The sequence below is a fragment of the Streptomyces poriticola genome, assembly GCF_036689765.1.
GTDB classification, from domain to species: domain Bacteria; phylum Actinomycetota; class Actinomycetes; order Streptomycetales; family Streptomycetaceae; genus Streptomyces; species Streptomyces poriticola.
This window is the reverse complement of the sequence record NZ_JBAGKH010000005.1, coordinates 109353-166336: the sequence shown is the minus strand read 5'-3', so window position 1 is coordinate 166336 and position 56984 is coordinate 109353. Positions and strand designations below refer to the sequence as shown.

Below are 56984 nucleotides of genomic sequence, written 5' to 3'. Positions count from 1 at the left end.
TTGGCTCTTGATGGTTGCCATGGATGCCGGGGAGCAGCGCCGTGCCAGATCGGCGGCATACGCGGCAGCGGCATCCACCACGCTGCCGGTGGGGACCAGGTGGTCGAGGAGCCCGAGACGGATAGCCTCCTCGGCCTCCACCATGCGGCTCGACAGCAGCAGGTCCGTCGCCCGGCTGTGCCCCACCAGCCGGGGCAACATCCAGGAGATCCCGTACTCGGCGATCAGCCCGCGTTGCGCGAACGCGGTGGTGAACCGGGCCGAGGGCGAGCCGAAGCGGATGTCGCAGTAGAGCGCCTCCACCATGCCCAGGCCCGCGGCCACCCCGTTGACCGCACCGATCAGCGGTTTGCGCAGGGTCCGCGGAACGTCCCGCGGACGGCGCCGTACCCGGTCCGCCTCGGAGACCTCGTCGATCTCACCGACCGTCTGCAGCCGTTGCAGGTCGGCCCCGGCGCAGAATCCGCGTCCCGCGCCGGTGACCACGACGGCGCGTACGTCCGGGTCGTCCTCGGCGGCGTCGAGCAGCGCGAAGTAGCGGTCCTCGAGTTCGTCCGTCCAGGCATTCAGCTTGGCGGGCCGGTTGAACGTGAGCACCAGCACCGGCCCTCGGTGTTCGGCGAGGACGAGCTCGCTCGGCGCGCCGGTCATGCCTGCGCCAGCAGGGAGCTCTGGTACCGCCGCATTCCGCGCAGCCACCGGTCGTAGTCCGAGCCCTTCTGCCGGTGCATCTCACGAACGTCTTCATGCGGCAGGACGAGGAAGCACTCGTCCTCGAGCGCCGCGAGGACGGCGTCGGCGACTTCGGCCGGCTCCAGGACGTCACCGGCGGAGGTGACGGCCCGCGTCGCGGCTCGTCCCAGCGCGTCCCCGGAGTCCTCCCCGGAGGACAGCAGCCTGGTGTTCACCCCCATCGGACACAGACAGCTGACACGCACCCCGCGGTCACCGTAGGTGACACTCAGCCATTCGGCGAAGGCGACGGCCGCGTGCTTGGTGACGGCGTACGTGGCGGAGCCGATCTGGGTGAGCAGTCCGGCCGCCGAGGCCGTGCTGACGAAGTAGCCCTCACCGCGCTCGAGCCACCGCGGTACCAGGAGCCTTGCCGCACGGATGTGGGCTCGCAGGTTGACGTCGATCGAACGGTCCCAGTCCTGCTCGCCGGCGTCGAGGCCGAGCGCCCCGGCGATGCCCGCGTTCGCGAAGTAGAGATCGACCGGGCCGAAGGCGCTCTCCGCAAGGTCGATCAACTGCTGGATCTGCTCGGTGTCCGATACGTCCGCGCCGGCGCTGACGGTGCTTCCCGGGTGGTCGGCGTTGACTCCCTCCGACACCGCCCGCGCGCTGTCCGTGTCGAGGTCCGCGACGACGACCCGGGCACCCTCGCGGGCGAGCCGCGCGACCAGCGCGCTGCCGATGCCTGCGCCGCCACCTGTGACGACGGCGACTCTTTGTGCAACGTTCACAGCGGAAACCTCTCGCTGGCGGGTGGGCGGGGCCGGGGCACGGCCCGACATCGCGGGACCGCGCTTCTGCACCGACTGTATAATTGAATCCGACGTCAAGTTCAATAGCTGGATGCGCGACGCCGCACGGGAAACGGCTTCCGACCGGGGCTGCAGGGGGCGAGAAAAAGAAGAGCACCCGGCGGAACCGGGTGCTGTGGTGCAGGCGGTCCAGCCGCCGGATCAGCTCTGGTCGGGGAAGCGGAGGGCGTTCGCCCAGAGCCGGGTGACCGTGGACACGAGCTCCTCGAGGTCCACCGGCACCCCTCCCTCATGCCGTTCGCCGAGCACGAAGGCGTTGTAGGCCATGACGCTGACCATGCCCGACAGCGCACGGGAGGCCATCATCGGATCGACCTCGCGGTCTGCGACGCCCCGCGCCTGCAGGTCGGCGATGCCGCGGGCATTGCGGTGGATGAACGCGTCGGCACGCCGCCTGCGGAACTCACGGAACTCCGGCTCCACTTGGGCGACCTGCTCGAGCAGCCCCATCAGCTTGGCGTTCCGTCGGTACGCCTCGAGGTAGGCGCGATTGCTCGCCTCGAGCACCGCATGAGGATCGTCGGTGCCCTGCACCCGTCCCATGCCGGGGTGCAGCATGTCCTCCTGCGCTTCCAGGAGGACGGCGGCAAGCACCTCTTCCTTGTTGGCGAAGTAGGTGTAGAAGGATCCCGCCGCGCACCGGGCCTCCTTGGTGATGTCGGTCAGGCGGCTGTCGAGATAGCCGTCCCGTTCGAACACCTTCCGCGCGGCCGTCACCAGAGCGGCCCGGGTCCGCGCTCCGCGCTTCGTCGTGGGCGGCTCGCGAAGGTGCGAGAGGGGCGCCATGGGCGGTGCCTGCTCGCCGTCGGTCTCCTCGTGCGCAGCGGTCTCCATCCCGGGAACTGTACTTGAATCCGACTTCACCATCATGAAGCGGGAGGTCGAAGGCGCTCCGCGCCGACGGGACGGCATCGTCGGCGGGCACCGGGGCACGGGGCACGGGTCCGGCGCGCCCGGGGGCAGCACCCGGGAGGGCACCGGCAGCGCCGCGGCCCGCTCCGCGTCGGCGGGGCCGAAAAGCGTGCCCTGCGATCCGCACCGTCACCGACGGGTCGGCTCGGCCCGGCTTCGGTATCAGGGCCTCGGACGGGGCAGCCGGACGACCGGCCTCACTGCGCCCGGGCGCCGGATCGCCGGGTGGTGATCCCGAAGCGTTCGGCGAGTTGGCGGCGGGTGTCGGTGGCGCTGGTGTGCAGGACGCCCCCGATGCCGAGCCGCGCCGCTCCGTCGAGGTTCTGCTGCAGATCGTCGATCATGACCGCCTCCCCGGGATCGATGCCCAGGCGTTCGCATGCGATCGCGTAGATCCGCCGGGAGGGCTTGCGTATCCCGACCTCACCGGAGATCACGACGGCGTCGGCCAGGTCGGCGAGGTCGACGCCGTCGTAGGTTCCGGTGCCGAACGAGTTGGACACGAGCGCAACGGGGCGGCCGGCCGCTCGGAGGTCACCGAGCAGCGCGAGCATGTCCCGGTCGATCGACAATCCCGCCTGCATGCGGGCAGTGAGCCCCTCGGCCGCCACGTCGGCACCGTGGGCACGGAGCCGCTCGGCGAATCCCCGCTCGAATGCCCCGGCGTCGATACGGCCGCACTCGTGGTCCGCCAGAAGGGTGCGTGTCGCCTCGTCCCCGCCGAGCAGGTCCAGCGGCAGGCGCGGGTCGCCGCCGAGCGAGGCGCCGAAGTCCGTGAAAGCCCGCAGCACACTGGAGGTGATGACCCCGCCGAAGTCCACGAGGACCGAGGTCCGTGCCCCGTCCGTCACGCTCGGCACCTCAGACGACCTCGAACAGTCCGGCCGCGCCCATTCCGCCGCCGACGCACATCGAGATCACCACATGTCGCACGCCCCGGCGCTTGCCCTCGACGAGGGCGTGCCCCACCAGCCTGGCACCGGTCATGCCGTACGGATGACCGACCGAGATGGCGCCGCCGTTGACGTTGAACCGCTCCGGGTCGATGCGCAGTTCGTCCCGGCAGTACACGGCCTGCGAAGCGAAGGCCTCGTTGAGTTCCCACAGACCGATGTCGTCGATGGTGAGATCGTGCTGCTTCAGCAGCTTCGGAACGGCGAACACCGGTCCGATGCCCATCTCGTCGGGCCCGCAACCCGCGACGGCCATGCCACGGTAGACACCCAACGGTTCGAGCCCTCGACGCTCGGCCTCCTTCGACTCCATCAGCACCGAAGCCGAGGCCCCGTCCGACAACTGCGAGGAGTTGCCGGCCGTGACACCGGAACGCGCGCTCACCTGACCGTCCGGCAGCACCGGCGCCAACCCGGCCAGGCCCTCGATCGTCGTCGACGCACGGTTGCCCTCGTCGCGGGTGAGGGTCACGGCCTCGTCCCGGACCTCCCCGGACTGCTTGTCCAGGACCTTCTTGACGCTGTCGAGTGCGACGATCTCCTGGTCGAACCGACCGGCCTCCTGCGCCGCCGCGGTGCGCTGCTGTGACACCAGCGCGAACTCGTCCTGGCGTTCCCGGCTCACGCCGTAGCGCTCGGCGACGATCTCCGCCGTGTGCAGCATGGGCAGGTAGATGGCCGGCGCGTGCTCGACCAGCCAGGGATCCGTCATGCGACGGGTGTTCATGTGCTCGTTCTGCACCAAGGAGATCGACTCGACGCCGCCGCCGACAGCGACCTGCATGCCGTCCGCGACGATCTGCTTGGCGGCCGTCGCAATGGCCATCAGGCCCGACGAGCACTGCCGGTCGATCGTCATCCCCGACACGACGTCCGGAAGCCCGGCACGCAGAGCGGCCTGACGCGCGACATTGAAACCCGAGGACCCCTGCTGCACGGCGCAGCCGAAGATCACGTCCTCGACCTCGCCCCCCTCGAGCCCGGCGCGCCGCACCGCGTGCGAGAGAGCATGGGCGGCGAGTTCCTGCGCCTGCGTGTCGTTGAACGCGCCGCGGTAAGCCTTCCCGATCGGCGTCCGTGCCGTCGAAACGATGACTGCTTCCCTCATGTCGCCTCACTGCTTCCTGTTGGTCCGGTCGGTCCGGGGCTTCCGTGCCGCTACTCCGAGCTCGGTGAGCCGGGCTCGCTCCCCGGCGGGCGGCGCCGCACGCCAACTGCGGCGCGGAGAGGGCTCATCGACCGTCTCCTCGAGGGCCGACGACGTGTCGTGGCCGCAGGGGTGACGGATTCGGCCCCCCGAACGTTATATTTGAACTTGACGTCGAATTCAATCAACCCTCAGCTCTTGACAGCCCGCCCTCATCCATGGAAGGTACCGACCAGTCGGTACAAGAAGGTGGGGTCGTGACTCGGCTGAGCATCTCCACAGGTGCGGGTGTGTTCGACGCGATCGCGGCGGGTCCGCCCGAGGGCCGCCCGGTACTGCTGCTGCACGGCTTCCCGCAGACGGGCCTGGTGTGGCAACGGCAGATCGAGGCGTTGACGGCGCAGGGCTACCGGGTGGTGGCACCCGACCAGCGTGGGTACTCCCCCGGTGCGCGCCCGCAACGCCCCGGGGACTATCGCATCGGCCTTCTCGTCGACGACGTGGTAGCGATCAGCGAGGAACTGGGCTGGGCGGTGTTCGACCTGGTCGGCCATGACTGGGGAGGCGCGGTGGCCTGGTGGACCGCGCACGCCCACGCCGGCCGCGTACGCACGCTGACGGTTGTCTCGACCCCGCACCCCGGCGCTCTCGCCACCGCCCTGCGTACCGACCAGGATCAGCGCGAACGCTCCCAGTACATGATCGACTGGCGCGAGACACCGGCCACCGAGGAGCGCATGCTCGCCGACGACGCCAGGGGCCTTCGGGCCGCCTACGCCGGAAAGGTCCCGCGGGCCAGTGCGGACGCCTACGTGCGCCACCTGTCACAGCCGGGCGCGCTCACCGCGGCGCTGAACTGGTACCGGGCCGGCCGCCCCGACGGCGCGATCGGGGTCATCGACGTGCCCACCCTGTACGTCTGGAGCACGGGGGACAGCGCGTTCGGCCCGGCGGCCGCACAGGAGACCGAGCGATGGGTCCTAGGGCCGTACCGGTTCGAGACGCTCCAGGGCGTCAGCCACTGGATCCCCGAGGAGGCGCCCGGAACCCTGAGCCGCCTGATGCTCGAACACCTGCAAGCACACGGCGAGTACTGAACCCGCGGCGAATGTCCCGTTCGCCGGCTCGGCGAGAGGGAGGGCCCGGGATCCCGTCCAGGAATTCGATCACGAACTCGTGGCGGACGCGGACACTGCCGCCCTCACGGGCAGGATCGTCGCCTCGGGATCGGCGTTCCCCCGAATACGGGGCGCCTGCCCCGGGCTGATGCCCGGCGGGCGCCCTTCGCACACCCTTCCCGGGCCGGGGACCGCCCGGGTCGTCCCCATGGGACGGGGCCCCGGCGGGTGGAGGGCGCCGAGAGGGGGACCGCGGTCCGCGCCACCGCCGATCCGGACGCGGGTCGCGGGTCGTCCGGGTGGCTCAGTGGTCGTCCCAGTGCCCGTCGTGGGCGGCGTGACGGTGGCCGTCGTGGACGTAGTCGACGTGGTCGTCGTGCGGGACGGCGACATGCCCGCAGTCGCTGCCGTGCTGGTGGTCGTGGCCCTGGTGCGGGGTGTGGCCGCTGGTTGCGCACTCGTCCGTGTGGCCGTCGTGGGTGCGGTGGATATGTCCGTCGTGCACATAGTCGACGTGGTCGCCGTGCGGGACGGCGACGTGCCCGCAGCCTTCTGCGTGCCGGTGGTCGTGCGCCTCGTGGATGCGGTGCTCGGTGGCGGACGTCATGCGTGCTCCCGGTGCGGATCGGACGGGGCGTGGCCGCCGTTCGACGGCCACTGCCGCGGTACCCGACAAACGTAGAACGGCGCCCGTGCTCACGCACGATGGGACACACCCGGCATCCCCGGCGCCGCGGGGCCGGCCATCCGCGGGGACCTGACTCAGGCAGGGCCGTGCGCATCGCCCGCGACCGCCACGAGCACGGTGCTGTCGCCGATCTGCCAGACCGGCGCGACATGGGAGAAGCCCGCCCGGCGCAGCAGTTCGGCGTGACGGCGTACGGTCACCCGTTCGCCGCCGCTGTTCCCGTGGGCTGGGGGCCGCCGCCTGCGGGCGTCGAACAGGTCGGCCAGTTCCGGGTCCCGGGCCGCCGCGTCCCACCAGGAGCGCCAGTCCTCCCGCGGGCCCTCCCGGCGGCCGTCCCGGGTGCGGGCGTGGGTTCGCTCCGAGCGGCGACGGCCCACGTGGGCGGTGAGCTCCGCGCACGGGGCCGCGCCCGGAGGGAAGTGGTCACCGTTGACGAGGACGCCGCCGGGGCGGAGCAGGGACGCGAGGGAGCGGTACGCGTGCAGCAGGGCCGGCTCGGACAGGTAGTGCAGCGCAGTGGTCGAGACGGCGGCGTCCAGGGGGCGTTGCAGCCCGAGGGCCCCGGTCCAGCCCTCCTCGCCGATGACGGCTTCGACGTAGCGGGCGGCGTCGGCGTAGTGGGTCCGTCCCAGTTCCAGCAGCAGCGGGTCCATGTCGGCGGCGACGATCTCGGCGTGCGGGAAGCGGGCGGCGAGCCTGGCGGCCAGGGATCCGGGGCCGCACCCGAGGTCGAGCAGGAGCGGCCGGGCGAGTCCGGCGGCGGCGTGCTCGACGACGTCCGCGACCACGGTGAACCGCTCTTCCCGGTCCACCGCGTACTGCTCCTGCTGGCGTTCCCAGCGCTCCACCCACGCCCTGGCCGTCGCCATGCTCACGCCCATCGCCTGCGTCACCTCATCCGTCGTGCCTGTGTCTTCGCGCACGGGGCGCCCCCGCACATCTCATCCGACACGGACGAATCTACAGCTGGAAACGGTTATCAGTTGCCACTCATGCCATCGTCGCAAGGACGGTCAGCAGACGGTCGATCTCCTCCACGGTGTTGTACACGTGCAGGCTCACCCGGACCGATCCGTTCCGCTCGTCGGCGCCTGCCTGGCAGAGGCTGTCGGCCCGCACCATCAGGCCGTGGCTGAAGAGGATGAAGCCCAGGTCGTCGGAGGGGATGTCGCGGTGCCGGAAGGTGACGATGCCGTGGCGGCGCTGGGCGGCCGGGAGCACGGAGCCGGCCGCCAGACTCGCCGGGCAGCCGAGGATCTCGTACGGCTCCATCCGGCGCAGCCGGTCGGTGAGCCGGGTGGTGAGGGCGGTGGTCCAGCGGGCGATCCGCTCGGGTCCGGCTGCCTCGAGCCAGTCGAGGGCGGCCCGCAGGGACACGATGCCGGCCGTGTTGGGCGTGCCCTGCCAGCCGCCGGGCCGGAACCGCGGCCCCCGCGCGTTGCGCGCCCAGACCGCGCCCGTGCCGGGCAGCGCCATCGCCTTGTGCCCGGAGAAGACCACGAAGTCCACGTCCAGCGACGGATCGTCGAGGCGGACGGGCCGATGGCCGACGCTCTGCGCCGCGTCCAGGCAGATCGGCACGTCCGCGCCGACCGCCTCGCGGATGCGGTGCACGTTCATGTCGCCGCCGTAGACGTGGTGGACATGCGTGGCGGCCACGAAACGGGTCCGCGGGCCCACGGCGTCGCCGAGGGCGCGGTGGTCGTAGTCTCCCGACGACGCCTGGCGGGGCAGCTCGCGCACACGGATGCCGATGCCGCGCTCGGCCAGCAGCCGCGCGGCCTCCAGCCAGGGGTCCAGGTTGGCCCGGTGGTCGGCGAACGGGACGAGGATCTCGTCCCCTTCGGCGAGGTACGGCACGAGCCAGTCGCGCGCGACGCTGCGCAGGCCCTCGCTGGTCCCGGCGGTGAAATGGACCCCGGAGCGGTCCGGTTCGGGATCGTGGAGGAACTCCTTGACCCGCCCCCGGGTCGCTTCGACCAGGTCGGTGGTCCGGTTGGCCCAGGGGTAGGTCCCGCGGCCCGCGTTGGCGTTCGACGTGGTGAGGTAGGTGTGGACGGCGTCCAGGACGGCGCGCGGCTTCTGGGACGTCGCCGCGCTGTCGAGGTACGCGAGTTCCGGTTCGGCGTCGAGGATGGGGAACTGGTCCCGCAGCGCCCGCTGCCAGCGGAGGTCCTGCTCACGGTCCGTCCCGGGGGGCGGCTCTGCGGCGCTCACTCGCGCACCAGCGGTGCACCCGCGTCCCGCCATGCGACGATCCCGCCGGCCAGGCTGCGGACGTCCGGATGGCCCATCCGGGTCAGCGCGGCGGCGTAGCGCAGCGACTTCTCGCCGACGGGGCAGGCGAGCAGCACGGGGATGCGTTTGCTGAAGGGCAGTCCGCCGCGGAGCAGATCCTCGAAGAGCTCGTCGACGATGTTGACCGAGCCCTCGATGTGCAGCGCGGCGTAGGCGTGCGGGCTGCGCAGGTCGACGACGAGCGGCCGGGGCCGGCCCGACTCGATCCAGCCCCGGGCCGCGGAGGCGTCGACGGCACGTGCCTCGGCGCGGACCTCGGCGTCGGTGAGCGAGAGGGCGGCGGGGCTGCGGCTCGCCCGGCCCAGCAGTTCCGGCCGGCGGCGGCGGACGTAGCTCAGATAGCTCTCGGCCCGGTCGCACACGATGAAGACGGCCGTGCGGCGCTGCCCCGTCTCCCGCAGTTCCGCGTCGGCGCCGCGGAGGTGGCGGACCGCGCCCTGGTAGGCAGCGCCTCCGGTCGGCCCCGAGAGCACTCCGCAGCGCCGGATGAGGGTGAGCATGCCGTCGATGGCCTCGCCGGAAGTGACCGGCTCGACGGTGTCGTACGTGGCCGGGTCGAACAGGCCGACCTGGTGGACCTCGTCGATGGTGCGGATGCCGGGGATGAAGTCGGACTTGTCGGCGACCAGGCCCAGCACCCGTACCGTCGGGTCGTGTTCACGCAGCACCCGGGCCACTCCGGTCGACGAACCGGCCGTACCGACGCAGGCGATGAACCAGTCCGGTACCCGCCCGTCCAGGTCCTTGACGATCTCGGGACCGGTGCCGGTGGCGTGGGCCTCGACATTGCGCGGGTTGAAGTACTGGTCGGTGTGCAGATAGCTGCTGCCGGGGTCGGAGAGCGCCTGGTGGAAACGGGTCAGCGGGTCGTCGGTGTCGGCCGGGTCGAGGCACTCGCTGCGCCCGGGGAGCTCCTCGATCTCGGCGCCGAGGAGCAGCAGCAGATCCTTGATCTCGGGTACGCGCATCCGGTTGGTGACGCTCTTGAAGCGCAGCCCGTGCATGCCCGCCAGCAGGGCGAGCGCCTTGGCGGTGTTGCCGCTGGAGAGTTCCACGACCGTGCCGTCGCCGTCGGCCGCGGCCTGGAGATGGGGCCGGGCCATGTTCCAGGCGGGCCGGTCCTTCACGGAGCCGAAGGGGTTGAGCAGCTCCAGCTTGGCGTAGAGGTCGATGCTGCGCAGCCCGTGCACGGCGGGGTCGATGCGCACGAGCGGGGTGTTGCCGATGGCCTCCGTGATGCTGTCGTACCTCATGCGGGTGTTCCCCCCAAGGGTGTGATCGGCCAGTAGTCCTCGTCCGGGCACCAGCGCCAGGAGCCGCCCGCCTGCTGCACCGCGACGGTTCGCGCGAGCGGCTGCCGCTGGGCGCGGTGGGCGTGGAAGTCCATGGCGTAGCCGGCGGTGTTGGCGAAGGCCAGCAGATCGCCGGTGCGCGGCAGCCGGGGCAGATGGACCAGGCGCCGGGTGATGAGATCGCCTTCCAGGCAGAGATTGCCGGCCAGATAGACGCCGGCCGGTGTCCCGCCGCGGGACCGGGGCTCGCCGTGACCCCGGTCGCCCCGGTTCCGATCACCACGGTTCGTTTCATCGCGGTCCGTTTCACCGCGGTCCGTTTCAGCGCGGGGCAGCAGGACGGGGTCGACCAGGACTCCGTGCTCCTCCAGGCTCATGTCGCCCGCGTTCATCCCGAGGCGCACCAGGTACTGCCCGGAGTCCGCGTCCACGCGTCTGACGTCCAGCACGCGCGCCAGCGACATCCCGCACTGGTCGAGCAGGGAACGACCGGGTTCGATGTGGAGGTCGTGGAGGTGGTCCAGCAGAAGCGTGGCCGGCGGGCGGCCCAGGGCCGGCGCGGGGAGCGAGAGCAGTTCGTCGAGGTAACCGGGGCCGGCGTCCGGACGGTGGGCGGGGTAGAGCGCGGCGGCTCCGCGCACGGTGCCGCCCTCGTTGCGCAGTCCGTAGGCGTGACCGCGCCAGGTCAGGGGCGGGCGGGTGCCGAGCACCGCCTCGCTCAGCGCGGTGGTCCAGCGTTCCCACTCGGCCGCGTCACGGACGTATCCGACGCCGAAGCCACCGCCGATGTCGACGGCACGCGGTGCGAGTCCACGCGCCCGGCAGTCGTCCAGGAACAGCACGCACAGCTCCAGTGCTCGTGCCTTCTCCTCCACCCCGGTGGTGTCCAGATGGTAGGCCGCGCCGGTCAACGCGACGGCGTCGGAGGCGCGTTCGAGCGCCGTGAGCAGATCCCGCGCCTCGCGCACAGGCGTGCCGAAGCGGCTGCGCCGGGAGAGCAGACGGGTGCCCGCCCCGCCGTGGCCGGGGGCCGACTCGAAGCCGGACAGGCGCACCAGGACGTCGACCCGGCCCAGCCCGTGGGCACGCACCAGTGCGGCCAGCTGCTCCAGTTCGCCGGGCGAGTCCAGGTTCACCGTCGCCCCCACCCGAGCCGCCAGCCAGAGGAACTCGGGGTCCTTGGGGCCGGTGGCCATGATGCGGTCCCCGGTGAATCCACTGCCCAGGGCGTGCCGCAGCTCCTCCGTCGAGGCGACGTCGACGCCGACGGCGGCCGGGTCCCCGGCGGCCAGCCTGCGCACCAGAGCACTCGACCCGTTCGCCTTGTGCGCGAAGTAGACGCGCCCGGTCAGCCGGTGGCGGTCGTAGACGGCGCGGAAGCGGGCCACGTTCCCGGCGACGGCCTCGGGGAGCAGCACGTTGAGCGGCGACCCCAGCGCGTCGACGAGCGAGTGCAGGAACGACCGGTCCTCCAGCAGATCGGCGAGGGGCGGATCCACCCTCGGCCTCAGATACAAGGGTGCATCCACGCGGGCTCCCCTCCCGTGCCGGCCGGCAGATCGCTGCGACGGTCGTTCGGGAGTAGTCGTTTCCAGCTGCACCGGTCACTAAGCCTCGCCGGGCCGTGGCCGGCCTGCGGACCGGCTGCACTCCGGGACCGCTCGCCGGATACGGTGTCGGGTGTCATGACTCTCGATGAACCGGACTTCTGCGCCTCTTGCGACCGCGTCACCGGCGACTTGACCCCGCCGCCCGTCCCGCCCGTACCGCCCGTAGCGCCCGTACCGCCCGTCCTCACGGATGACCACACCGGGAGCCGGGCCGACCCCACCGCCGGTGGGACCGGGAAGGCCGACGGGGACGGGAGAGCCGACGAAGGCGGGAGAGCCGACGAAGGCGGGGAGGGCGAGCGTGCGGAGCGCGACGACGGCCCGGACGGCGTCGGGGCCGCGGCCGCCCACCTGCTCGCGCTCCTGTACGGCGACCGGCCGACCGTACCTGCCGAGCGGCTGGACGCCTGGCGGGCCGCGCCGGCCTTCACCGAGCTGGAGGTCACCCTCACCGAACTGGGGCGGTCCCGCCGCCGCAGAGTCCAGGCCGAGATCAGCGCGTTCGGCGAGACGAAGAGCGCCGCCGCTTGGGCCGAGGACCCGCGCTTCCAGGTCACGGCGCACACCCTGATCCAGCGCATCGCATCGGGGATGCGCGTAACCGACGCCCTCACGCTTCCGGTCACCAGGTCGCGCAAGCCGGAGGAGCGGGCCTCGCTGCAGATCCAGTTCCTCGAACTGCTGCGGACGGGCGAGATGGAGATCCCCGAGGTCCGCGACCGGCTGGGCATCCCGGGCTCCACGCTGGCCTCGTGGCTGCGGAACAACCCGGCCTTCAAGGCCGGCGTCGCCGGGGCCACCGCCCAAGGGGCCGCCCGGGCCCAGGAGTCCGTACTGGCCCGCATCCGGATGGGCGCGACACTGGCGGGTGCGGCGCAGCACACCGGTGTCCATCCGCACCGCATCAGCGCCTGGCGCCGGGACGATCCCGCGTTCGCCCGGAGTCTGCAGGCGGAGCTCGACCGGCGCAGGGACCGCCGCCGGCCGGGCTGAGGCCCGCACGCCGGGGCCGCCCCCGGTCGGGGAGAACGGCAGCGTCCGCTCCGGAGCCCTCGGTGCGTGGCCGGGCCCCGTCTCGTCCGGCGGGGAGTCCCGATCCGGCCGTCGGGGCACCGCGGCGACCGCGAGGCCAGGACCTGCTCCCCGTGCCGGGCGACGGATCCTCCGCAGCCGCCCCACCAGGACCGGCCGGATCAGCCGCGCAGGCCGCTCACCGCGACCCCCGGACCAGTCCGTCCCGGCTCCTGGCCTCGGGGATCTCCCGCGATGCTCCCCCTCCCGCCGCAGGGCCGGGGCCCGGAGCACGGTCGTCTGACACATGTTGGGGCTTCAGGGGTAACCAAGATCAGGCCAAAGTCCTCGGATCCCCGGTAGGGGCGCTACGCCACCACATCCGGGTATGTGGACGAGGACATCAGAACATTGAGTCGTATAACGGGCATGCGTGCGAGCCGAGAGAGGGTTCGCTTTCCGGACGCGGAGCCACCCCATTTCTTTGCACCCGGGCCCGTCTCCCCGACCATGGGCGTGACGCCCGGGTTCACCTGGTGCTGCTGAGCACGCCGCTCACGTTGAGTACCTCGTGGCACTCCTGTGCGCGGCGGCCCGTGGCCGGCGTGCCCGGCTCTGCACAGGTCACCTGGGCCGTCACGGTCTCGTTCTCGGTGATCCTGATGGGGGTGACCCAGTGATAGTCCTGATTGCGGAAGGTCTCCAGGGCGATCGTCGTGATCTTCCGGTCGCCGAAGTTGATCGTCAGTACCCCTTCGTCGCCCTGGAAGTTGGCCACGACGATGTCGGTGACGCCGAACACCATGCCTTCGGGCACGGTGTAGGTGCCGGTCTCGGTCGACCCGGCGGCCGTCTGCAGATCGATGGTGGCCGAACTCTGCTGGCCGCCGGTGTCCGCGGCGCCCGTCCCCGTGCCGGTGCCCGCTCCGGTGCCGGTCCCGGTGCCCGCATCCCCGCCGGTGCCCGTCCGGGTGTCCGGACCCCCGCCACCTGGCTGCTGCGCGTCGGCGCCACCGGGCCCGCCCTGCCCGGTCTCCCGGCCCGGCGTGGGCTGCGTCTGCACCACCTCGTCGGCCGCCTCCTTGGCGGCGCTGCGCACCGCGGGACGCACCAGGGTGAACCAGGCGAGCAGCAGCGCCAGCAGCACGGCGAGCGCGGCGAGCAGCCACTTCGGGAAGATCGGGATCTGTACGAACTCCGCGTCGAGCGGCGCCCGGACGTCGGTGGCGTCGGTGGTCTCCGCCCGGTCGTCGGCGGCCTTGCCCGTGTCGGGGACGTCCACGGTGAACGGCCAGACCACCGGAGCGCCGAACCACACCGGGCTGCCGGTGCGCACCCGGAGCCCCGCTTCCACGGACTCGCCCGGCTCCAGACCGCGTACCGCCGGGCGGAACGAGAAACCCAGCTCCTCGCCCGGCTGGCCGGCCTTGAAGCCCACCTGCACCGGGGCGTTGCCCTCGTTGCGCAGCGCGAGCCGGTACCGGCCGCGCAGCCAGCCGCGCCGGCGTCGCGGCGCGATCTCCGTACGGAGCTGCCGGAACTCCTCGACGCGGACGGTGGTCTCGGGAACCCGCACCGCCTCGGGGTGCTCGGTGGGCAGCACCCGGACGGCGAGCGGCAGTTCACCGGCCCGCACCTGGGAGGTGCGCGGCGGCTCCAGACGGATCGTCACCGTTTCCGACGTGCCCGGGTAGAGCGAGATGCGCTCCGGTTCCACGGTCGTCCAGGCAGCACAGTCGCCGACGGCCTCGAGGCGGTACGCCTCGACGATGTCGCTGTCGTTGCGGACGGTGAGGCTGGTGGTCGCGATGGCTCCGGGCATCACCGACACCTCGGGGATGTCGAGGCCGGGCGCACCGGGGCTGGGAGAGGCTGCAGGAGACGTCACGCCGCGACGCTATGACCGGCGCCCCCGGCACCAGGAGAGGCGCGGGGGCAACGCATCGGGCAGCGGAGATGCCCCCGACAGCTCCTGGCGACCCACCGTTCACAGACCTCTGCCGGCAGCGCGGCCGGCAGCGACGGGCCGGCCGGGCAGCCGCCCCCGGCTCTGCACGGCACCACCGCCGTGCCCATCGGGCAACACCACGCCCCCACTCACGCATCACGGAGCAGGTACCGACACCCATGTCCTGGCCTCAGACGAGCATCCCCGCCGTTTCGTCCACCGTCCCCTCGTCCACCGTCCCACCCTCCACCGCCTCCTCGTCCACCGTCCCACCCTCCACCGTCCCGACGTCCTCGGCGGTCCCGCCGGGCCGGCCCGGACGCGTCACGGTGACCGTCTACGCACCGGACCCGATCCTGCAGGTCGGGGTCGTGCAGCAACTGCGCCAGCGGCCCGAGATCGACCTGCGGGACGGCGACGACGCCGACGGCGCCCAGGTGTCCCTCGTGGTGGTCGACACCGTGGACGACGAGGCGTCCGCCCTGCTGAACCGGCTCCGCCACAACTCCCGCACCCGCACCGGGCTCGTGGTGGGCACCTTCGAGTCCGGGGACGCACTGCAGCGCGCGATCGACTCGGGTGTGGCGGCGGTGCTGCGCCGCGCCGAGGCCGACCAGGACCGCCTGCTGCGCCTGGTCCTGGCGATAGCCAACGGCGAAGGGGTGCTGCCGGGCGATCTGCTGGCGAAGCTGCTCACCCATGTGAGCAGTCTCCAGCGCTCCACGCTCGATCCGCGCGCGGTTTCGCTGTCGACGCTGACCGCGCGCGAGGCGGAGATGCTGCGCCTGGTGTCGGAGGGCCTGGACACCGCGGAGATCGCCCGCAAGACCTCGTACTCCGAACGCACCGTCAAGAACGTGCTGCACGAGGTCATCACCCGGCTGCAGCTGCGCAACCGGGCCCATGCGGTCGGCTACGCGCTGCGCAACGGCCTGATCTGACCGCGGCCCCGCCGTCGGCCGCCCGCCGCTGCCCTAAAGCGCACCGGGGTTTCCCCCGGGTACGTCCCGCCGTCCCTGCTGCGCCCGGCCCGCGGGGGCGCAGCATGGCGGGCGTATGTGCACAGGCGGCGAGCGGACAGTGAGGTGGGCCGTGGCGGGCACGGATGGCTCCGGCGGTTGGCGGCATCGCTGGGGGAGGATCGGCGTGTCGCTGGTGCTGCTGGTCCCCCTGCTGGCGGTGACCGCCGCCGGCCCCGGTGACGGCGGCGACAGCGACCGCGCGGAAGCGCCGGCGGACTCGGCCGGAACCCGGATCGCGTACGCCGGGACCCGGCACCGCAGCCTGGGCCGGGTGGACACCAAGACCTCCAGCGTGCCGCTGTTCGGTGCGGGGCCGGCGCACTTCGACGTCCATCCCTCCGCGCTGGGCGACCAGTTGGTCTTCGCGAGCCGCCGCGACGAGAAGGACCCGCAGATCTATCTGCGGGCCGGCGACGGGTCGGTGCGCAGGCTGACCAGCGGCCGCGACGCGGCGCACCCACGGCTGACGCCGGACGGGCAGGCGGTGGTGTTCGACTCGGCCGAGCCCGCGGGCGCCGGTACCCAGCGGGATCTGTGGCTGGTGCGCACCGACGGCACCGGTCTGACCCGGCTGACCGACACACCCGCGAACGAGGAACATCCGGCCGTCTCACCCGACGGGCAGCGGCTGGCCTACGCCGCCGACGGCGATCCGGCCGCGGGGCAGCAGATCTACGTCCGGCCCCTGGCGGGCGGTGCCGCCGAGCGCGTCACCCGTCCCGGATACGGCCCGGCGACCGAACCGGCGTGGAACCCGGTGGACGGCGACGGGAAGCGGAACGTCATCGCCTACACGCTCAACGGCGCCGACGGGCCCCGGCTGCGCTGGACCGACTCGGACGGGCGCGGCAACGGGACACTGCTGTCCGGCGCGCAGGCCGACTGGCGGGCCCACGGGGCACAGTGGCTGCCCGGCGGGGACGAGGTGATCTTCCTCAGTCCGGAGATCACCTGTGAGTGCGAGGGCGACTACGACCATGTGTTCCGCACGCCGGCCTACTCCGACGCCGTCCCCTCCCTGGTACTGAACGAGGACCGCGAGGTCGGCAAGGTCACCTGGCTCGGCCCCGCCGACGGCGGCACCGCGGTGGTGGACCGCACCTCCGCGTCCGGCCCGCACGCGGTGACCCTCCAGGACGTGCGGACCGACGGCTCCGACCCGCGCGACCTCGGTCTGACGATCCTGAACGAGGATCCGGCCGCCGACACCAACACCGACCCGGCGAGGGATCCGCTGTTCCAGCCCTCCGAGGGCTACGACCCGTGGACCGAGCGGCAGAACTACACGCCCGACGGTCGCCGGATCGTGGTGACCCGTTTCGAGGACGGCGACGCCGGGCGGATCCAGCGGATCTGGATCGCCGACGCCGACGGCTCGGGCGCCGAACCGCTGCCGCTCGCCGGACGGGGGCCGCGGGACTGGGACACCGACCCCGCGTTCTCGCCGGACGGCAGACGTCTCGCCTTCACCCGGACCTCACCGGGCGGGGTCGGCGAGGCAGCCGGGCCCAGCCGGATCCTGATCGCGGACGCGGCGACGGGCGAGATCCGCGACGAGATCATCCCGCCCGCCGGACAGGCCCGGGGCAGCGACGCCCAGCCCACCTGGTCCTCCGACGGCACCGTGCTGGCCTTCACCCGCACCCGTGTGATCGACGGCAACGGCGGCAACAAGCACGTCTGGACGGTGCCGGTGGACCGGCTGGACCGGCAGCGCGACCTGAGCGCGGCGCACTGCCCGGGCGACTGCGAGGTGATCGACGACAGCCCGGCGTTCTCGCCGGACGGGACGACCGTCGCGTTCAACCGGAAGAACGGCGGCGGCCGCATCGACGAACGCAACGGCATCCTGCTCGCGTCGGCGGCCGGTGACGACTGCCGGGTGCTGCTGCCGGACGCCGCCCGCGAGCTGCCGGACGCCTGCGGCCGCGAGCTGCCGGACACCTCGGCCACCGGTCCGTTCCAGCCCCGGGACGCCGCGTGGACGGCGGACGGCGGGAGCCTGGTGGTCAGCTCCCGCTCGGCACTGCCCGGCAACAGCCCGGAGAAACTGCACCTGGTCGACGTGGACACCGGTGCCCGTACCCCCCTCACCGACGACCTGCCGGGGCGGCAGAAGGAGCCGAGCGTGCAGCAGTCGGTCGATCTCGCGGTCCGGGCGCCCGACGGCTCCGCCGAGATCGCCGTGGGCCGCACCGGCACGGTCCGGGTCGAGGTCGTCAATCACGGCCCCGCGGCCTCGCCCGGCACCGGGCTGACCGTGGCACCGCCCACGGGCGTCGGCGTCACCGGGCTGACCGCGCCGGGCGGCAGCTGCGACGCCGCCGCCCTCACCTGCGACCTCGGGGTGGTGCCGCCCGGCGGCACGGTCCCGGTGACCGCCACCCTGACCGGTGTGACTCCCGGCGACCATCCGGTCGACTGGTCGGTCACCGGTGCCGTGCTCGACCCGAACCCCACCGACAACGCCGACCGGACCGTGGTACCCGTGCGCGAGGCGCCCGAGCCGCCCGACCCGACGCCGAGCCCGACACCGCCCACGAGCGCGCCTCCCACCGCTCCCCCGCCCACGACGGCACCCCCGACCACACCGGAGGCTCCGGCCCCGCCCACGACGGCTCCGCCGTCCGCACCGCCGCCCCCGCCGGTCGAGCCGCCCGCACCGGAGGCCGGCCCCGCGGTGCGTGTCACGGCCCGGCCCGAGCCCGGCTATGTCGGCGGCCGGGTCGTCGTCACCTACACCGTCAGCAACGGCCGCAACGCGCTGGCCACCGGACTGCGGCTGCGGCTCGGTCTGCCCGAGGGCATGGCGAACAACGGGCCGCCCGCGGGCTGCGACGCCACCTGGGTGTGTGCACTGCCCGATCTGCAGCCGGGCGCGCGGACCGTGCTGCGGGTGGTGCTCAGCCCCGACCGGGCGCAGGTCGCACAGGTGACCGGCGAGCTGACCACGACCGGGACGGACGCCGACCTCGGCGACAACAGCGACCGGCAGCGGCTGCGCATCCTGCAGCCGCGGATCGTCGCGGTACCGGAGGTCGGCAGGCCCGGCTTCGTGACCTCCGTGCGCGGCGAGGACTTCCCGCCGGGCGTGCCGGTGCGGTTCCGCTGGGAGCCGGGCATCACGGCCGCGGCGGCCCCGACGGTGCCGGAGCCGGACGGCACGTTCATCGGCCAGCTGCTCATCCTCCCCAAGGACCAGACCGGTCCGCGGGAGATCGCCGCGAGCGGCCCCGGATTCTCGCCGGTGAAGGCCGACTTCCTGGTCGTCAACGGCAGTGTGCAGCCGCCGGACGAGGTGACCCGCCGGTGATCCACGAGGTCGACGAGGCGCTGGGCCGGCTGCTGGACGGGGCCGGGCTCGCGGCGACGGGCGTCGAGGTGGTCTTCGACGCGCCGACCCGCGACTGGGCGGCCCGCCGCAGCGCCCCCACCGTCTGCGTGTTCCTGTACGACATCCGCGAGGACAACTCGCGGCGCAACAGCAGCAGCGGCGAGGTGTACGACGAGGACGGCTTCGTCGTGGCCCGGCGCTCCCCCGCCCGCTGGTTCGAGCTGACCTATCTGGTCACCGCGTGGGCGAGCCGCCCAAAGGACGAGCACCGGCTGCTGTCGGAGGTGCTGACCTGCCTGGTGTCCACCGACTCCCTGGCGCCGCACCTGCTGACCGGCTCGCTCGCCGAACTCGGCCTCATCGTCGGTCTGGAAGCGGGCGGCACCAGCCTGGACGCGCCGGACGCGTCCGAGGTGTGGTCGGCGCTCGGCGGGGAGCTGAAGCCGTCGCTCGGGGTGCGGGTGCGGGCTCCGCTGGCCGGCATCACCCGGGTGGCCGGCCCGCCGGTCACCGAGGGGCTCGTCGTGCGCTCGGTGCCGCGGGCCGGACCGGAGGGGACGGAGGCGTCGCGCCGCCTGCGCTACACGGAGGTCGGCGACCCCGGCCAGGAGGGGTTCGGCGGGTCGCGGGAGCGGCCGGCCACGCCCGCGCGCCGCCGACGACGAGGGGACCGCCAGCCGTGACGTACACCGTGGAGCCCGGCTCCCCGACCCGCACCGAAAGCGACGCCGAGACCGGTATCGGTACGAGTACCAGCACCGGCAGTGACACCGGCACCGGCACCGGCAGCGAGCCGACTGCCGCGCTCTGGCCGCGGCTTCAGACGGTGGAGGAACGGGTGCGGCGGGCCGTGGCGGTCCGGCGGGCCGCCGACCCCGACCCGGACGACCCCTACCGGGGCCAGTACCTCACGCACGAGGCGGCCGTCCGGATCCTCGACGAACGGGGCGGCACCGGACGGCCGGGACCGCCCTCCGAGAAGACACCGCCCGGCTCCCCGCTCGGCCGTCTCGTCCGGGACTTCGGCCTGGCACCGCTGGACGTGGACCTCGTCCTGGTCGCCCTTGCGCCGGATCTGGACGCCCGGTTCGAGCGGCTCTACGGCTATCTCAACGACGATCTGACCCGCCGCCGGCCCACGGTGGGCCTCGCGCTCGAACTGTGCGGCCACACCGGAGCGTCCGCCGCCCGTTTCCGGCTCTCCCCCGGCGCGCCGCTCCTGGCGGGCGGCCTGTTGGAGGTGGGGGAACCGGAACGCCCCCCGCTCTCGCGGGTGCTGACGGTGCCGGACCGGGTCGCCGCGCATCTGCTCGGCGACCCGGCGCCGGACGCGCGGCTCCTGGAGGTGCTCGGCGAGGACGCCGTCGACCCGGCGCTGGACGCCGGGCTGGTCCGGCAGGCCGGCGCGGCGGCCCACAGCGGCACCGGCCATGTGCACCTGCGGGCCCGTGGCGGTGCCCCCGAGGGCCTGGCGGGTGCCGCCCTGCGCGCCTCGGGGCGCCACCCGCTGGTGCTCGACACGACGGCGCTGGCCCGGCACTCCGGTGAACTGGCCGCCCTGGCCCGGGTCGCCGCCCGGGAGGCCCGGCTGACCGGAGCCGGTGTGGTCCTCGGGCCGCTGGAGGCGCTGCCCGACCGGCCGGCCGACCGGGCACACGCCCTGCGCACCCTGTGCCGGGCGCTGTCCGGGATCCCTCTGTTCACCTACGGCTCCGACGGCTGGGACCCGGCATGGGCGGCCCGCACACCCGTGACCCTGACGGTGCCGGCCCCCTCGCCCGGGCAGCAGGTGGCGCGCTGGCGGTATGCGCTCGAGGCGGCGGGCGGCGACGGGACACCGCCCGCGGACGTGGAGCCCCTGGCCCGGTCGGTGGCCGCACATCGGCTGGACTCCGGGCAGGTGCGGCGCGCCGCGGGCCAGGCCGTGCGTACGGCCGCGCTGGCCGGACGTCCGGTCGCCCAGGAGGATCTGCGGGCCGCCGTGCGGGCCCAGAACGGGGCGGGCCTGGCCCGGCTGGCCCGCCGGGTGGAGCCCGCGGTGGGCTGGGACGACCTGGTGCTGCCGCCGCGGACCCGTCGCGGGCTGCGCGAGCTCGCCGTGCGGGCCCGCCATCGCGACCAGGTCCTCGGCCAGTGGGGGATGCGTCCCGGCGGTGGCCGGGGCCGGGGCGTGATCGCCCTGTTCGCGGGCGAGTCGGGCACCGGCAAGACGATGTCCGCCGAGGTCGTCGCCGCCGACCTGGGCATGGACCTGTACGTGGTCGACCTGTCGACGGTCGTCGACAAGTACATCGGGGAGACCGAGAAGAACCTGGAGCGGATCTTCACCGAGGCGTCGGCGGTCAACGCGGTACTGCTGTTCGACGAGGCCGACGCGATCTTCGGCAAGCGCTCGGAGGTGAAGGACGCGCACGACCGGCACGCCAACATCGAGTCGGCGTATCTGCTGCAGCGGATGGAGTCGTTCGACGGTCTCGCCGTGCTCACCACCAATCTACGGGCCAATCTGGACGAGGCGTTCACCCGGCGGCTGGACGTGGTGGCGGACTTCCCGGTGCCCGACGCCGCCCAGCGCCTCGCCCTGTGGGAACGCTGCCTCGGCGGACATCTGCCCCGCGCGGACGACCTGGACCTGGGTTTCTGCGCGGAACGCTTCGAACTGGCCGGCGGCTCGATCCGGGCCTGTGCGGTCACCGCCGCATATCTCGCCGCCGAGTCGGGCGCACCGCTGACCATGGCGCAGCTGGTGACGGCGGTCGCGCAGGAGTACCGCAAGCTCGGCCGGCTGGTCCTGGAGACCGAGTTCGGGCCCTATCTGGCACAGGTCACCGGCTGAACCGCCGCGGGCGCCGCCTCCCGGACCTCCGGTGCCCGTCTCACGGACCTCCGGTGGCCGCCTTCTCAACCGCCCGGTGACCGCCGCCGGCCGCCCGGTGGCCACCGCCGGCCGCCCTGCACGCGCGGCCCGGGGCCGGGCGCCCCGACGGGCAGGGCGATTGCCCCCGGACCGGGCCGGAAGTCCCTGTCACCAGCAGTGATCGGCGGAAAGGCTGGGACCGACCCGACCGCAGGACGTTAAGGAGCGAGCATGCCGACGTACCTCACCCCAGGCGTGTACATGGAGGAGGTGCAAGCCGGTGCTCGCCCCATCGAAGGGGTCGGCACCGCCGTCGCCGCGTTCGTCGGCCTCGCCGAGAACGGCCCGTTCCACACCCCGACGCTGGTCACCAACTGGGACCAGTACACCCGGGAGTTCGGCGGCTTCACGCAGGGCACCTATCTTCCGCACGCCGTCTACGGCTACTTCGCCAACGGCGGCGGGTCCGCCTACATCGTCCGGGTCGGCGGCTCCGACGGCGCCTCCGCTTCCCACGCGGCCGGCGCCGCCGGACAGCCGAAGCAGCTCCCGCAGCCCGTGGAGGTGGGCGGCTTCCTCGTCACGGCCAGGCCCGGCGTCGGCGGGGTCTCCGTGGAGATCGCCGACCCGGACGGGGAGAACCCGCCCGAGGACCGTTTCAAGGTGCTGGTCCGCCAGGGCGACCAGGTGGCCGAGACGTACGATGCGTCGACCCGCAAGAACGTCAAGGGCTATCTGCTCAGCCAGGTCCGCTCCTCGAAGCTGATCGAGGTCACGGAGCAGCGCGGCGCGGCCCAGAGCAGGCCCGCGGCGCAGACCGTCGCCGTCCCCGACGCCTCCCCCGCGCCCGGCCCCGCCGGCTCGGGCGAGATGGCCCGGCTCGACCCGGTCGAGTATGTCGGCGACGCGGCGGCCCGTACCGGGTTCGGCGGGCTGGAGGCCATCGACGAGATCACGATGGTGGCCGTGCCGGACCTGATGAGCTCCTTCGAACGCGGCGCCATCGACGCCGAGGGTGTGCGCACGGTGCAGCTCGCCGTCATCTCGCACTGCGAGCAGATGGGCGACCGGGTCGCGGTGCTGGACACCCCGCCGGGCATGTCCGCCCAGCAGGTCCGTACCTGGCGCAACGACGAGGCGGGCTACGACTCCCACTACGCCACCCTCTACTACCCGTGGGTGCGGGTCTTCGACCCGGCGGCCGGGCGGAACACCACCGTGCCGCCCAGCGGTCATATCGCCGGCGTGTGGGCCCGCAGCGACGCCGAGCGCGGGGTGCACAAGGCCCCCGCCAACGAGATCGTCCGCGGCGCCGTCGACCTGGAACTGCGGCTCAGCAAGGGCGAGCAGGACCTGCTCAACCCGATCGGGGTGAACTGCGTCCGCGCCTTCCCGGGGCGCGGGGTGCGCGTGTGGGGCGCCCGGACGCTCTCCTCCGACCCGGCCTGGCGCTATCTGAACGTGCGCCGCCTGTTCAACTACCTGGAGGAGTCCATCCTTCTGGGCACCCAGTGGGTGGTGTTCGAGCCGAACGACGACAGGCTGTGGTCGAGCATCCGCCGCAACGTCACCGCGTTCCTCAGCGAGGAGTGGCGCCGGGGCGCGCTGTTCGGCCGGAACGCGGCGGAGGCCTTCTACGTGAAGTGCGACCGCGACAACAACCCGCAGGAGTCCATCGACCAGGGCCGCGTGGTCTGCGAGATCGGCGTGGCCCCCGTCAAGCCGGCCGAGTTCGTGGTGTTCCGGCTCTCCCAGTTCTCCGACAGCACCAGCCTCGTCGACGAGTGAGCGACGGCTCCGCCATCCGGCACCGGCTCTGCCGGGCCACGGAACCACACGAAAGGTGACAGACAGTCATGGCAGAGGGCGACGCTCTTTCCACTCATGTCTTCGGCGTACAGCTCGGGGGCTACCTGGTCGAATCGATCCAGGAGATCAGCGGGCTGACCGTCGAGGAGCAGGTCGTCGAGGTGAAGTCGGTCACCCAGGACGGGCAGACGATCGTCCGCAAGCAGCCGGGCGGCAGCCAGCCCGGTGAGATCACGATCACCCGTGGGCTCGACCAGAGCAGCACGTTCACCGAGTGGATCAAGGAGACGCTCAACAAGGGCGCCGTCAAGACGGCACGGCAGAACCTCACCATCGAGATCAAGGACTCCACCGGGGAGACGGTCCGCCGCATCCAGCTGATGCAGGCCTGGGCGTCCAGGTGGGAGGGCCCGTCGCTCAGGGCGGGCGAGGGCAGCGCCGCAACGGAGACCGTGACCCTCGTGTTCGAGGAGATCGTCGTCGAATGAGGCGCCGTACCGTGACCGCGGGCAACCTGGAGGAGATTCTCCAGGTCACGGCGCCCGCGAAGGACGCGGGAGCGGCGGCCCCCCAACCCCCCGCCGCCGCTCCCGCGTCGGGGCAGGATCACGGCCTGCGCACCGAGTTCGAGTTCGAACTGCCGCGCGGGTACGTGGACGAGGCCGGCACGGTGCACCGCGAGGGCGCGATGCGGCTGGCCACGGCCCGCGACGAGCTGCGGCCCCAGATCGATCTGCGGGTCAAGGAGAACCCGGCGTACCTGAGCGTGGTGCTGCTCAGCCAGGTGATCACCCGGATCGGGACGATCACCGATGTGCACGCCGGGGTGGTGGAGCGGATGTACGCGACCGACGTGGCGTTCCTGCAGGACTTCTACCGGCGCGTCAACAGCGAGGGGCACACGCGTGCCGCGGTGACCTGCCCGCACTGCGAGGGCGGCTTCGAGGTCGACCTCTCGGGTGGGCGCCTGGGGGAATCGTGACGTACGCACTCCCCCGGCTGCGGGAGGAGATCGCGTACATCGCCTACCACTTCCACTGGCCCCGCGAGGAGATCCTCGACCTGACCCACGGCGAGCGCCGGCAGTGGGTGGCCGAGATCGTCCGTATCAACACCCGCATGAACGAAGGCGGTTGAACATGGCATGGCGGGACATACTCCGTCGCGGGCGCCGCACCGCCGGGCGGGACACCGCGCAGGCGCGGACCGAGGACACCGGGGCCGGCACTTCGTCCACCTCATCCGCCGCGGCTGCGGCGGATGAGCGGGGGTTCTCCGTGCCCGACGGCTGGGACGGCGGCTGGCGCCGCACCGCACCGCAGGCTCTGACCGTGGCCCGCTCCCCGATGGCCGTCAGTGACGGCCTCGCCTTCCGCGCGGGGCTGGCGGCGTGGCGGGATCCGTCGTTCGGCACGGGCCTCTCGCACGGTCTGCTGCCCTCCGCGCCGACCGGCCTCGTCCACGGCGTCGCCCGCCCGGCCACGGTGCCCCCGGCCAGCAGCAGCGGTGGCCCGCTGCTGCTGCTGGCGCTGTCCCCGGACGGGGACAGCGCCCGCACCGGCGAAGCGGAGTACCCCCCGGGCCCCGCACCGCTGCCGGGCCCCGCCCGCCGCCGGGAGACCGCGCCGCACGGCCGGCGGCCGGCCCGGGGTACGGGCGGCGGGGGCGGCGCGCGGGACGTGGCCGCGCCGTCCGGCACCGAGGACGGCGGCGACGGCGTCGGCAGCGCCGCCGGTCCCGTACGGGGTGAGGCCGAACGGCGGGACGGGGTACGGCGCGGTCGGGCACCGCGTGGTGGTCCACAGCGTGACGCGGTCCAGGGTGCTGCCGTACCCGACCGTGCGGTTCCGGACGATGCCGCACGAGATGATGCGCTGCCGCGTCGGGCGGTTCCGGTAGCCGCGGCGCGGGACGACGGCGTGCGGGGCGACGGCGCACAGGCGGACGCGGTGCCGGGCGAGGCCGGACGAGGTGATTCCGCGGGCCGGCCGCAGGCCCGACCGGGCGGGGCCACCCCGCCGCACGTGCAGCGACAGGAATCCGCCGACGCCCGGCCCGCGGGTGAGGTCGCTGCCACCGCAGCGTCCCGTGCCACGCCCCCCGGCACCGGCCCGACGGTCCTGCCCGACAGGCCTGCCGGGACACCACCACCGGGGCAGGACCAGCCACTGGTCCCGCGCTCCCCGGGGCCGGACCGCGGCCCGGAGCCCGACGGCACTCCTCCGGCCGCCCGCCGCACCCAGGACGACGAACGGGGACCCGGAACGGGATCGTCCGGGGCCTCCCGTGCGGGCGGGAACACAGCGGCCGAGGGCTCGACCGCCGCCGGGAGCCCCTCGGGCTCCGGCCGGCCGGACGGCGTCGGCCCCTCGCGCCCCGCCGCACAGGCCGGCGGCCGGCGCGGTCTCCTGGTCGAGCGGGCGAGGCCGGTACTGGACACCTCCGTGCCCTCCATGCCCTCCATGCCCTCCGCGCCCGCCGTGCAGCGGGCGGCGGGCGGCGGGGACGGTCGTGAAGCCGGCGTCCCGCGCCCGGCACCCCACCGGTTCCCACTCGTCCGCCGTGTCGCGGTGGTTCCCCCGGCTTCCGCCGACCGCGCCGGCCGGGACCGCACGGCTCCCGCGGCGACGCACGGCTCCGCGGCTCCGGCCGCCGCCCGGCGCACGGCGACCCGCGGCGGTACGGAGGCCAGCGGTTCCCGCGCCGCCCGGCCGGCCACCGGGACGCCCTCGGCCGGCTCCGCCGAACCGGGCACGCCACCCCCGGCCGTCCGCCCGCGTTCCGTCGCCCGCCCGCTGACCGTCGCCCGGCGTGTGGCCGCTCCGGTGCGCCGCGTGGCCACGGTGCCCCCCGCCGCTGCTCCGCCGAACTCCTCGCCACCCACGCCGCCTACGCCGCCCACGCCGCCAGGGGCATCCTCGCCGCCGGCCGGCACCTCTCCGAGTGCCGCCTCGCCACCTGCCGCCCCGGCCGGGCCGACAGCCGGCCTGCCGTCGGCCGTACCCTCGGGTCCCGGTCACGCCGGGACGGGCGCCGCCGTGCGGCGTGCCCCGGGACGCCCACCGCTCGGCGCGCCGATGACCGAACTCCCGGACACCGCACAACCCTCGAGTCCCCGGGACACCGGGACCGCCGCCGGTGGGACCGGCCCCGCGCTGCCCGTCCTGCAGAGCCGCACCGAGGACGCCGGTGGCCGTCCGGCCGTCCGGGCCGTGGACGGCGGGACCAGTGCCCCCACCCCGCCGCCGACGCCCGGAGCCGCCGCCCGCTCCGCCCCGACCACGTCCCGGCCCGACGCCGGGCACCGCTCCGCGCCGAAGCCGTCGGGACCGCGTGCCCGCAGCGGCCTGGGAGCACCCCTGCCCGCGCTGCCTCCCAGCGCCGACCTGCCCGGGCCGGGCGGACGGCCGGCCCGATCACCGGCTCCGCGCTCCGGCAGCGCCCCGCGGCGATCGGCGGCACCCGCGCCCGCCGCGGCCGAACGTAACGGGCAGGCACCCCTGTCGGGCTCCCCGTCCGCACCGGAACCCCGGGTCACGCCCCGGCCGGACGGACCGCACGGCCCCGGTGGAAGGGCGGCGGGCGTGCCCGCCGAGGGGCCTCCCGCAGGGCTCGTGCAGCGCCGCGCGGCCGAACACGGCGTGTCCGCGAGAGACGCCTCCGGGCACCCGGTTCCGCTCGTCGTTGCCCGCGCCGCGGCTCCCCGGGCCGGGGACGCGGTCTCACCGGCGGCAAGGCCGGCACCGGCGGCCCCCGCCATCCGGCTTCTCGCGGCGCGCCCCCTCCCCCTCAGCACCCGCCCGGCGGACGGTACGCCCCCGCCGGCCGCCTCCCGCGCCCGGACCGGTCCCGTGGTCGCGGCGCGCTGGCCCCGTGAACCGGGTGGGGGGTACGAGGGTGCCGCGCCGCGCGTCCAGCGCACCCCGGCCGGCCCCGGTCCGACCGCCCGGCCCGCACGTGCGAGGGCGGTACAGCCCGCGCCGGCCCCACAACCGCGCGCGTCCGCGGCGCCGGGCGAGGACGGCCCCGCGCATCCGCGTACACCCCTGCCGGTCGCCGGTCCCCCGGACCGGCTCGCCTCCGTGCAGCCGCTGCGCCCCGCGGCCGGTCCCGCGGCGGGCCGTACCCCCAGGGCAGGCCCGGCGCCCCGCGCCGTCCAGCGCGACACGGGCAAGGACGGTAACGGCACCGGAACGACGGCCGGAGCGGCGCGGGAAGCGACCGCCGGGGAGACGGCGGAGACCGACGGCGGCGCGACGGAGGCCGACTCGACGGCCCAGGAACGGACATCCGCCCCCAAGAGAGCCCAGGACGCCGGTCTCGACCTGGACGACCTGGCCCGGCGGCTGATCGACCCGGTGGCCCGTCTGCTGCGCACCGAGTTGCGGCGCGGCCGGGAGCGGACGGGACGGCCCTACGACCGGCACCACTGAGAGCAGCGCCGTACGACCACCACGAACGGACCCTGGCACAACGGGATGAGACGGACGGATGACGGACAACATCTTCGCCACGAGCGTGTTCTTCCGGCTCGCCATCGGCGGCGACGACCTGGGCGCGTTCCACACCTGCTCCGGCATGGGCGCGCAGGTCGAGATCGAGAGTTATGCCGAGGGCGGCAACAACGGCTTCAGCTGGCAGCTGCCCGGGCGCGTGACCTGGTCGAACATCACCTTCACCCGTCCGGTCACCGGCGACACCGCGAAGATCGGCCGCTGGCTGGACGAGACGCTGCGGCGGGTGGAGCCCAAGGACGGCGAGATCGTGGCGCTGCGGCCCGATCTGAGCCGGATCATCGGCTGGCAGGTCTACGGCATCGTCCCCGTGCGCTGGGAGGGGCCGTCGTTCGACCCGTCCAGCCCCCAGGCGGCGATGGAGACCCTGGAGATCGCGCACGAGGGGCTGACGCCTTCCTGACGCTCGCAGTACGCCGCGGAAAGGACCCCCCTCTCTCTCCCCCCCCACGGAAAGGAACACCCACCATGTCCCCAGCGGTCCGTGCCGGCCGGGCCAGGGCCCAGCTCACGCTCAAGGAACCGCCCGCCTCGGTCGGGGCCAGGCCCGGTGGCACGATCACGCGGCTCGGACTGCAGTTCAACCCCGCGACGCTCCAGCTGAGCAAGACCGCCGAGTGGCGGCGCTCGCCGTCCCGGATGGCGGGCCGGTCCGCGCTGCCGGAGTTCGTGGGCAGCGGTCCGAGAACCCTGAGCCTCGAGGTGTTCCTGGACGCCACCGCCACCCACGACAACTCCGTGGAGCAGGCGGTGGAGAAGCTGATGAAGGCCTGTGTGCCGACCCCGACGAGCCTGGGCCGCAAGAAACCGGCCAGCCCGTGGGTGCGGTTCGAGTGGGGCACGGCGCGCACCACGTCGTTCGACGGGGTCCTGTCCAGCCTGTCGGTTTCGTACACGCTCTTCGACGTGGACGGCAAACCGCTGCGGGCGACCTGTTCGCTGTCCATCGAGGAGGCGAGCGTCGACCCGCCGGGGCAGAACCCCACGTCGGGTGCGCGCACCGCCCGCAGCACGCACACGGTGGTGGCGGGCGACAGCCTGGCGATGCTGGCGTGGCGGGAGTACGGGGACGCGACCGCCTGGCGGGCGATCGCGGAGGCGAACGGTATCGACGATCCGATGGCCCTGGTCCCCGGCACCGAACTGGTGGTGCCGGGCGTCCCGGACGGCTCGGGCGAGGAGGAACAGTGACCATGTCCACCGAACGCGGCGGCCGTTCGTTCGCCGCCGATCCCGTCGTCGAGGCGCCCGCAGAGCTGCCGCAGACCTGGGTGGCACAGCTGGTGAGCTGCGTCGTCGACGAGAACGTCGGCCTGCCGGACGCGGCGGTGCTCACCTACCGCGATCCCGACCACGAGTTCCTGACCGCCACCGGCATCACCATCGGCACTCCGCTGAGCGTCTCCGTGGTGACGGTGAAGGGGCAGACCCGGGAGCGGCTGTTCAGCGGCGAGGTCACCGCGCTCGAGCTGGACCGGGACAGCACCGGTTCGTTCACCGTCGTCCGGGCGTACTCCAAGGCCCACCGGCTGCAGCGGGGCCGCAAGGTCGTGGCGTACCGGAACATGACGACCGCGGCGATCGTCCGCCAGGTCGCGACGAAGGCCGGGCTCGCCGTCGGCAAGGTCGAGGCGCCCGCCGTCACCCACCGGCAGTTGTCCCAGGCCAATGTCTCCGACTGGGACTTCCTGCAGTACCTGGCCGGGGAGTGCGGCGCGCAGGTGAGCGTGGACGACAAGGGCGTGCTGCACTTCACCCGGCCGGTGGAGGCGTCGGGTGCGCCCGATCCGTCGGCTTCGGCGACGAGCAACCCGCTGGTGCTGGAGTACGGGCGGAACCTGCTGGTGCTGCGGGCCGCGCTGACGCTCGCCGACGCGGCGTCGAAGGTGCAGGTCCGCGGCTGGGACACCACCACCAAGCGGGCGCTGGTGGCCGAACAGGCGTCGATGGCCAGCGGCACGGTGGTACCGGGGCTCGCCCCGGCGTCCGTCGAGCGGTTCGGCAGGGCCACACAGATCACGGTCGCCGACACCCCGTACCGCACGCAGGCCGAGACGGCGGCGGTCGCGCGGGCGACCGCGGAACAGGTCGCCGCCGGCTTCGGCGAACTGGAGGCGGTGGTGGAGGGCAATCCGCGCCTGCGCGCCGGGCGGGCGATCGCGCTCGGCAACGTGGGTGCGGCGTTCTCCGGCCGGTACACGGCGACGGCGGTGCGGCATGTGCTGGAGCCGCACGGCGGCTACCGGACCTCCCTGTGGGTCTGCGCGAGCCCGGACCGTTCGCTCACCGGACTGGTGGCCGGGGCCGATGCGCCCGGCCGCGGGCAGCGCATCCCCGGACTGGCGATCGGCGTCGTGACCGACGTACGCGAGCCGAACGGCTCGGAGCGCGGCGCGGTACGGCTGAAGTTCCCCTGGCTGGACGACACGTACGTCACCGACTGGGTGCGCACGGTGCAGTGGGGCGGCAAGGGCGGCGGCGGAGTGGTCAGTCCCGAGGTGAACGACGAGGTGCTGGTCGGGTTCGAGCAGGGCCTGCTCGACAGCCCGTATGTGATCGGCGGGCTGTACAACGGCGTGGACCGGCCGTCGCCGCACGACGTGCCGCTGGTCGACCGGACCAGCGGCAAGGTCAACCGCCGTTCCGTGGTGTCGCGTTCGGGGCACCGGGTGGAACTGCTGGACGCGGCGGCGCCCGGACCGTCGGGGCTGCGTCTGGTGACCGGGGACGAGCGCCTGGAGGTACGGATGGACGACCGCCGGGAGCGGATCGAGGTGACCGTGTTCACGGGACCGAAGCGTGTGGCGACCTCCGTCGTCCTGGACCGGGACAGCATCACGCTGGACGCCGGGAAGGGAACGGTGCGGGTGAAGGGACGCAGGGTCGACATCTCGGGCACGGCCGGGGTCGACATCAGCGGCCGCAAGGTGGGGGTGACGGGCCGGTCGGAGGTCAGCGTCGACGGGGGGCTGCTCGGCATCCTCAAGGCCAGACTCATCAAGATCAACTGAGCTTGCCGGGGCCGGCCGGGCCGCCCGCCGCCGTACCGGAGTCCCTGCCGTACCGGAATCCCTGCCGTACCGGGACGGGCCGTCCCCGCCGTACCGGACACCGAACCCGAGAAGGAGCCCCCGATGCCAGCAGCAGCCCGCACCGGTGACCCGACCAGCCACGGCGGCCGGATCACCACTGGGCCGCCGACCACGGCCGCGGCCCTCGCCCGCGTGCTGATCGGCGGCCTTCCCGCCGCCGTCGTGGGCAGTCTGCACGTCTGCCCGATCGTGCCGCACGCGGCGATGGGCCCGGCGAACGTGATCGTGCCCGACCCGGGCGATGCCGCCGGTGGGGTGGTCCTCATCGGCGGGCTTCCGGCCGCGCGGACGGGCGACCGTACCGCGTGCGGCGCACAGGTGCTGCCCGGCGCCTTCAACGTGCAGATCGGAGGTGCACTGTGAGCGAGCGGTTCATCGGCCGCGGCTGGGCGTTCCCGCTGCGGGTCGGCTCGACCGGCGGGATCGCCATGGTCGAGCGGGGGCGCGAGATCGAGGAGGCCATCCGGTTGGTGCTCGGCACGGCACCGGGCGAGCGCCCGATGCGGCCCGATTTCGGCTGCGGCATCCACGACTACGTCTTCGCGCCCGGCGACGGCGCCACCGCCGGACGCGTCGCCCAGCAGGTGCGCGAGGCGCTGGAGCGGTGGGAACCGCGCATCGCCGTCGACGACGTCGTCGTCGCCTTCGACTCGGTGGACGCGGGCACGCTCTACATCGACGTGCACTACACGGTGCGGACCACCAACGACCGGCGCAACCTGGTGTTTCCCTTCTACACGATCCCCTCGGAGGAGGGGACCGAGGAAGCGGTCCCGAACTGATGGTCCTGCCCTCCCCCAACCTGGACGACCGACGGTTCCAGCAGCTCGTCGACGAGGCGAAGCGGTATGTGCAGCAGCGCGCGCCGGAATGGACCGACCACAACGTCTCCGACCCCGGTGTCACGCTGATCGAGACGTTCGCCTACCTCGTGGACCAGCTGCTGTACCGGCTGAACCGGGTCCCGGACAAGAACTACCTGGCGTTCCTGGATCTGCTGGGCATCCGGTTGTTCCCGCCCGCGGCGGCCCGTGCCGACGTCGACTTCTGGCTGTCCGCGCCACAGCCCGAGACGGTGACGCTGGCCGCGGGCACCGAGGTGACCACGGCGGCGGCCGGGGAGAACGAGGAGGCCGTGGTGTTCGCCACCACGGAGGAACTGCGGATCGTGCCCAGCGAGTTGACGCGCCTGGTGACCGCGCCCCGGACCGGTGAGCAGACCGACCGGACCGGCGCGCTCGCCGAGGGACTCGACGTGCCCTGCTTCCAGGCGGCGCCCGAGCCCGGGGACGCGCTGCTGTTCGGTCTGCCGGCGGCGGTGCCGCGCTGCGTCGTCGCGGTGCGGCTGGACAGCCGGGTCGAGGGCGTGGGCGTCGACCCGCGCCAGCCGCCGCTGGTGTGGGAGGCCTGGGACGGCGGGCGCTGGCAGCGGTGCGAGACCGGCGAGGACTCCACCGGCGGGCTGAACCGGCCCGGCGAGGTCGTCGTGCACGTCCCTGCCGGGCACTCCACGTCGGTGATCGGCGGCACCCGCGCGGGCTGGCTGCGCTGCCGGGTGGTGTCGGCCGAGCCCGGCCAGCCGTTCTACTCCGAGTCGCCGACGGTGCGCGAGGCCGCCGTGTTCACCATCGGCGGCACCATGACGGTGGAGCACGCCGAGACGGTGACGGACGTGCCGCTGGGCGCGTCGGAGGGCGTGGCGGGGCAGACGTTCCGCCTCGAGCGACCGCCCGTCCTGCTGGACGGGGAGCCGCCGGTGGTGGAGGTGTCCACCGCCGACGGGTGGCAGCGCTGGTACCCCGTCGACCACTTCGGGCGCTCCGGGCCCGAGGACCGTCATGTGCGGGTGAACGCGACCACGGGCGAGTTCACCTTCCCGCCCGCGCTGCGCGAGGCGGACGGCACACTGCGTACCTGCGGTGCCGTGCCGCCCAAGGGAGCCCGGGTGCGGGTGGCCCGCTACCGTACCGGCGGCGGCCCGGCCGGCAACGTCGCCCGGGGAGCGATCAACGTGCTGCGCAGTTCCGTGCCGTACGTGGCCCGGGTCGGCAACCGGGAGGCGGCCCGTGGCGGGGTCGCGGGGGAGAGTGTCGACAACGCCCGGCTGCGCGCCCCGCAGGCGCTGCGGATGCAGGAGCGGGCGGTGACCGCCGAGGACCACGAGACCATCGCCCGGCAGGCGGCCCCCTCGGTGCGCCGGGTGCGCTGTCTTCCCGCCGCCGGCGAACCGGGCGCGGTCCGGGTGCTGGTGGTGCCGGACGCGGTCGCCGACGAGGGTGACGACCGGCTCCGCTTCGAGCAGCTGATCCCGTCGGAGCAGGTACTCGCCACGATCACCGGGGCCCTCGACGAGCGGCGGCTGATCGGCACCCGGCTCGTCGTGGAACCGCCGGTCTACCAGGGCGTCACCGTGGCCGCCCGGCTCACGGCACCGTCCGGCGACGTGGACGCGGTCCGGGACGCGGCGCTGGCCGCGCTGTTCCGGCATCTCAACCCGCTGTGCGGCGGGCCCGACGGCACCGGCTGGCCGTTCGGACGGCCGGTGCAGTACGGGGAGGTGTTCGGGGTGCTGCAGGGCGCCGTCGGCGACGTACTGGTGGAGGACGTCCGGCTGTTCGCCGCCGACCCGATCACCGGGCGGCGCGGATCGCCCGTGGACCGCATCGACATCGGCGCGGGCACACTCGTCTTCTCGTACCAGCACCAGGTGGTCGTCACCGCCGCCGAGCCGGAGGACCACCGCCCATGAGCCGCGCCGCCGTTCCGGGCCTGCCCAGCCGGTACCCCATCGGTGAGCAGCTGCCCGCCCTGTACGCCGACGACGACCTCGCCCAGCGGTTCACCGCCGGTCTCGACACGGTGCTGGCGCCGGTCTTCGCCACCCTCGACAATCTCCCCGCCTACCTCGATCCCCGGGTGGCCCCGGCCGACTTCGTGACCTGGCTCGCCTCCTGGGTCGGCGGGACCGACGATCCCCGGTGGCCGGTCGAACTGCGCCGCGAGGCGGTGGCCCGGGCCGTGGAACTGCACCGCCGGCGCGGCACCCGGCACGGGCTGGTGGAGGCGCTGCGTCTGGTCCTCGGGGTGCACGCGGACGTCCGCGGCGACGGGGGCGCCGTCTGGTCGTCCCTCCCCGGCGCCGCACTGCCGCCGGCGCCGGACACCGAGGTCCTGGTGCGGGTGTGGCCGGGGCGGACGGAGACGGTGGACGCGGAGCGGGTCCGGGAACTGGTCCGGGCGCTGTGTCCGGTGCACACGTCCTGCCGGGTGGAAGTCCTGCCCGGGCCCCCGGCCGACGAGGAGGGGTGACGTCATGCGCGAGTGTCCCGCCTGCGGGGCGGCCAACGAGGCGACGGACGACTTCTGCGGCAACTGCGGCGGCTACCTGGGCTGGTCGGACGCGGACCGCCGGACCGGCGGGGCGGCACCCGGCACCACTCCCGGGGCCGTCGGCCCGTCGCCGGCGGTCCGGGAGGACGCGCAGGCCGCGGCGGCCCCCGGCGGCACACCCCCGGCCTCGGCCGGCCCTGATCCCGGTCCGCCGCACGACGCGCGGCACGACGTCCCCGCCGACGCCGACGCCGGCACGGCCGCTCCCGCCCCGGCCCACGGCAGCTCCGCGGCGCCCGCATCGGCCGACGGCGCGGGGTCGGGCGCCACCACGCCCGACCCGGCCGCGACCGGCCCCGGGTCACCACGGGACGGCTCCGCCGCGGCCGGCCCCGGGCCGCGGGGCGACAGCTTCTCGGCGGCCACCGGACCCGGGCGCGGGCCACGGGGCAGCAGCTCCGCGGGCGCCTCCGGACCCGGGCGCGGGACACGGGACGGCAACTCCCCGGGCTCCACCGCCCCCTGGCCGGGCGGCGGCAGCCACGCGGAGGCCACCGAAGCCGAACCCACGCGACGAGACGGCGACCCCACCCGAGCCGCCGAACCCGAACCCGCACCACCGGGCAGCATCTCCCCGGGGCCACAAGACACCACCCGCACCCGAGCCGCCGAACCGGCACCCCCGGGCAGCAACCCAGGCACCACCGGAACCGAACCCGGCCCACGGGACGGCCACCTCCCGGGCACCACGGACCCCGATCCCGGGCCGCGCGGCACCAGACCCCCAGGCACCACCGACCCCGAACCCACACCACAAGACAGCGACCCCACCCGAGCCGCCGAACCCGAACCAAGGCCACCGGGCAACAGCGCCCCGACGCCCACCGAAACCGAACCCACACCGCAAGGCAGCACCCCCACCCGAGCCGCCGAATCCGAGCGCCGGTCGCCGGGCGGCGCCTCGCCGGCGTCCGCAGGCCCTGCCCGTCCCACAGGGCATGCCCCGCCCGCGGGGTCAAGGCAGGCCGCCCGGGACCCCAGGACCGACGCCGGCCCCAGCAGCGGGTCCGGCGCGGGCAGCGAGCCCGGCGTCGGGAACGGCCCGGGGCCGGGGGACGGCTCCGGCGTCGGGGACGACCGCCCCCAGAGGCGGCGCCGCCCGAGGAACGACCCCGCCCCGAGCACTCGGCCCGGCCACTCCCCCGCCCCCCGCAGCGAGCCCCGACCCGGGAGCGATCCGCGGCCGGGCGGCGGCCCCGGACCCGGAGGTGCCCCGGGCCCGAGTGGCGATCTCCGCACCGGAGACGCCCCGGTGCCGAGCAGCGCCCCCGGTGCCGGAGACGACCGCGCCGCGTGGAACGAGCCTGTTCCACAGAGCGGCCGAGCCCGGCGGAGCGGGCGCCGCGGCCCCGGGGCCCGGAGGCGCGAAGCAGCCGAGCAGGACACGCACGCAGCAGCCGCGCCCGCCCGGGGCGACGCCACCGGCGGATCGGGAACTCCCGGCGGGGACGACGGCTCCACGAGCGTGCCGACCAACCCGGATCCGCCCGCGCTCCCGCCCCGGCGGGCTGCCCCGCCCCGGCCGACCGCGCAACCCGGGCCCACGCCGCCACGCGCACCGGCCGCGCCGGTTCCGGCCCCTGCGCCGGTTCCGCCCGTCGCGCCGCAGCCGGTCAAGCCCGCCAGGGCCGCCGCCCCGCGTCCGGTGGTCCGGCCCGTCGCGGCCGAGGCCGAGACCGCCGGCGCGCCGTGCGGCGCGTGCGGTACGCCCAATGCACCGCACCGCCGGTTCTGCCGACGGTGCGCGGCACCGCTGACCAGCGCACCGGCACCCGTCCCCCTTCCGTGGTGGCGGACCGTGTGGCCGCTGCGGCGCCGTACACGGGCCGGTTCCGGCCGTCCGGTGCGCCTCGCCGTGATGCTGGCCGTCCTGCTGGCCCTGAGTGTGGCCGGATTCCTGCTGCTCCCTGCCGGCCGCGCCCTGTACGAGGACACCCGGGACAAACTCGGCAAGGCCAAGCCGGTGACCCCGACGCGTGTCTCGGCCACCGCCCAGCTGCCCGGGCACCCGGCGGGCGACACCACGGACGGGCTCAGCAACCGCTACTGGGCGGTGCCCGCCCCCGGCGCGTCCGTGACGTACACCTTCGACAAGCCCTTCCGGCTGGTCGACCTGATCATCACCAACGGTGCCTCGAAGTCCGCCGAGGAGTACGCCCGGCAGGCACGAGCGCTCCGGCTGGACCTGGAGGTGACGGCGCGGGACGGCACCGTCCGCCGCGAGCAGCTGGCCCTGAACGACAAGCCCGGACCGCAGACGTTCCCGCTCGGCATCAGCGACGCCACCACGGTCCGGCTGACCCTCGGCGCTCCCACCGGACTGTCCCGGGGCCGCCACATCGCCCTCGCGGAGGTGGAGTTCTTCCGGCGAGCCTGACCCGGCCCGGGTTCCCGACACGGTCGGCGGACCACCCTCACCGTGCTTGACTCTCGACCTGGTCGAGGGACCAGGTCTCCGGGTGTGGAGAGCACGATGGGCGGTATCGGGGAGATGGCCCGGGACAGCGGCCTGTGCGTGAGCGCCCTGCGGTTCTACGACCGGGCCGGTGTGCTGGTGCCGGCCCGCGTGGATCCGGTCACCGGCTACCGCTGGTACGAGCCGGGGCAGCTCGGGGAGGCCCGGCTGCCGGCCCGGCTGTGCCGGGCCGGTATGCCGCTGGCCGACGTCCGGCTGGTCCTGGCCGGCTGGTCCTGGCCGGCTGGTCCGGCGCCGGCGCCGGCGGCGACCCGGTCCGCGGCCTCCTTCAGGCCCATCTGCACCGGCTCGAACAAGGGCCGGCCGAGGCCCGCGCCGAGTTCTCCGCGCTCCGAGACCTGCTCGACCACCGGGAGAACCCCATGACTTCGCCCAGCACCACCGGGATCCGGCTGTCCGTCCCGGCGCCCGAGCCGGCCGCCGCGCTGGACGGGGTGCGGTTCGCGGGCGGCACCGATCCCGAGTTGCCGGTGCTCGGCGGCATCTGTTCGACCTCGGCGCCTACGGCCTGCGGGTCGTGGCCACCGACCGCCACCGTATGGCCGTGGCCCGGGTGCGGTCCGCCACCCTCGACCGCTCCCCCGTCGGTTCGCACGTCGACGACAGCCCCGAGCAGGTCGTCGTGCCCGCGCCGCTCGCCGACGCGATGCGGGCACTGCTGACCGGTGCGGAACCGGTCCGGTTCACGGTGACGGGCAGCCGGGTGACGCTGGAGGCAGGAGACCGGCAGACGGCCGGCCAGTGCCTGCCGCACGACTTCCCCGACCACCGGCGGCTGGTACGGCTGCCGCCGGGGCGACGGCTGGTGCGGCTGCCGCCGGGGCGACGGCTGGTGCGGCTGCCGCCGGGGCGACGGCTGGTGCGGCTGCCGCCGGGGCGACGGGTCCTGGTCGACACGGCGGAGTTCCGGCAGGCGCTGAAGCCCCGTCCGCCCGGGCGGGACGCACGAGCCGGACGGCGCCTCCTCCGACATCAGCCTGCTCGAGGTGACGGACGACGGGACGTCACCGTGTGCGAGGAAGCCGGCGGTGACGGCGGGCGCGTCGCCGTCGGCCGGGGCTGGCTGCTCCCGGCTCTCGCCGCGGGCGCCCGGGAGACACTCGTGCCGGAGTTCGGCCGCCCCACGGCGCCGCTCGTGGTCCGCCGCCCCGACGACGACACGTTCTCGCTGCTGATGCCGGTCCGATGGGATGACTGACGCCAGGTCGGGTGCGGCATTCGTGCAATGCCGTACCTCACGTGCTGGTTACAAAGCCCTCAACCCCTGGTGGCCGGGCGGTGATCCGGCGACGATGGGAGCATGACACTGGCCCAGCGCGCCCTTCAGCGGCTGCAGGCCTGGCCCGACCTCACGGCCGGGCCGGCCACCTGCGGTACCGGGCAGGCGCTCCGCTCTGCACGCGACGAGATCGCCCACTTCCATTCCGACCGGGATGTGGATCTGCATCTCACCAGCCGGATCATCCAGCGCTTCCACTACGACCTCGGCGGATCCAGCGCGATCCGGCTGGTGCCCGGATCCCGCTGGGTGACGGTGCATCTGGACTGCGAGGCCGACGTGGACCTGCTGCTGAGCCTGGTCAGCATCGCGCTCAAGGCCCATCAGACGCGGCCGGACCCGGAGCCGCCGACGGGGTGCAACTTCCTCCGCGTCACCGTGCTGCCCCGCGACGGCGTCCGCTGAGCCGGACCCGGGACAGGCACCCGGTACTCGGCCCCGGGCAGCAATCCGTACCCGGACGCGTGCAACCCCTTCGCAACCTTCCCCGTGCTGCCATGCACGGCATGCAGGACACATACGAGGAGACGCCGCGTGTCGAGCTCACCCCGGCGGCGGCGCGGCTGCTGCGACGACTGCGCGCGGAGCACGGTCCGCTGATGTTCCACCAGTCCGGTGGCTGCTGCGACGGCAGCGCCCCCATGTGCTACCCGGCGGGCGAGTTCCGCACCGGCGAGGCCGACGTCCTCCTCGCGGAGCTGGACGTCGAAGGGGTCGGGGAACCGGTCACCTTCTGGATGTCCCGCAGCCAGTACGCGGTGTGGAGCCACACCCGGCTGATCGTGGACGTCGTCGAGGGCCGGGGCAGCGGCTTCTCGCTGGAGGCGCCCGAGGGAGTGCGTTTTCTCATCCGTTCTCGCGTCGTCGGCGCCTAGCCACCCGGAGGACCCCCACGGTCTGGTGCACTTCCCCTGGATCCTCGGTCGGTTGACGAGACGTCAGGGAGTGGCTCAGGAAATGGTGACCGGCACACCGGGTCAGAGGCGCCGGCGCATCCGGCGGCGGGCGGGCAGAGAGGTACTCGCACTGCTGGCGGCGCTCGGACTGCTGACCGGTGCGGCCCTGGTGGGGGCGGCGCCGGCCGGTGCCGCGCAGCGGGCCGCAGATATCGCGCCGGGAGTGACGTACGAGGAGTTCGACATCCAGGCGGCGCAGGGGACGACCCATGCGCATCTGCTGCGGGCCGATCTGCGCGATCCGCGGGTCCGGCTCGGGCTGCTGTACCCGGGAGCGGTCGCCGCCAGGGCACCGGTCTCACAACTGGCCGACCGACAGGGGGCCGTGGCCGGTGTCAACGGCGACTTCTTCAACATCACCGAGGTGCAGCACCCGGGCGTGCAGGCGACCGGCGCGAGCGTGGGGCCGGTGATCGCGCGCGGCCGGGCACTGAAGGCGGCGGTGCCGAACGGCCAGCGGTTCGGGCCCGCGCTGCCGCCCGGCACGACCACCGAGGACGTGATCGGGGTCGGCCGGGACCGGCGGGCCAGGCTGGACCGGCTGGTGCTGGACGGCTCGGTCCGCATCCGTCAGGCCCGGCTGCCGCTGGGCGGATTCAACCAGTACGCGCTTCCGGTGGGATCGATCGGGGCGTTCACCAGCGCATGGGGCGGCGCCTCCCGCGTCCGGGCCACCTGCGGCACGGACACGGACCGGGCCGCACCGTGCAGCACGGACACCTACGAGGTGGCGGTCCGCGGCGGACGGGTCGTCTCCGCCTCCGGCACCCCGGGAGCCGGCCGGATCGCACCGGGCACCACGGTGCTGGTCGGCCGGGAGGCCGGAGCCCGCCTGCTGCGCAAGGTCCCGGCCGGGGAGCGGGTGCGGGTGCAGCACCGGCTGGTGGCGTCCGGCTCCCGGGTGCCGTACCGGTTCGCGCTGGGCGGCTACCCTCTGCTCGCGGGCGGCCGGCCGCTGCCCGGCCTGAACGACCGCACCTCCGCCGTACGCACCGCCGTGGGTCTCGCGGACGGCGGGTGGCGGGTGCTGCTGCTGGCGGTCGACGGCTCACCCGGGTACCGCACCGGGCTGACCGTCGCCGAGGTCGCCCGCACCCTGCGCGACCTGGGTGCGGAGGATGGTTTCAGCCTGGACGGCGGCGGTTCGTCCACGCTGGTCGCCCGGGCGCCGGGCGCGTCCGGGGTCTCGGTGCGCAACCACCCGAGCACCGGCGCCGAACGCCCGGTGCCGAACGGGATCGGGGTCTTCTCCGGGCGGTAGGGCGGCGGCCCGCCCGTCGTCAGGGTCTGAGACTTCCGACGATGTCCGCTGTCGCGGCCAGGCCGCTCTGGATGGTCGGCGCCATGCTGGTGCTGGCCAGGTAGAAGCCGAGCAGCATGCAGACCAGGGCGTGGGAGAACTTCAGCCCGCCGTTGCGCAGGAAGATCACCGCCAGGACCGCCAGCAGCAGCACCACAGAGATGGAAATCGCCATCGTCGGCCTCCTCCGCCACACCGCCATGTCCGGTTCATGGCGTTCGGCCGTAAGTGTGGCGCAGCGGAGGGTTCGTCCGGGCAGCTGACCTGTCCTCCGAACGTGTGGTTGTTCATCGGCGCCGCCGGGCCCGTGTGCGGCCCCGGCGGCAGAGGACGTGCCACGGCCGGCCCGCGGTCGGACCGCTCGCGCCTCCCCGTGGTACTAGGCCGTGCGACGGGCGTCCAGGAAGCCCTCCAGGCCGGCCAGGTCGTCGGTGTTGAGATGGTCCACTCCGGCTGCGAGCAGTTCGCCCCACAGGGCGTCACGGGCGGGTCCGGGCAGATCGGGGGTGGCCCAGAACCGGATCCGCCGACCGCGGGCGTGTGCCGCGCCGACGATGCCGTGCAGCTTGCGCCGCTCGGCCTCCGGGAAGGCGCCGACGCCCCGCCAGGTGAAGTGGTGCGTCCAGTTGTCGCTGATGAGCGGCGCGAAGGAGGCGGGCACGGAGCCGCCGAGGTCGGTGAGCCGGCCGTCGTAGAAGGCGCGGCGCACGCGCTGGGCCAGCATGGGGGCGCGGGCCGCCCGGTCGCCGGAGATCACGGCGGTGACGGCGCCGGGGTGTACCCGGCCGTGGGCACAGGTGGTGAGCAGGTGCCGGTAGCGCCGCAGATGCCGGTCGAGTTCGCGGTAGGTGGCGGCGCCCTCGGTCTTGATGTCGATGAGGAGCTGCAGCGGGCGGCGGTGACCGCGGTACACGGAGCCGCGGTGGGCGCGGACGCGCGCGACGAGCGGGTCGAGGTAGAGGGACTCCAGGGTGCGGGACGGGTCGAGGTCCTCCGGGTCGTGGGCGACCAGGAGCTGGTCGCCGACGAGGAAGATGTCGGCCTCGACGCTGCCGAAGCGGTGGTCGAGGGCGTCGAGGAGGGGACGGGGGTGCTCGTAGTCGTTGTGGGCGTGGGCGCGCCACAACGGGCGTGTGCGGTGGGGCCGTTCGCCCGCCAGCGCGTCGGCGGCGGGCAGGGCGACGGAGCCCGCGAGGGCGGCGCCGAGGGTGGTGAGGGCTCTGCGACGGGTCGTGGGGTCCATGCTCTGCCTCCCTGGTGGGCGTACGGGACCGATGCGAGTATGCGGTCCTGGACATGCCAAGGAGCAGGGCCGGGAGGGGAGTTGGCCGGACTGCCGTCCCTCGTTCATCTGGGTGGCGGCGGGCACACGGAAGAGCCCGCCCGGGGCAGGGCGGGCTTCTCGCGGGGTTCCGGAAGGGTTCGTTCAGGTGTCGGTCAGGGGGACCGCAGGTCGACCAGCCCGGCCAGCGCGGCGCGGTGGGCGCCCGCCGTACCGTGGGCGATGGAGTCGGCCTTGGCCCGCTTCAGATACAGGTGGACGGGGTGCTCCCAGGTCATCCCGATGCCGCCGTGCAGTTGCAGCGCCTCCTCGGCGGCGCGGACCGCGACGGGTGCCGCGTACGCCTGGGCGACCGCTACGGCCACGTCGGCGTCTTGGCCCGTGGCCAGCGCGTCGGCGGCGTTCCGGGCCGCCGCGCGCAGATGGACGACCTCCAGCCAGAGCTGGGCGAGCCGGTGCTTGAGCGCCTGGAAGGAACCCACCGGCCGGTTGAACTGCGTGCGCTCCTTCAGATAGCGGACGGTCTCCGTCAACGACCACTCGGCCAGGCCGAGCTGCTCGGAGGCGAGCAGTCCGGCGCCGGCCCGCAGGGCGCGTCGTACGGCGGGCTCGGCGCCGCCCAGCCGCTGTCCGGGGGCCCCGTCGAGGACGACCGTCGCCAGCGGCCGGGTGAGATCCAGGGAGGCCTGCGGGGTGACGGTGACGGTGGCGGCCTCGACGGCATAGAGACCGCCGTCGTTCGCGGGCACCAGCAGCACGTCGGCCACGGCCGCGTCCGCGATGCCGGTCAGCTCCCCGTGCAGTGCGCCGCCCTGTGCCCGTACGGTGGCGAAGGCCGCACCGGGCGCGGTGTGCAGGCCGACGGCGAGGGCGCCGATACGCCGCCCGGACGCCAGCTCGGCGAGCAGGTCGCCGACCGTCTCGCAGGCCAGCAGCGCCTCGGTGGCGACGACGGCACTGGTGAGGTACGGCACCGGAGCCGCGGCCCGGCCCAGCTCCTCCAGCACGACGGCGGCCTCGCGGTGGGTGGCGCCCTGGCCGCCCCGGTCCTCGGGGACCAGCAGGCCCGCGAGGCCCATGCCCTCGGTGAGGGACTTCCACACGGACAGGTCGTGCGGGGAGTCGGACTCGGTGCGCGCGATCACTCCCGCCGCGTCGCAGTGGTCGGTGAGCAGGTCCCGCACGGCGGCGCGGAGCGCCTCCTCCTCCTCGGAGTACAGCAGATCGGGGGTTGCGCTCATCGGGCCAGGTCCTTCCATGCGACGTCCTTGTCGGTGCGCGGCTCGGAGGGGAGGCCCAGGACCCGCTCGGCGACGATGTTCAGCAGGACCTCGCTGGTCCCGCCCTCGATGCTGTTGCCCTTGGAACGCAGATAGCGGTAACCGGCGTCGCGGCCGGTGAAGTCGACCAGCTCCGGGCGGCGCATGGTCCAGTCGTCGTACAGCAGGCCCTCCTCGCCGCGCAGCTCCACCTCCAGACCGCTGATCTCCTGGTTGAGGCGGGCGAAGGCCAGCTTCATGCCGGCGCCCTCGGGGCCGGGGTGGCCGGCCACCAGCTGCTGGCGCAGCCGCTCCCCGGTGAGCCGGGCGACCTCGGCCTCGACCCACAGGGTGAGCAGCCGCTGGTGCAGGTCGTGGGTGCGCAGTTCGGGGCGTTCGCGCCAGGTCCGGGAAACCGGGCCGATCATGCCGCCCTCGCGGGGCAGCCGGGCACCGCCGATGGCGACGCGTTCGTTGTTGAGCGTGGTCTGTGCGACCCGCCAGCCGTCGCCGGTCTCGCCGAGCCGCCGGGAGTCGGGGATGCGGACGCCGGTGAGGAACACCTCGTTGAACTCGGCCTCGCCCGTGATCTGGCGCAGCGGCCGGACCTCGACGCCCGGGTCGGTCATGTCGCAGACGAAGTAGGTGATGCCGCGGTGCTTGGGCACATCCGGGTCGGTCCGGGCGATGAGGATGGCCCAGCGGGCGAGATGGGCGCTGGAGGTCCACACCTTCTGCCCGTCGACCACCCAGTCCTCGCCCTCCCGCACGGCGCGGGTGCCGAGCGCCGCCAGGTCGGAGCCGGCGCCGGGCTCGCTGAACAGCTGGCACCAGACCTCCTCCCCGGTCCACAGCGGGCGCAGGAAGCGGCGCTTCTGCTCCTCCGTGCCGTACTGGAGGATGGTCGGGGCCGCCATGCCGAGGCCGATGCCGATGCGCCGGGGGTCGTTGTCCGGGGCGCCCGCCGCGGCCAGTTCGGCGTCGACGACGGGCTGGAGGGAGCGGGGGGCGCCGAGGCCGCCGAGGCCCTCGGGATAGTGCACCCAGGCCAGTCCGGCGTCGAACCGGGCCCGGAGGAAGTCCAGGCGGTCGGTGTCGGCCGGCGCCTTCTCGGCCAGCAACTCCTGTGTGCGGCGGCGGAGTTCCGCGGCGTCGGTCATGCGTCGGCTCCCTTCTCCAGGACGACGGCGACCCGGCCGGTGGTGACGCCGTCGGCGACCCGCTGCACGGCGGACGCGGCGCCCGTGAGCGGCACGCGCTCGCTGACCAGCGGCTTGACCGCACCCCGGGCGGCCAGTTCGGTGAGCTGCTCGTGGCAGTGCCGGACCAGCTTCGGGTTCTTGGTGTTGTACAGGCCCCAGTGCAGGCCGAGGATCGAGTAGTTCTTCACCAGCGCGTGGTTGAGCGCCGGGCTGGGGATGGTGCCGCTGGCGAATCCGACGACGACGATCCGGCCCTCGAAGGCGACGGCCTTGGCCGACTGGGCGTAGGCACTGCCGCCCACCGGGTCGTAGATCACGTCGGCGCCGCGCCCGCCGGTGGCCTCCTTCACGGCGGCGACGACGTCCTCGCTCTTGCGGTCGATCACCACGTCGCAGCCCAGCTCGCGGGCGACGGCGGCCTTCCCGGCGCCGCCCACGACGCCGATGACGGTGGCACCGGCGGCCTTGCCGAGCTGCACGGCGGCGCTGCCGACACCACCGGCGGCGGCGTGCACCAGCAGCGTCTCGCCGGCCTCCAGGCCGGCCCGGCGGTGCAGGCCGAACCAGCTCGTCTGGTAGCCGATGTGCAGGGCGGCGGCCTCGGCGTCGTCCAGGGCCTCCGGCGCGGGCAGCAGCGCGCGGGCGTCGGCGACGGTGTACTCGGCGAAGCCGCCGTGCGGCAGCGCCGGGTTGGCGAGCACGCGGCGGCCGTCCTCGGTCTCGCCGCAGATCTCCACACCCGGTGTGAACGGCAGTGGTGGCCTGACCTGGTACTCGCCCCGGCACATCAGCGCGTCGGGGAAGTTGATGTTCGCGGCCCGGACCCTCAGCAGGACCTGGCCGTCGCCGGGCGTCGGCGGCGCCACATCGGTGAGGCGCATCACCTCGCTCGGCTCGCCGTTCTCGTACACCTGCCATGCCTGCATGCGGGCCTCCACCGACTGCGTCGTCCGACCGGGTCCATCGCATACTAAGCGGTCGCTTGCCGAGAAGGGAACAGTCTCCGCGGGACCACCCGGGTCACGACCGGGCGGCGGGCCTCGCCCGAACGTGCATCCGCTCGCCCTGCGGCCCGAACAGACTCAGGAATTCCACCGGCCCCTCCCCCGTCGACCCGAACCAGTGCGGCAACCGCGTGTCGAACTCGGCCGCCTCCCCGGCGCCGAGCACCATGTCGTGGTCGCCCAGCACGAACCGCAGCCTGCCCGAGAGGACGTAGAGCCACTCGTACCCCTCATGGGTGCGCGGGTCCGGCTCCTCGCTGCCCTGCGGGATCAGCACCTTGAACGCCTGGAGCCCGCCGGGCTGGCGGGTGAGCGGCCAGTAGGTGCGGCCGTGGCGCACGATCGGCCGGGACCGCACCCGCGGATCACCGGACGGCGCAGCCCCGACCAGCTCGTCCAGGGCCACGTGATGGGCCCGTGCGATGGGCAGCAGGAGTTCCAGACTCGGCCTGCGCAGCCCGGACTCCAGGCGGGAGAGCGTGCTCACCGAGATGCCGGTCGTCTCCGAGAGCGCCGCCAGGGTGACCTCCCGCTCCTTGCGCAGCTGCCGCAGCCGCGGGCCCACGCCCGCGAGAACCTCGTCCGTCGTCATGCGCTCATTGCAGGACCGGCAAACTGGTTTGTCAATCCCGGCGGTCCTGGGTGACCGTCTGGCGTGGAGGTGGTCACATGACCGACAACCGTGACGAGAAGGCCGGCAGGGCCGGGCGGTACGAAGTGATCGTGGTCGGCGGCGGCGCGGCAGGGCTGTCCGCGGCGCTGGTCCTGGGCCGGGCGCGGCGGCGCGCCCTGGTCGTGGACGCGGGCGAGCCGCGCAACGCGCCCTCGCCCCATGTGCAGGGCTATCTGACCCGGGACGGCATCGCGCCGGCCGAGTTCCTGGAGCTCGGCCGGGCGGAGATCGCCGGGTACGGCGTCGAGCTCGTCCGCGACCGGGCGGTCGACGCCGTGCGCGAGGACGACGGCTTCGCCGTGCGGCTGGCCGGGGGCCGGACCGTGCACGCTCGGCGGCTGGTCGTCACGACCGGATTGAGGGACGAGCTGCCGGGGATTCCGGGAGTCGCCGAGCGGTTCGGCCGGGATGTGCTGCACTGCCCGTTCTGCCACGGCTGGGAGGTGCGCGACGAGCCCTTCGGGGTCCTGGCCGCGGGCCCGGTGAGCGTCCACCAGGCGCTGATGGTGTCCGGGTGGTCGAAGGACGTCACCCTGTTCCTGCACACCGTCGACCAGGCGGACCTGTCCGACCAGGATCTGCGCCGGCTGGCCGCGGCCGGTGTGAGGGTGGTGCCCGGCGAGGTCGCCGCGGTGCTGGTCGAGGACGACCGGGTCACCGGGGTGCGGCTGGCGGACGGGGCGGTGCACGACCGTTCGGTGGTGTTCGTGGCGCCGCGCCCGGTGCCGCAGACCGGTCTGCTGGAACGGCTGGGTGCCGAACTGCAGGACAGCCCGTTCGGCGCCTATCCGGTCGTGGACCCGACGGGCCTGACCAGCCTGCCCGGCGTGTGGGCGGCGGGCAACGCGATCGGCTTCTCGGAGCAGGTGGTGCACGCGGCCAGCGGCGGCTACCGCGCCGCCGCCGCGGTCGTCGGCGATCTGATCATGTCGGACCTGGACGCGGTCCTCGACGGCTGAGCCGCCGGTCCGGCGGATCCCGCCGCGGGCCGCGGGGGACCGGCCCCCGCGGCCCGCGGGGCGTGGAGTCGCCCCGGGCGGCCGTGCCGACGGCCGCCGGCTCCCCCTGCCCAGGGGCCGCCGGTCCGCTGCGTCCGGATCCGCCGGGCGGGTCCCCGGCGCGGGTGTGGGGCCGCCCGTCCCGGTGCACCATGGCTGCATGCTGCTCGCCCGGCTGGCCCAGGTGTCCCGGGAGGTCGCCGCCACGTCGGCGCGGTCCCGGAAGACCGCCCTGCTCGCGGAGTTGTTCCGGGAGACGGACCCCGACGACGTACCGGTCGTCATCCCGTATCTGGCGGGGCGGCTGCCGCAGGGGCGGATCGGCATCGGCTGGAAGGTGCTGAGCCGTCCCGTGGCGCCGGCCGGCGAGCCCGGGCTCACCGTGCGCGAGGTGGACGCCCGGCTGACCGAGCTCGCCGGAGTGTCCGGTACCGGCTCGCAGGCCGAGCGCTCCCGGCTGGTCGGGGAGCTGCTGGGCGCGGCGACCGGGGACGAGCAGCGGTTCCTGTTCGGACTGCTCACCGGCGAGGTGCGCCAGGGCGCCCTGGACGCGGTCGCCGTCGAGGGGCTGGCGCAGGCGACCGGGGCGCCGCCGGCCGGCGTACGGCGGGCGGTGATGCTGGCGGGCTCCCTGCAGACGGTGGCCGAGGCGCTGCTCGCCGACGGGCCCCCCGCGCTGGCCCGGTTCCGGCTCACCGTGGGCCGCCCGGTGCTGCCGATGCTCGCGCACAGCGCCTCCTCGGTGGCCGAGGCGGTGCAGAAGCTGGGCGCCGCGGCGGTGGAGGAGAAGCTCGACGGCATCCGGGTCCAAGCGCACCGCGACGGCGACACCGTCCGGCTGTACACCCGCACCCTCGACGACATCACCGACCGGCTGCCCGAGGTGACCGCGGCGGTGCGGGGGCTGCCGGGCGGGCGGTTCGTGCTGGACGGCGAGGTGATCTCCCTGGACCCCGGCGGGCGCCCCCGGTCCTTCCAGGAGACCGCCGGGCGGGTCGGGTCCCGGGCGGACGTCGCCACCGCCGCCCGGGCGGTCCCCGTCTCCCCGGTCTTCTTCGACGCGCTGTCCGTGGCCGGCCGCGATCTGCTCGACCTGCCGCTGGCCGAGCGGCACGCGGAGCTGGCCCGGCTGGTGCCGGAGCCGATGCGGGTGCGGCGCACTCTGGTGGCGGGGCCGCAGGACGTCGCCGCGGCGGAGGAGTTCCTCGCCGAGACGCTGGACCGGGGCCACGAGGGCGTCGTCGTCAAGGGCGTGGAGGCCGCCTACAGCGCCGGCCGGCGCGGCGCGTCCTGGCTGAAGGTGAAGCCCGTCCACACCCTCGACCTGGTGGTCCTGGCCGCCGAGTGGGGCCATGGCCGACGCACCGGGAAACTGTCCAACCTGCATCTGGGCGCCCGCGCCGCCGACGGCTCCTTCGCCATGCTCGGCAAGACCTTCAAGGGCATGACGGACGCGATGCTGGCCTGGCAGACCGAGCGGCTCGGCGCGCTGGCCGTCCGGGAGCACGGCTGGGGTGTGACCGTCCGCCCCGAACTGGTCGTCGAGATCGCCTACGACGGTCTGCAGCGCTCCTCCCGCTACCCGGCCGGTGTCACCCTCCGCTTCGCCCGCGTGGTCCGCTACCGCGAGGACAAGCGCCCCGAGGACGCGGACACGGTGCAGACGCTGCTGGCCGCCCACCCCGAGGTGACCGCGCCGTGAGGCGCAGCGCGGGCCTGCTGCTCTTCCGCCGCACCGACGAGGGGCTCCAGGTGCTGCTGGGCCACATGGGTGGCCCGTTCTTCGCGCGGCGCGACCGGGGCGCATGGACCGTTCCGAAGGGCGAGTACGAGGCGGACGAGCCGGCCTGGGAGGCGGCCCGGCGGGAGTTCCGGGAGGAACTGGGGGTGCCGCCTCCCGCGGGCGACGGGGCGCTGCCGCTCGGCGAGGTGCGCCAGTCCGGCGGCAAGCTGGTCACGGTCTGGGCGCTGGAGGCGGACCTCGACCCGGCGGCGATCACGCCCGGCACGTTCGTCATGGAGTGGCCGCCGCGTTCCGGGCGGACGCAGGAGTTCCCGGAGCTGGACCGGGTCGCGTGGTTCTCCCTGGACCGGGCCCGCGAGGTGATCGTCACAGCCCAGACCGCGTTTCTCGACCGGCTGGCGGAGCACTCGGCCTGACGAGCAGCCTGTCGCGTTGCGGCTCCCGCCACCGCGCGCGAAGGTCGGAGCACAGTCCGCTGCCAGGGAGGTCAGCCATGCCCATCGCGACGGTCAATCCGGCGAACGGCGAGACGCTCAGGACCTACGAGGCCATGGGCGAGGAGGAGATCGAGCGCCGGCTCCAGCTCGCCGAGGCCACCTTCCGCACCTATCGGACCAGCACCCTCGAGGAGCGGGCCGGCAAGCTGCACCGGGCCGCCGAACTGCTGGAGCAGGACGCGCAGGAGATCGGCCGGGTCATCACCACGGAGATGGGCAAGCCGGTCAGGCAGGCCCGCGCGGAGGCAGCGAAGTGTGCGAAGGCGATGCGCTGGTACGCCGACCACGCGGCCGGGCTGCTCGCCGACGAGGAGCCGGCCGAGGCGGAGGTGAAGGACTCCGGCGCCTCCCGGGTGCTGGTGCGCTACCGGCCGCTGGGCCCGGTGCTGGCGGTGATGCCGTGGAACTTCCCCCTGTGGCAGGTGGTCCGCTTCGCGGCCCCGGCGCTGATGGCGGGCAATGTCGGCCTGCTCAAGCACTCCTCCAACGTGCCGCAGACCGCGCTGTATCTGGAGGACCTCTTCCACCGGGCCGGCTTCCCCGAGGGCTGCTTCCAGACCCTGCTCATCGGCTCCGCCGCGGTCGACGGCGTACTGCGCGACGAACGGGTGCGGGCGGCCACCCTCACCGGCAGCGAGCCGGCCGGCCGGGCGGTCGCCGCCACCTCCGGAGAGATGATCAAGAAGACGGTGCTGGAGCTGGGCGGCAGCGACCCGTTCGTCGTGATGCCCTCCGCCGACCTGGACCGGGCCGCCGAGGTCGCGGTGAACGCGCGGGTGCAGAACACCGGGCAGTCCTGCATCGCCGCCAAGCGGTTCATCGTGCACTCCGACGTGTACGACGCGTTCACGGAGCGGTTCACCGAGGGCATGAAGGCCCTGAAGGTCGGCGACCCTCTGGAGGAGGACACCGACGTCGGCCCGCTCTCCACCGAGCAGGGTCTGGACGACCTGATGGAGCTGGTGGACGACGCGGTGCGCGGCGGGGCGGAGGTGCTGTGCGGCGGCGAGCGGCCGGACGGGCCCGGCTGGTACTACCCGCCGACCGTGCTGGCCGGCATCACCCGCGGGATGCGCATCCACCGCGAGGAGGCCTTCGGACCGGTGGCGACGCTGTACCGGGCGGCGGACCTGGACGAGGCGGTGCTGATCGCCAACGACACCGACTTCGGGCTGAGTTCCAACGTGTGGACCCGTGACGAGTCCGACGTCGACCGGTTCGTACGGGACCTGGAGGCGGGCGGGGTGTACGTCAACGGGATGACGGCCTCCCACCCGGCGTTCCCGTTCGGCGGGGTCAAGCGGTCGGGGTACGGGCGTGAGCTGTCCGGTCACGGAATCCGGGAGTTCTGCAACATCACCACGGTATGGCACGGAGCGTGAGCGTTGCGGGGCTACGATCCCTTTTTGTGACCCGCGAAGTGACACTGCCTCTGATCGTCGACGACCGCGGCGCCCTGCAGGTGTCCGCGGCCGACGTGAGCAAACTGCTGCGTACCGTCGGCGGGCGGTGGCTGCGTCTGGTGGAGACCGGCGAGGAGCGCCTGGACGAGGACACGGTGGCGGCCCTGACCATCGAGCTGGCCAAGCTGGCCGACCGGATCGACGTGGCCTGCATCGCCCACAGCAGCGGTCAGCCGACCTGACCGGGCCGGCCCGGCGGGAGGAACGGCCTCCGGCCGGGCCGCAGCGCACGGCGCCCCGGCGGTGCTACCGGACCGGCATCCCCGAGACCGTCCGGGCGATCACCAGCCGCTGGATCTCGCTGGTCCCCTCGAAGATCGTGTAGATCGCGGAGTCCCGGTGCATCCGCTCCACCGGGTACTCCCGCGTGTAGCCGTTGCCGCCGAGGATCTGCACCGCCTGGGCGGTGACCTTCTTGGCGGTCTCGCTGGCGAAGAGCTTGGACATCGAGCCCTCGGCCGCGGTGAACGGCCGGCCGTTGACGGCCATCCAGGAGGCCCGCCACACCAGCAGCCGCGCCGCGTCGATGGACGTCCGCATGTCGGCGAGCTGGAAGGCGACGCCCTGGTTGTCGATGATCGGCCGCCCGAACTGCTCGCGGGTCTGGGCGTACTCCAGCGCGACCTCGTACGCGGCGCGCGCGGTGCCCACCGCCATGGCGCCGACCGCCGGACGCGACGCCTCGAAGGTGGCCATCGCGGCGTTCCTGACCCGCTCGCCGCCCTTCTTCGCCCTCTCCCGGGCGCGGGCGAGCCGCTCGTCCAGCTTCTCCTTGCCGCCGAGCAGGCAGGAGCCGGGGACGCGCACGTCGTCGAGGATCACCTCGGCGGTGTGCGAGGCGCGGATGCCGTGCTTCTTGAACTTCTGGCCCTGGGACAGTCCCGGTGCGCCCGGCGGGACGATGAAGGAGGCGTGCCCCTTGGAGCCGAGGTCCGGGTCCACGACCGCGACGACGACGTGGACGCCTGCGATGCCGCCGTTGGTCGCCCAGGTCTTGGTGCCGTTGATCACCCACTCGTCCCTGGCCTCGTCGTAGACCGCGCGGGTGCGCATGGCGGCCACGTCGGAGCCGGCGTCGGGCTCGGAGGAGCAGAAGGCGGCGACCTTGACGTCGTCGGCGTCGCCGTACATCTGGGGGATCCAGGTGCCGATCTGTTCCTCGGTGCCGTTGGCCAGGACGCCGACGGCCGCGAGGCCGGTGCCGACGATGGACAGGGCGATGCCCGCGTCCCCCCAGAACAGCTCCTCCATCGCCATCGGGATGCCGAGACCGGTGGCGTCGAAGTACTGCTGGGCGTAGAAGTCGAGGGAGTAGATGCCGACCTTGGCGGCCTCCTGGATGACCGGCCAGGGAGTCTCCTCACGCTCGTCCCATTCGGCGGCGGCGGGACGGATGACATCGGCGGCGAAGCCGTGCAGCCAGTCCCGGACCTCCTTCTGTTCGTCGTTGAGCTCCATGGTGAACTCGGCCATGTCCCCTCCAGCGGTGCACCTGCATGTTACTTGCGGTAACACGCAGTCTGTTACCCGCGGGTAAGAAAAGTCAACTCCCGGCGACGCGTCGGCAGCCCGTTCGATGGGCGGGACCTGCCGGGTGCTAGTTTGCGCAGGCGTCACCGAAAGAGCACGGGTGGGGAGAGCACATGGACACCACGGAGCGGACCGATCAGCAGCGGTCGGCCGACCGTCGGCGACGGGAGCTGCTGGAGGCCGCCGACCGGGTGGTGCTGCGCGACGGCCCGCAGGCCTCGATGAACGCCATCGCCGCCGAGGCGGGCATCACCAAGCCGATCCTCTACCGCCACTTCGGCGACAAGGGCGGGCTGTACGCCGCGCTCGCGCAGCGGCACACGGACGCCCTCCTCGACTCGCTGCGGGCGGCCCTGGACGCCCCTGCGGAGCGGCGGGAGCGCGTCGAGGCCACCCTCGACACCTATCTGGCGGCCATCGAGGCCCGACCTCAGGTGTACCGCTTTCTGATGCATCCGGCGGAGGGCGGCCAGGCCAACGAGCCGGGCTTCGACATCGGCAAGCACTCGGCGCCGCTGCTGCGCCGGATGGGCGAGGAGCTGGGCACGGTCATCGAGGAGCGGCTCGATCTCGGCCCCGACAGCCGGCAGCTGGCCCGGGTGTGGGGGCACGGGATCGTCGGCATGATGCACGCCGCGGGCGACTGGTGGCTCGGGGAACGGCCGTGTTCCCGGCGGGAGCTGGTGCGGAGTCTGGCGGATCTGCTGTGGGGGCGACTGGCTGCCGCCGGGGACCGGATAGGGGGTCCGGGGTTCTGACGGCCGTGTGCCGCGGGCAGCCACACTCACCTGTGCCAGGATGCCCGGGCCACCTGCCGGGCGAGCTTCCGCCTCCGCCGGCCCGTGAGGTGGTCGGCGTACAGCCGTCCCTCCAGGTGATCGCACTCGTGCTGCAGACACCGGGCGAAGAACCCGGTCCCGTGCACGGTGACCGGCTCTCCGGTCACCGTGACGCCCTCGACCACCGCGTGGTCGTAACGCTCGGTGCCGGCTTCGAGGCCGGGCAGCGACAGACAGCCCTCCGGGCCGCGCAGCACCACGCCGTCGGCCTCGGCCAGCCGCGGGTTGACCACGTGCCCCAGGTGGCGCTCGTCCTCGTCGTCCGGGCAGTCGTACACGAACACCCGCAGCGGTACGCCCACCTGGTTGGCGGCGAGACCGACGCCGCGCGCGGCGTACATCGTCGCGAACAAGTCCTCCACGAGGTCCGCCAGTTCGGGGCCGAAGCCGGTGACCTCGCGGCACGGCTCGCGCAGTACCGTGTCACCGAGCAGGGTCAGGGGCCGTACGCGCCCTCGGGCGCCCGGGATCGAGCCGTGTCGCATGGCCGCCAGGGTAAGGTCCCCCCGGTCCGCGCCCGCAGCGGGCCTCGCGGCGGTGCCGCGATTCGGGAGTGCGAATGGATCTCGATAGGCTGAGGTCCACACCACGTGGCCGTCAGGCTTCAGGCGCGGCGCGTACGCAAGGAGGATCGAGACTTGATGGCAGGCAACTCGGACCCGCTCTCGCCGCGGGCCAAGCTGGCCGTGACCGCGGGCAAGGCGGTCGCGGCGGCATCGCGCGCCGCGGGGCGCGGCAGCGGTTCGGTGATCGGCGGCCGGATCGCGCTCAGGCTCGACCCCGACCTCCTCGCCCGGCTCGCCCAGAACCTGGACGTCGTGCTGGTCTCGGCGACCAACGGCAAGACCACCACCACCCGGCTCATCGCCGAGGCCCTGCGGGCGGCCGGTCCGGTCGTCTCCAACGCGCTGGGCGCCAACATGCCGGCCGGCATCACCTCGGCCCTCGCGGGCAACTCCGACGCCCGCTACGGCGTGATCGAGGTCGACGAGAAGTATCTGGCGGGCGTCGCCCGGGACACCGACCCGAAGTGCATCGCGCTGCTCAATCTCTCCCGCGACCAGCTCGACCGCGCCGCCGAGACCCGGATGCTCGCCGAGAACTGGCGGGAGGGCCTGGCAGGCTCCAAGGCGGTCGTCGTCGCCAACGCCGACGACCCGCTGGTGGTGTGGGCGGCGTCCTCCTCCCCCAATGTGGTCTGGGTGGCCGCGGGCCAGATGTGGAAGGACGACGCCTGGTCCTGTCCGTCCTGCGGCGGCGTGATGCAGCGCCCCGGGGACGACTGGTTCTGCGGCGAGTGCGGCTTCCGGCGGCCCATGCCGAGCTGGGCCCTGTCCGGCGACCACGTCCTCGACCCGCACGGTTCGGCCTGGCCGATCCATCTGCAGCTGCCGGGCCGCGCCAACAAGGCCAACGCCGCCTCGTCGGCCGCCGTGGCCGCCGTCTTCGGGGTGCCGCCGCAGGTCGCCCTGGAGCGCATGTACCAGGTGCAGGCGGTGGCGGGGCGCTATGACGTGGTGCAGTTCCAGGGACGTGACCTGCGCCTGCTGCTGGCGAAGAACCCGGCCGGCTGGCTCGAGACGTTCTCCCTGATCGACCCGCCGCCGGCGCCGGTGATCCTCTCGGTGAACGCACGCAGCGCCGACGGCACGGACACCTCCTGGCTGTGGGACGTGGACTACACCCGGCTGTCCGGTCACCCGATCTGCGTGGTCGGCGACCGGAGGCTGGACCTCGCGGTGCGTCTGGAAGTGGCGAACCAGCAGTTCCAGGTGTTCGAGACCCTCGACCAGGCGGTGCAGCAGTGCCCGCCCGGCCGGATCGAGGTCATCGCCAACTACACCGCCTTCCAGGACCTGCGCCGCCGCGTCGGCAACTGACCACCGCACCTCAGGGGAGTTTCGTGAGCGACAACCAACTGCGGGTCGTCTGGATCTACCCGGACCTGCTCAGCACCTACGGCGACCAGGGCAACGTCCTCGTCGTCGAGCGCCGTGCCCGGCAGCGCGGCCTGGAGGTGGCCCGCCTCGACGTGCGCAGCGACCAGCAGATCCCGACCTCCGGCGACATCTATCTGATCGGCGGCGGCGAGGACCGGCCGCAGCGGCTGGCGGCCGAGCGGCTGCGCCGCGACGGCGGGCTGCACCGGGCGGTGGAGAACGGCGCCATCGTCTTCTCGGTCTGCGCCGGCTACCAGATCCTCGGCCACGAGTTCGTCAACGACCTCGGGCAGCGAGAGCCCGGTCTGGGGCTGCTCGACGTGGTCTCGGTGCGCGGCGAGGGCGAGCGGTGCGTCGGCGACGTGCTCGGGGACATCGACCCGCAGCTGGGCCTGCCCCCGCTGACCGGCTTCGAGAACCACCAGGGCGTCACCCGTCTGGGGCCCACCGCGCGCCCGTTCGCCCGGGTCCGGTTCGGCAACGGCAACGGCACGGGCGACGGCACCGAGGGCGCGTACAACGACACCATCTTCGGGACGTACATGCACGGCCCCGTGCTGGCCCGCAACCCGCAGATCGCGGACCTGCTGCTGAAGCTGGCCCTGGACGTCAACGCCCTGCCGCCGACGGACGACCGCTGGTACGAGGCACTCCGCAACGAGCGCATCGAAGCCGCGCAGCAGCCCGCGTAGGCACCGTTGCGCAGCCTGCGTGGACGCCGCTGCGCAGGCACCCTTCTGAAGGCTCATCCGCACAGGTGAGCGGGCACGTCCAGCAGACGGACGCGTTGTTCGGTCCCGCGGTCCGATGCCGCTAGGGTGGCGGGGATCGAGCCGGACAGCGCGGTCCGGTCCCCGTGCCCAGTTTGAGAAGGTATATCGGGCTATGCGCATTGGTGTCCTCACGTCCGGCGGCGACTGCCCCGGCCTGAACGCCGTCATCCGGTCCGTCGTGCACCGTTCCGTCGCCGACCACGGTGACGAGGTCATCGGCTTCCGGGACGGCTGGAAGGGCCTGTTGGAGTGTGACTACCTCAAGCTCGACCTGGACGCCGTGGGCGGTATCCTGGCCCGCGGCGGCACGATCCTCGGCTCCTCCCGGGTGCGGCCCGAGCATCTGCGGGACGGTGTGGAGCGGGCCAGGGGACACGTCCGGGAGCTCGGCCTCGACGCGATCATCCCGATCGGCGGCGAGGGCACGCTGAAGGCGGCCCGGCTGCTGTCGGACAACGGCCTGCCGATAGTCGGCGTCCCCAAGACCATCGACAACGACATCGCGGTCACGGACGTCACCTTCGGCTTCGACACCGCCGTCACGGTGGCGACCGAGGCGCTGGACCGGCTGAAGACCACCGCCGAGTCCCACCAGCGGGTGCTGATCGTGGAGGTGATGGGCCGCCACACCGGCTGGATCGCGCTGCACTCCGGCATGGCGGCCGGTGCCCACGCGGTCGTCGTCCCCGAGCGGCCCTTCGACATCGAGGAGCTGACCGCGAAGGTGGGCGAGCGGTTCGCGGCGGGCAAGCGGTTCGCGATCGTGGTCGTCGCCGAGGGGGCCAAGCCCAGGCCCGGCACGATGGCGTTCGACGAGGGCGGCAAGGACATCTACGGCCACGAGCGGTTCGCCGGTGTGGCGCGGCAGCTCTCCCTCGAACTGGAGCGGCGCCTGGGCAAGGAGGCACGGCCGGTGATCCTCGGGCATGTGCAGCGCGGCGGTACCCCGACGGCGTACGACCGGGTGCTGGCGACCCGGTTCGGCTGGCACGCGGTGGAGGCGGTGCACCGGGGCGAGTTCGGGCGGATGACCGCGCTGCGCGGCACCGACGTCGTGACGGTGCCGCTGGCGGAGGCCGTGGAGACGCTCAAGACCGTTCCGGACGACCGGTACGCCGAGGCGGAGTGCGTGCTGTGAGGCACCATCGGGCGCCGTAGGGATCTCCCCGGACGCAGAACCGCCCCCGGTCGCCGACGCGGCCGGGGGCGGTTCTACTCTGGTGCGGA

52 protein-coding genes (1 of these 52 only partly in view) are annotated in these 56984 nt (G+C 73.8%); 33 read left to right on the top strand and 19 right to left on the bottom strand.

What is annotated here, in order from left to right:
• From V5O46_RS10795 to V5O46_RS10775, 5 genes are all read right to left on the bottom strand, one after another.
• A protein-coding gene (locus V5O46_RS10795; protein WP_332884299.1) for an enoyl-CoA hydratase-related protein crosses the window boundary here: on the bottom strand, window positions 1–651 show its 5' portion. Its footprint begins 171 nt before the window's first position; 651 of the gene's 822 nt are visible here — the first part of the coding sequence; the start codon lies at window positions 649–651; its stop codon lies beyond the left edge, outside the window.
• A complete protein-coding gene (locus V5O46_RS10790; protein ID WP_332884298.1) occupies window positions 648–1466 on the bottom strand; it encodes an SDR family oxidoreductase in 819 nt (272 codons plus the stop codon). Before V5O46_RS10790 ends, V5O46_RS10795 begins: the two co-directional genes overlap by 4 nt.
• A 222-nt stretch (window positions 1467–1688) precedes the next feature.
• The gene (locus V5O46_RS10785; RefSeq protein ID WP_332884297.1) at window positions 1689–2381 is read right to left on the bottom strand and encodes a TetR/AcrR family transcriptional regulator; all 693 of its coding nucleotides are present in this window, start codon (window positions 2379–2381) and stop codon (window positions 1689–1691) included.
• 275 nt (window positions 2382–2656) lie between these two features.
• Complete coding sequence (locus tag V5O46_RS10780) at window positions 2657–3310, bottom strand: HAD family hydrolase (protein ID WP_332884296.1); 654 nt, start codon at window positions 3308–3310, stop codon at window positions 2657–2659.
• A 10-nt stretch (window positions 3311–3320) separates the two neighbouring features.
• Window positions 3321–4520 (bottom strand): acetyl-CoA C-acyltransferase, encoded by a 1200-nt coding sequence (locus tag V5O46_RS10775; RefSeq protein WP_332884295.1) that lies wholly within the window; start codon window positions 4518–4520, stop codon window positions 3321–3323.
• Between the two features lie 305 nt (window positions 4521–4825).
• Between V5O46_RS10775 and V5O46_RS10770 the strand changes: the two genes are divergently transcribed.
• Window positions 4826–5656 (top strand): alpha/beta fold hydrolase, encoded by an 831-nt coding sequence (locus V5O46_RS10770; protein WP_408648966.1) that lies wholly within the window; start codon window positions 4826–4828, stop codon window positions 5654–5656.
• 325 nt (window positions 5657–5981) lie between these two features.
• Here the strand turns inward: V5O46_RS10770 and V5O46_RS10765 are convergent, their stop codons facing one another.
• The 5 genes from V5O46_RS10765 to V5O46_RS10745 all read right to left on the bottom strand — a co-directional run bounded on the left by V5O46_RS10765 (window position 5982) and on the right by V5O46_RS10745 (window position 11484).
• On the bottom strand, window positions 5982–6284 hold the full coding sequence (locus V5O46_RS10765) for a hypothetical protein (protein ID WP_332884293.1): 303 nt from the start codon (window positions 6282–6284) through the stop codon (window positions 5982–5984).
• Window positions 6285–6439: 155 nt separating this feature from the next.
• A complete protein-coding gene (locus tag V5O46_RS10760) occupies window positions 6440–7246 on the bottom strand; it encodes a class I SAM-dependent methyltransferase (protein WP_332884292.1) in 807 nt (268 codons plus the stop codon).
• A 109-nt stretch (window positions 7247–7355) separates the two neighbouring features.
• Entirely contained in the window at window positions 7356–8582 is a 1227-nt protein-coding gene (locus tag V5O46_RS10755; protein WP_332884291.1) for an aminotransferase class V-fold PLP-dependent enzyme, read from the bottom strand.
• Window positions 8579–9916, bottom strand: a complete 1338-nt coding sequence (locus tag V5O46_RS10750; protein ID WP_332884290.1) for a pyridoxal-phosphate dependent enzyme — start codon at window positions 9914–9916, stop codon at window positions 8579–8581. Before V5O46_RS10750 ends, V5O46_RS10755 begins: the two co-directional genes overlap by 4 nt.
• Window positions 9913–11484, bottom strand: coding sequence for a Y4yA family PLP-dependent enzyme (locus tag V5O46_RS10745; RefSeq protein ID WP_332884289.1), 1572 nt, complete (start codon window positions 11482–11484; stop codon window positions 9913–9915). Before V5O46_RS10745 ends, V5O46_RS10750 begins: the two co-directional genes overlap by 4 nt.
• 156 nt (window positions 11485–11640) lie before the next feature.
• On the opposite strand from V5O46_RS10745, the gene V5O46_RS10740 reads away from it, so the two are divergent.
• Entirely contained in the window at window positions 11641–12558 is a 918-nt protein-coding gene (locus V5O46_RS10740) for a hypothetical protein (protein WP_332884288.1), read from the top strand.
• A gap of 547 nt (window positions 12559–13105) precedes the next feature.
• On the opposite strand, the gene V5O46_RS10735 is transcribed toward V5O46_RS10740, so the two are convergent.
• Window positions 13106–14398, bottom strand: coding sequence for a COG1470 family protein (locus V5O46_RS10735; RefSeq protein WP_332884494.1), 1293 nt, complete (start codon window positions 14396–14398; stop codon window positions 13106–13108).
• Between the two features lie 326 nt (window positions 14399–14724).
• On the opposite strand from V5O46_RS10735, the gene V5O46_RS10730 reads away from it, so the two are divergent.
• The 22 genes from V5O46_RS10730 to V5O46_RS10630 all read left to right on the top strand — a co-directional run bounded on the left by V5O46_RS10730 (window position 14725) and on the right by V5O46_RS10630 (window position 40514).
• Complete coding sequence (locus V5O46_RS10730; protein WP_408648965.1) at window positions 14725–15465, top strand: helix-turn-helix transcriptional regulator; 741 nt, start codon at window positions 14725–14727, stop codon at window positions 15463–15465.
• A 211-nt stretch (window positions 15466–15676) separates the two neighbouring features.
• Entirely contained in the window at window positions 15677–18859 is a 3183-nt protein-coding gene (locus V5O46_RS10725; RefSeq protein WP_332884493.1) for a hypothetical protein, read from the top strand.
• Window positions 18856–19563 carry a DUF4255 domain-containing protein gene (locus V5O46_RS10720; RefSeq protein WP_332884286.1) on the top strand — a complete coding sequence of 236 codons (708 nt, stop codon included), beginning with the start codon at window positions 18856–18858 and terminating at the stop codon, window positions 19561–19563. The genes V5O46_RS10725 and V5O46_RS10720 overlap by 4 nt, the downstream gene beginning before the upstream one ends.
• Before the next feature lie 143 nt (window positions 19564–19706).
• On the top strand, window positions 19707–21716 hold the full coding sequence (locus V5O46_RS10715) for an ATP-binding protein (protein ID WP_332884492.1): 2010 nt from the start codon (window positions 19707–19709) through the stop codon (window positions 21714–21716).
• A 252-nt stretch (window positions 21717–21968) separates the two neighbouring features.
• A complete protein-coding gene (locus V5O46_RS10710; protein ID WP_332884285.1) occupies window positions 21969–23525 on the top strand; it encodes a phage tail sheath family protein in 1557 nt (518 codons plus the stop codon).
• Window positions 23526–23593: 68 nt separating this feature from the next.
• Complete coding sequence (locus V5O46_RS10705; RefSeq protein ID WP_332884284.1) at window positions 23594–24034, top strand: phage tail protein; 441 nt, start codon at window positions 23594–23596, stop codon at window positions 24032–24034.
• Window positions 24031–24528 (top strand): hypothetical protein, encoded by a 498-nt coding sequence (locus V5O46_RS10700; RefSeq protein ID WP_332884283.1) that lies wholly within the window; start codon window positions 24031–24033, stop codon window positions 24526–24528. The genes V5O46_RS10705 and V5O46_RS10700 overlap by 4 nt, the downstream gene beginning before the upstream one ends.
• Window positions 24525–24683, top strand: coding sequence for a DUF6760 family protein (locus V5O46_RS10695; protein ID WP_332884282.1), 159 nt, complete (start codon window positions 24525–24527; stop codon window positions 24681–24683). Before V5O46_RS10700 ends, V5O46_RS10695 begins: the two co-directional genes overlap by 4 nt.
• A 2945-nt stretch (window positions 24684–27628) precedes the next feature.
• Window positions 27629–27979 (top strand): hypothetical protein, encoded by a 351-nt coding sequence (locus tag V5O46_RS10690; protein ID WP_332884281.1) that lies wholly within the window; start codon window positions 27629–27631, stop codon window positions 27977–27979.
• Between the two features lie 58 nt (window positions 27980–28037).
• On the top strand, window positions 28038–28463 hold the full coding sequence (locus tag V5O46_RS10685; RefSeq protein ID WP_332884280.1) for a phage tail protein: 426 nt from the start codon (window positions 28038–28040) through the stop codon (window positions 28461–28463).
• Window positions 28464–28528: 65 nt separating this feature from the next.
• Complete coding sequence (locus V5O46_RS10680; RefSeq protein WP_332884279.1) at window positions 28529–29251, top strand: CIS tube protein; 723 nt, start codon at window positions 28529–28531, stop codon at window positions 29249–29251.
• A 2-nt stretch (window positions 29252–29253) separates the two neighbouring features.
• Window positions 29254–31071: a VgrG-related protein gene (locus tag V5O46_RS10675; RefSeq protein ID WP_332884278.1), complete on the top strand. Its 1818-nt coding sequence runs from the start codon at window positions 29254–29256 to the stop codon at window positions 31069–31071.
• Between the two features lie 123 nt (window positions 31072–31194).
• Window positions 31195–31515, top strand: coding sequence for a PAAR domain-containing protein (locus V5O46_RS10670; protein WP_332884277.1), 321 nt, complete (start codon window positions 31195–31197; stop codon window positions 31513–31515).
• Window positions 31512–31934, top strand: coding sequence for a GPW/gp25 family protein (locus V5O46_RS10665; protein ID WP_332884276.1), 423 nt, complete (start codon window positions 31512–31514; stop codon window positions 31932–31934). Before V5O46_RS10670 ends, V5O46_RS10665 begins: the two co-directional genes overlap by 4 nt.
• A complete protein-coding gene (locus V5O46_RS10660; RefSeq protein WP_332884275.1) occupies window positions 31934–33901 on the top strand; it encodes a putative baseplate assembly protein in 1968 nt (655 codons plus the stop codon). The genes V5O46_RS10665 and V5O46_RS10660 overlap by 1 nt, the downstream gene beginning before the upstream one ends.
• Window positions 33898–34461 carry a phage tail protein gene (locus tag V5O46_RS10655; RefSeq protein WP_332884274.1) on the top strand — a complete coding sequence of 188 codons (564 nt, stop codon included), beginning with the start codon at window positions 33898–33900 and terminating at the stop codon, window positions 34459–34461. Before V5O46_RS10660 ends, V5O46_RS10655 begins: the two co-directional genes overlap by 4 nt.
• A gap of 1924 nt (window positions 34462–36385) precedes the next feature.
• Window positions 36386–36919 carry an NADase-type glycan-binding domain-containing protein gene (locus V5O46_RS10650; protein ID WP_332884273.1) on the top strand — a complete coding sequence of 178 codons (534 nt, stop codon included), beginning with the start codon at window positions 36386–36388 and terminating at the stop codon, window positions 36917–36919.
• A gap of 84 nt (window positions 36920–37003) precedes the next feature.
• Entirely contained in the window at window positions 37004–37384 is a 381-nt protein-coding gene (locus V5O46_RS31870) for a MerR family transcriptional regulator (RefSeq protein ID WP_408648956.1), read from the top strand.
• Window positions 37385–37535: 151 nt separating this feature from the next.
• The gene (locus V5O46_RS31865) at window positions 37536–38216 is read left to right on the top strand and encodes a hypothetical protein (protein ID WP_408648955.1); all 681 of its coding nucleotides are present in this window, start codon (window positions 37536–37538) and stop codon (window positions 38214–38216) included.
• Between the two features lie 102 nt (window positions 38217–38318).
• Complete coding sequence (locus V5O46_RS10640; RefSeq protein ID WP_332884272.1) at window positions 38319–38702, top strand: luciferase domain-containing protein; 384 nt, start codon at window positions 38319–38321, stop codon at window positions 38700–38702.
• A 101-nt stretch (window positions 38703–38803) separates the two neighbouring features.
• Window positions 38804–39172, top strand: a complete 369-nt coding sequence (locus V5O46_RS10635; RefSeq protein ID WP_332884271.1) for a DUF779 domain-containing protein — start codon at window positions 38804–38806, stop codon at window positions 39170–39172.
• Between the two features lie 82 nt (window positions 39173–39254).
• Complete coding sequence (locus V5O46_RS10630) at window positions 39255–40514, top strand: phosphodiester glycosidase family protein (RefSeq protein ID WP_332884270.1); 1260 nt, start codon at window positions 39255–39257, stop codon at window positions 40512–40514.
• Between the two features lie 19 nt (window positions 40515–40533).
• Here V5O46_RS10630 and V5O46_RS10625 read toward each other — a convergent pair whose 3' ends face one another.
• From V5O46_RS10625 to V5O46_RS10600, 6 genes are all read right to left on the bottom strand, one after another.
• Window positions 40534–40728: a hypothetical protein gene (locus V5O46_RS10625; RefSeq protein WP_332884269.1), complete on the bottom strand. Its 195-nt coding sequence runs from the start codon at window positions 40726–40728 to the stop codon at window positions 40534–40536.
• A 204-nt stretch (window positions 40729–40932) separates the two neighbouring features.
• Window positions 40933–41796 (bottom strand): phosphatidylinositol-specific phospholipase C/glycerophosphodiester phosphodiesterase family protein, encoded by an 864-nt coding sequence (locus tag V5O46_RS10620; protein WP_332884268.1) that lies wholly within the window; start codon window positions 41794–41796, stop codon window positions 40933–40935.
• 194 nt (window positions 41797–41990) lie between these two features.
• A complete protein-coding gene (locus tag V5O46_RS10615) occupies window positions 41991–43076 on the bottom strand; it encodes an acyl-CoA dehydrogenase family protein (protein WP_332884267.1) in 1086 nt (361 codons plus the stop codon).
• On the bottom strand, window positions 43073–44254 hold the full coding sequence (locus V5O46_RS10610) for an acyl-CoA dehydrogenase family protein (protein ID WP_332884266.1): 1182 nt from the start codon (window positions 44252–44254) through the stop codon (window positions 43073–43075). Before V5O46_RS10610 ends, V5O46_RS10615 begins: the two co-directional genes overlap by 4 nt.
• Window positions 44251–45222: an NADPH:quinone oxidoreductase family protein gene (locus tag V5O46_RS10605; RefSeq protein ID WP_332884265.1), complete on the bottom strand. Its 972-nt coding sequence runs from the start codon at window positions 45220–45222 to the stop codon at window positions 44251–44253. Before V5O46_RS10605 ends, V5O46_RS10610 begins: the two co-directional genes overlap by 4 nt.
• 94 nt (window positions 45223–45316) lie before the next feature.
• A complete protein-coding gene (locus tag V5O46_RS10600; RefSeq protein ID WP_332884264.1) occupies window positions 45317–45892 on the bottom strand; it encodes a helix-turn-helix domain-containing protein in 576 nt (191 codons plus the stop codon).
• A 77-nt stretch (window positions 45893–45969) separates the two neighbouring features.
• Here V5O46_RS10600 and V5O46_RS10595 point away from each other — a divergent pair, with 77 nt between their 5' ends.
• From V5O46_RS10595 to V5O46_RS10575, 5 genes are all read left to right on the top strand, one after another.
• Complete coding sequence (locus V5O46_RS10595; protein WP_332884263.1) at window positions 45970–46932, top strand: NAD(P)/FAD-dependent oxidoreductase; 963 nt, start codon at window positions 45970–45972, stop codon at window positions 46930–46932.
• 199 nt (window positions 46933–47131) lie between these two features.
• Window positions 47132–48673 (top strand): ATP-dependent DNA ligase, encoded by a 1542-nt coding sequence (locus tag V5O46_RS10590; RefSeq protein ID WP_332884262.1) that lies wholly within the window; start codon window positions 47132–47134, stop codon window positions 48671–48673.
• The gene (locus V5O46_RS10585) at window positions 48670–49131 is read left to right on the top strand and encodes an NUDIX domain-containing protein (protein ID WP_332884261.1); all 462 of its coding nucleotides are present in this window, start codon (window positions 48670–48672) and stop codon (window positions 49129–49131) included. The genes V5O46_RS10590 and V5O46_RS10585 overlap by 4 nt, the downstream gene beginning before the upstream one ends.
• Window positions 49132–49208: 77 nt before the next feature.
• On the top strand, window positions 49209–50594 hold the full coding sequence (locus V5O46_RS10580; protein WP_332884260.1) for an NADP-dependent succinic semialdehyde dehydrogenase: 1386 nt from the start codon (window positions 49209–49211) through the stop codon (window positions 50592–50594).
• 26 nt (window positions 50595–50620) lie between these two features.
• Window positions 50621–50857: a DUF6213 family protein gene (locus V5O46_RS10575; protein ID WP_332884259.1), complete on the top strand. Its 237-nt coding sequence runs from the start codon at window positions 50621–50623 to the stop codon at window positions 50855–50857.
• 64 nt (window positions 50858–50921) lie between these two features.
• Here V5O46_RS10575 and V5O46_RS10570 read toward each other — a convergent pair whose 3' ends face one another.
• Window positions 50922–52148, bottom strand: coding sequence for an acyl-CoA dehydrogenase family protein (locus V5O46_RS10570; RefSeq protein ID WP_332884258.1), 1227 nt, complete (start codon window positions 52146–52148; stop codon window positions 50922–50924).
• Between the two features lie 170 nt (window positions 52149–52318).
• On the opposite strand from V5O46_RS10570, the gene V5O46_RS10565 reads away from it, so the two are divergent.
• The gene (locus tag V5O46_RS10565) at window positions 52319–52963 is read left to right on the top strand and encodes a TetR family transcriptional regulator (RefSeq protein ID WP_332884257.1); all 645 of its coding nucleotides are present in this window, start codon (window positions 52319–52321) and stop codon (window positions 52961–52963) included.
• Between the two features lie 26 nt (window positions 52964–52989).
• Here the strand turns inward: V5O46_RS10565 and def are convergent, their stop codons facing one another.
• On the bottom strand, window positions 52990–53529 hold the full coding sequence (gene def / locus V5O46_RS10560; protein WP_332884256.1) for a peptide deformylase: 540 nt from the start codon (window positions 53527–53529) through the stop codon (window positions 52990–52992).
• Between the two features lie 156 nt (window positions 53530–53685).
• Between def and V5O46_RS10555 the strand changes: the two genes are divergently transcribed.
• The 3 genes from V5O46_RS10555 (at window position 53686) to V5O46_RS10545 (ending at window position 56895) form a co-directional block, all read left to right on the top strand.
• The gene (locus tag V5O46_RS10555) at window positions 53686–54924 is read left to right on the top strand and encodes a MurT ligase domain-containing protein (protein WP_332884255.1); all 1239 of its coding nucleotides are present in this window, start codon (window positions 53686–53688) and stop codon (window positions 54922–54924) included.
• A gap of 23 nt (window positions 54925–54947) precedes the next feature.
• On the top strand, window positions 54948–55676 hold the full coding sequence (locus V5O46_RS10550; protein WP_332884254.1) for a type 1 glutamine amidotransferase: 729 nt from the start codon (window positions 54948–54950) through the stop codon (window positions 55674–55676).
• A gap of 193 nt (window positions 55677–55869) precedes the next feature.
• Entirely contained in the window at window positions 55870–56895 is a 1026-nt protein-coding gene (locus tag V5O46_RS10545; RefSeq protein ID WP_332884253.1) for a 6-phosphofructokinase, read from the top strand.
• Window positions 56896–56984: the final 89 nt, after the last annotated feature.

Excerpts from the sequence above, each read along its gene's own strand:
- V5O46_RS10785 (WP_332884297.1), bottom strand. The coding sequence starts at position 2,381 with ATGGAGACCGCTGCGCACGAGGAGACCGACGGCGAGCAGGCACCGCCC.
- V5O46_RS10775 (WP_332884295.1), bottom strand. The coding sequence starts at position 4,520 with ATGAGGGAAGCAGTCATCGTTTCGACGGCACGGACGCCGATCGGGAAG.
- V5O46_RS10765 (WP_332884293.1), bottom strand. The coding sequence starts at position 6,284 with ATGACGTCCGCCACCGAGCACCGCATCCACGAGGCGCACGACCACCGG.
- V5O46_RS10760 (WP_332884292.1), bottom strand. The coding sequence starts at position 7,246 with ATGGGCGTGAGCATGGCGACGGCCAGGGCGTGGGTGGAGCGCTGGGAA.
- V5O46_RS10750 (WP_332884290.1), bottom strand. The coding sequence starts at position 9,916 with ATGAGGTACGACAGCATCACGGAGGCCATCGGCAACACCCCGCTCGTG.
- V5O46_RS10740 (WP_332884288.1), top strand. The coding sequence starts at position 11,641 with ATGACTCTCGATGAACCGGACTTCTGCGCCTCTTGCGACCGCGTCACC.
- V5O46_RS10735 (WP_332884494.1), bottom strand. The coding sequence starts at position 14,398 with ATGCCCGGAGCCATCGCGACCACCAGCCTCACCGTCCGCAACGACAGC.
- V5O46_RS10710 (WP_332884285.1), top strand. The coding sequence starts at position 21,969 with ATGCCGACGTACCTCACCCCAGGCGTGTACATGGAGGAGGTGCAAGCC.
- V5O46_RS10705 (WP_332884284.1), top strand. The coding sequence starts at position 23,594 with ATGGCAGAGGGCGACGCTCTTTCCACTCATGTCTTCGGCGTACAGCTC.
- V5O46_RS10700 (WP_332884283.1), top strand. The coding sequence starts at position 24,031 with ATGAGGCGCCGTACCGTGACCGCGGGCAACCTGGAGGAGATTCTCCAG.
- V5O46_RS10685 (WP_332884280.1), top strand. The coding sequence starts at position 28,038 with ATGACGGACAACATCTTCGCCACGAGCGTGTTCTTCCGGCTCGCCATC.
- V5O46_RS10680 (WP_332884279.1), top strand. The coding sequence starts at position 28,529 with ATGTCCCCAGCGGTCCGTGCCGGCCGGGCCAGGGCCCAGCTCACGCTC.
- V5O46_RS10675 (WP_332884278.1), top strand. The coding sequence starts at position 29,254 with ATGTCCACCGAACGCGGCGGCCGTTCGTTCGCCGCCGATCCCGTCGTC.
- V5O46_RS10670 (WP_332884277.1), top strand. The coding sequence starts at position 31,195 with ATGCCAGCAGCAGCCCGCACCGGTGACCCGACCAGCCACGGCGGCCGG.
- V5O46_RS10660 (WP_332884275.1), top strand. The coding sequence starts at position 31,934 with ATGGTCCTGCCCTCCCCCAACCTGGACGACCGACGGTTCCAGCAGCTC.
- V5O46_RS10655 (WP_332884274.1), top strand. The coding sequence starts at position 33,898 with ATGAGCCGCGCCGCCGTTCCGGGCCTGCCCAGCCGGTACCCCATCGGT.
- V5O46_RS10640 (WP_332884272.1), top strand. The coding sequence starts at position 38,319 with ATGACACTGGCCCAGCGCGCCCTTCAGCGGCTGCAGGCCTGGCCCGAC.
- V5O46_RS10635 (WP_332884271.1), top strand. The coding sequence starts at position 38,804 with ATGCAGGACACATACGAGGAGACGCCGCGTGTCGAGCTCACCCCGGCG.
- V5O46_RS10630 (WP_332884270.1), top strand. The coding sequence starts at position 39,255 with ATGGTGACCGGCACACCGGGTCAGAGGCGCCGGCGCATCCGGCGGCGG.
- V5O46_RS10625 (WP_332884269.1), bottom strand. The coding sequence starts at position 40,728 with ATGGCGATTTCCATCTCTGTGGTGCTGCTGCTGGCGGTCCTGGCGGTG.
- V5O46_RS10620 (WP_332884268.1), bottom strand. The coding sequence starts at position 41,796 with ATGGACCCCACGACCCGTCGCAGAGCCCTCACCACCCTCGGCGCCGCC.
- V5O46_RS10615 (WP_332884267.1), bottom strand. The coding sequence starts at position 43,076 with ATGAGCGCAACCCCCGATCTGCTGTACTCCGAGGAGGAGGAGGCGCTC.
- V5O46_RS10610 (WP_332884266.1), bottom strand. The coding sequence starts at position 44,254 with ATGACCGACGCCGCGGAACTCCGCCGCCGCACACAGGAGTTGCTGGCC.
- V5O46_RS10605 (WP_332884265.1), bottom strand. The coding sequence starts at position 45,222 with ATGCAGGCATGGCAGGTGTACGAGAACGGCGAGCCGAGCGAGGTGATG.
- V5O46_RS10600 (WP_332884264.1), bottom strand. The coding sequence starts at position 45,892 with ATGACGACGGACGAGGTTCTCGCGGGCGTGGGCCCGCGGCTGCGGCAG.
- V5O46_RS10595 (WP_332884263.1), top strand. The coding sequence starts at position 45,970 with ATGACCGACAACCGTGACGAGAAGGCCGGCAGGGCCGGGCGGTACGAA.
- V5O46_RS10590 (WP_332884262.1), top strand. The coding sequence starts at position 47,132 with ATGCTGCTCGCCCGGCTGGCCCAGGTGTCCCGGGAGGTCGCCGCCACG.
- V5O46_RS10580 (WP_332884260.1), top strand. The coding sequence starts at position 49,209 with ATGCCCATCGCGACGGTCAATCCGGCGAACGGCGAGACGCTCAGGACC.
- V5O46_RS10570 (WP_332884258.1), bottom strand. The coding sequence starts at position 52,148 with ATGGCCGAGTTCACCATGGAGCTCAACGACGAACAGAAGGAGGTCCGG.
- V5O46_RS10565 (WP_332884257.1), top strand. The coding sequence starts at position 52,319 with ATGGACACCACGGAGCGGACCGATCAGCAGCGGTCGGCCGACCGTCGG.
- def (WP_332884256.1), bottom strand. The coding sequence starts at position 53,529 with ATGCGACACGGCTCGATCCCGGGCGCCCGAGGGCGCGTACGGCCCCTG.
- V5O46_RS10555 (WP_332884255.1), top strand. The coding sequence starts at position 53,686 with ATGGCAGGCAACTCGGACCCGCTCTCGCCGCGGGCCAAGCTGGCCGTG.
- V5O46_RS10545 (WP_332884253.1), top strand. The coding sequence starts at position 55,870 with ATGCGCATTGGTGTCCTCACGTCCGGCGGCGACTGCCCCGGCCTGAAC.